Source organism: Brevundimonas sp. (assembly GCF_044336875.1).
Classification (GTDB): Bacteria; Pseudomonadota; Alphaproteobacteria; order Caulobacterales; family Caulobacteraceae; genus Brevundimonas.
The window spans coordinates 111,398-164,589 of the sequence record NZ_JBIIOP010000001.1 but is presented as its reverse complement, the minus strand read 5'-3'; the positions used below and the strand labels follow the sequence as shown (position 1 = coordinate 164,589).

Sequence of the window (53,192 nt, the reverse complement as noted above, 5' to 3'; positions counted from 1 at the left end):
ACGAGTAGGCGCGATGTTCGCCGACGCCTCCGCGCTGAGCGCCATCCTGTTGGAAGAGCCTGACGCGCGCGATCTCGCCGTGCGGATTGGCGCCTATGCCTCGCGCACGACCTCGCCGATGGCGGTCTGGGAGACGGCGATGGCCGTCAGCCGTGGACTGGACCTGTCCCTGGAGGCGGCCGAAGCGGCGGTGGAAGCCTTGCTGACGATGATGAAGATCGAGGTGCGGCCGGTGCCCGCCGAAGCTCGCCACATCGCCATCGACGCCCACGCCCGGTTCGGCAAGGGGAGGCACCCGGCGGCATTGAATTTCGGCGACTGTTTCGCCTATGCCTGCGCCCGCCACGCGCGGTCGCCCCTGTTGTTCAAGGGCGACGACTTTTCCCGGACCGATATCGAAGCCGCATGACCGAGATCACCCTTCCCCCCGTGCGCGGCAAGCTGCTGCGGGACGAGCCTCTGGGCCCCTACACCTGGTTCCGGGTGGGCGGTCAGGCCGAGGCCCTGTTCATTCCGGCGGACGCCGAGGATCTGGCGGATTTCCTGAAGGCGCTGGATCCGGCCGTGCCGGTGACGGTGCTGGGCGTCGGGTCGAACGTCATCGTCCGCGACGGCGGGGTCGAGGGGGTGGTGATCCGTCTGGCGGGCCGTCCCTGGGCGCAGATCACGACCGAAGGCCAGACGATCACGGCCGGCGCGGGGGCGCTGGATTCCATGGTGGCCAAGGCGTCGGCGAAGGCGGGGATCGCCGGGCTGGAATTCTATGCGGGGATTCCGGGCACCATCGGCGGCGCCCTGACGATGAACGCCGGCTGCTACGGCTCGGAGACCAAGGACGTGCTGGTTTCGGCCTGGGGGCTGAACCGCAGGGGCGAGCGGGTCGACTACGCCCTGGCCGACTTCGGCTACACCTACCGCCATTCCGAGGCGCCGGCCGAGATCCTCTGGGTCGAGGCGACCTATCGCGGGACGGCCGACGAACCCGAGGCCGTGGCGGCGCGGATCGCCGAGATCAGCAGCCGGCGCGAGACCACCCAGCCGATCCGCGAGAAGACCGGCGGCTCGACCTTCAAGAACCCCGAGGGCCATTCGTCGTGGAAACTGGTCGACGAGGCCGGCTGGCGCGGAAAACTGCGCGCCGAGACCGGGGGCGGGGCGAAGTTCAGCGAGTTGCACTCGAACTTCATGATCAATCCCGGCGAGGCGACCGCCGCCGATATCGAGGGCCTGGGCGAGGCGGTGCGCGCCGACGTCCTGGCCAAGACCGGCGTTCAGCTGGAGTGGGAAATCAAGCGGATCGGCCGGGCTTCCCACGACTGAAGTGAATCCCCGCAAAAATTGAGCGCGGGGCGCGAATGGTTGACGGCCTGTTAAGCAAGTCGGCGGCAATCGGAGACGTCATGACCCGCGCATTCAAAGACCTTCATGTCGCCGTCCTGATGGGCGGTCTTTCCGCCGAGCGGGAGGTGTCGCTCACCTCCGGCGAGCAATGCGCCCAGGCGCTGGAGCGGCAGGGCGTGCGCGTCAGCCGCGTGGACGCCGGGCGCGATCTGGCCAATGTCCTGTCCGGCCTGATCAGGCCCGATGTGGTGCTGAACTGTCTGCACGGCGCCTGGGGCGAGGACGGCTGCGTCCAGGGCGTGCTGGAGACCCTGGCCATTCCCTATAGCCACTCCGGGGTCCTGGCCTCGGCCCTGGCCATGGACAAGGAAAAGTCCAAGGCCGTGCTGAAGGCGGCGGGCGTCACCGTGCCGGGCGGCGGTCTGTATGATCGCCACGAGGTGGCCGGCCGCCATGTCATCGCGCCCCCCTATATCGTCAAGCCGAACGCCGAGGGTTCCTCGGTCGGCGTCTTCCTGGTGCCCGAGGGGGCGAACGGTCCGGTGACCGAGGTCGGCGAGCCGGGCTGGGCCTATGGCGAACAGGTGATGGTCGAGCCCTTCATTCCGGGCAAGGAACTGGCCGTCACCGTGATCGGGGAGCCGGCCGGGCCGCGCGCCCTGACCGTGACCGACATCACCCCGACCAAGGGCTTCTACGACTACGAGGCCAAATATGCGCCGGGCGGATCGGTCCACGTCCTGCCCGCCGTCCTGCCGCCCGCCGTGTTCGAGAAGGCCCTGCGTCAGGCGGAGCTGGCCCATGTGGCGATGGGTTGCCGAGGCGTGTCCAGAAGCGACTTCCGTTATGACGATGTTAAGGACGATCTGGTCCTGTTGGAGGTCAATACTCAGCCGGGCATGACCCCGACCTCGCTCGCTCCGGAGCAGGCCGCCCATACCGGGATGAGCTACGAAGAACTGGTTCGGTGGATGGTGGAGGACGCCTCATGCCCGCGGTAGTTCGCGGCGGTCGGCGACAGAGTTCAGGTCAGGCTCCCCAACGCGGCGCGGCTCCGAAAGGAGGCGGGCGTTCGCGTGGCGGCGCCCCTCGTAACGCGTCCGCCATTCCCGGCAAGATGGCCGCCATCGGCCGTATCGACATCGCCCCCCGCACCGCCGTGATCGCCCTGGGCGCCGGCGCGCTTCTGCTGGTCGGGGTTCTGGCCACCGGGGCGCGGGCCGAGCGGATCGCCGCCTCGGTCTCGCACGGGGTCGACACCATGACCGCCGGCATGGGGCTGAAGCTGAAGCGGGTGCATATCACGGGCGCCTCGGCCGAGGCCGAGCCGGCGATCCAGCAGGCCCTGGGCCTCTATTCCGGCCAGCCGATCACCAGCCTGGACCTGGGCGCGATCCGCGACCGGGTGCAGGGCGTGGGCTGGGTCAAGGAGGCGCGGGTGGTGCGCCTGCTGCCCGACACCCTGATCGTCGAGGTCAAGGAACACGACCGTCTCGCCGTCTGGCAGGAGGCGGGCCAGATCAAGGTGATCGACAACCGGGGTCAGGTGATCACGGGCGCCGACGCGCGCCGCTATCCGAGCCTGCCTCTGGTGGTGGGCAAGGGCGCCGATGTGGCGGCGGGCGAGATCCTGCCCCTGCTGGCCCAGCGTCCGCGCCTGATGGGCCGGATCGACGCCCTGGTCCGCGTGGACGAGCGCCGCTGGGACCTGCGGCTCAAGGACGGCAGCCTGATCCAGCTGCCCGCCACCGAACAGGAGGCGGCCCTGATCCGCCTCGATGCGCTGGATCAGCGCGAACGCCTGCTCGACCTGGGCTTCGCCCGGGTCGATCTCAGAACCCCGGACGAGGTCGCGGTGCGACCCACCGGCGACGCTTAAGGACCAGGACCAGAATGTCGGCAAAGCAGCGCGGCGCAGCCAATGATCAGGGCCGGGGCATGGACCCCCGCGCCGGCCGCGCCCCCGTGATCGCCGCCCTGGACATCGGTCAGTCCAAGGTGTCCTGCTTCATCATGAAGCCCGACGGCGTGCGCCACGCCGACCGCACCATCCGCGTCGCCGGCGCCAGCCATGTCCAGTCCAAGGGCGTGCGCGGCGGGGCCATCATCAATATGGACGAGGCGGCCCAGGCCATCGGCCACGCCGTCGAACGCGCCGAGCGCGCGGCCCAGAGCCCGGTCTCCGGCGTCGTCGTCACCACGGCCATCGGCCAGATGGCCAGCCACCGGGTCCAGGCCCGCGTCTCCCTGGGCGCCAATCCGGTCGGGGACGCCGATCTGGCGCGCGCCATCGGCATGGCCCTGGCCCAGATCCGCCTGCCCAACCGCCGCCCGATCCACGTCCTGCCGATCGCCTGGTCGGTCGACGGGGCGCGCGGCGTCCATGATCCGCGCGCCATGCGCGGCGGCTCGCTGGGGCTGGACCTGCTGGTCGTCTCGATGGCCGAGAACGTCTTCACGACCCTGAGCCATTGTCTGGAGTTGGCCCATCTGGATCTGCAGGGCGTGGCCGCGGCCCCCGTGGTCTCGTCGCTCGCCGCCCTGGAAGAGGACGAGATGGATCTGGGCGCCGTCTGCATCGACATGGGCGGGGGCTCGACCAGCGCCGCCGTCTGGGGCGGGCGCAGCCTGCTGCACATCGAGAGCCTGAACGTCGGCGGCGACCATGTCACCTCGGACATCGCGCGCGGCCTGTCGACGTCCAAGGTCGGGGCCGAACGGCTGAAGACCCTGCACGGCTCGGCCATGGCCAGCGCCAACGAGGACCGCGAGATGCTGGAGGCGCCGCCGCGCGGCGAGGACGCCTCGGCCGGCCCGGTCATCGTGCCGCGCGCCATGCTGAAGACGGTCATCGCTCCGCGCGTGGAAGAGACGCTGGAACTGCTGCGCGACCGGCTGAAGAACGCCGGCGTCGGGCTGGAGCCCGGCGCGGGCCTGGTCCTGACCGGCGGCGCCAGCCAGCTTAATGGTGTTCGGGAACTGGCGGTGCGGGTGTTCGACCGTCCCGTGCGCCTGGGCAAGCCGCAGCGCGCGCCTCACCTGGCCGACGCCGCGTCGGGCCCGGCCTTCTGCGCCACGGCGGGCGTCCTGTTGAGGGCCGCCTATGGCCCGCGCGAGGCGGTGTCCGCCAGGAAGCTGATGGCGCGACAGATCACGGCGGCGGACGCGCCACGCGTGCATCGCGGCAATGTCGTGGGGCGGGTCGCGGGCTGGCTGCGGGATAATCTGTAGGCTTGGGCCTAACAGGGCCGTCCAAAAGGCCTAGAAGCGTGGCGTCAGCGCTGCTTCGGTGATCGCCACAGCGATCCAGGCAATCCTTGAACTTTTTCGGCCTCACGTAGGAGGCATGAATGCCGTTCGGGCGGCTTCTCCACTACGATTCTGCTCCAGGCCATGATCGCCGCCTATGGTGGTTCTTTGCCGACGATTAGCCGAGGTTGATGTCGGCGATGTCGCGCAAGAATGACAAAGGGCGGCGAGTTTCCTCGCCGCCCCCTGCCGACATGACAATGCGTCTATTCTTAGAAGGTCTTCGAGACGTTCAGGAACAGCCGGCGGCCCAGGTAATCATACTGAGACGACAGCGGCACGTTTCCGGCGCCGCGGCCACCACCCGACGAGGAGGTCGGGTTGGAGATCTCGTTGAAGATGTTCCGTGCGCCAAGCGTCAGTGTCCAGCGGTCGATACGCTTCTGGATCGATGCGCTGTGGAGGAAGTATTCGCCCGCAGTGCGTTGGTAGAAGATCGGCTGACCGAAATAGGTGCCAGTGTTGCTAGCGTAGAAGCGATCGTTCGACGATTCCGGAATGTAGTCTACACTCCAGGTATAAGTATAGTCGTTCCGCTCAAATCGGGCGCTGGCGTTTGCAACGTATTTGGGGTTTCCGATCTGATCGACGAGCTGATTGGGTTCCTCGTCGAGCAGATACTGATCTTCCCATTCTAGGATATAGCTCGCCCGAGCGTTGATGGTCAGATCGCCGAAGCTGAACTCTTTGCTATATCGCGCCGTCAAGTCCAGGCCTTCGCTGAGCTGGCGCGCGATATTCACGTAGTTATCGCGGACCGTGATGATCTCATTGGGGCGCAAGGCGGCGGTATTGGGATTCCGGTCGAACAGTGTGCACAGCGGCTCGGTGGCGAAGTTGTTCGACAGGTAGCACCCGGCGAGAATGCCGGCGGCGCCGAAGTTGTCGACCTGGTCTGAAATTTCGACCTTGAAGTAGTCCAGCGCGATGTTCAGGTTGATGAACGTGGGCGTCCAGATGATCCCCAAGCTTTGTGTCTCTGCGGTCTCCGGCTGCAGGTTCTCGCGGCCGCCACCGGTAATGACGGTCGCCGACGAGCTCTGGCCATTTCCGTAGGTTTCCGGAATGCCATCCGCCGCACAGTTGGTGCGCAGCGTCTCGTTGGTCGAGAGGCCCCAGTTGCGGCAGGGGTCGATGGCTGCCTGGGACAGGAAGCCCGACTGGTTACCCAAGAACTGCTCATACAGCGCCGGAGCGCGGAACGATGTCCCTTCCGAGCCGCGGATGCGGAACTGCGAGTTGATCGCCCAGTTGAAGCCGATCTTGTAGGTCGAGTTTGAGCCGTAGCTTTCGTAGTCTGAATAACGACCCGACGCGTTGATCGTGAAGCTGTCGATAAAGGGTACGTTGCGGATGACGGGAATTTCAAACTCGGCGAAGACTTCCTTGATGGTGTCCGAACCGGCCGTACGAACGGCGGAAGTCGAGCCGGCGAATATGCCGCCACGTTCTTCCTCGCTAGGAGTGTCGTCAATCTCTTCCTTCCGCAGCTGGAAGCCCACGGCGGCGCCGATCGGCCCGGCTGGTAGATTGAACAGATCGCCGGCGATTGAGCCTTCCACGTACTGGTGGATGTACTCGGTGGTGCCGACGGCGTATCCCAGCAGGAAGTCGCGATCAGCGGCGCTGAGGTCGCCGCTGAGGGCTGCGGGCGAATAGTAGTCCACGCCGCCGGTGGGGCAGGCCGTCGCCGTGATCAGCACGCTTTCGTCGCAACCGTCGTCGCCAAGAGAGGCTTCGAAGCGGTCAGCGTAGAGGAACGTCGAGCCGTATTCGGCCTTGGACTTGCTGTACTGGCCTACCAGTTCCCAGTCAAAGCCCTTACCGACGTTCAGCGTGCCGCGTGCGCCGCCAACGACGCGGGTATAGTCCACCTGCTGATCGGCATTGGAAGGTGCGGCGATGGTGAAGTCATAGAAGGTGCCGAACGGGTTGAGCGGCTGGTCCGGGGAGGTGCCGAGGTAGCCGACGAGGCCCGGGAACAACTGACGGAAGGAATTTTGCTCGGATTCACGACGGTTCAGCAGAAGCTCGCCGAACAATTCGATGTCCGGCGTCAGGTCGTAACCGGCGAAGGCGGTGAAGCTGGTGCGCTTGACCGGCGACACGGCCGTGCGGCTGGCATACATGGGATTGTCGGTCGGAGTCCGCTCGAACATGGCGCGACGGAAGGCCGTGCCGCGTGCGGCCGTGACCGCGCAGGCGCCGGCGCCCGTCGTGAAGGCGACGACTTGACGATAGCCGTTCATATCGCAGCCCGTGGGGCCTCCGCCGGCGACGGCGTTGGCGTCCGGCGCAAAGTCCGTGCCGTTGCCGTAGGTGCCGCCGTACAGGGTGAACAGGCCGGCGGTGATCGTCTGGCATTTGTAGGTGCCGGTAGCCGAGTCGACCACGTCAGCGCGGATCGTAAGATTCGGGTCGGCGTAAACATTGACCTGAGGGCAGGCGAAGACGTCACGATCGCCGAACAGCAGCGGCTTGCGCTCGTAGTAGTCGGCGCCAATGCTCAGGTAACCGCGATCCCAAGTCTTACCCCAGGAGCCGCTCACCTGGTATTCATCGCCGCCGGACTCCAACGGTTGGCTGGTGTAAGCGTCGAACGCGCCGCCATCAATGTTGGTCTTGGTGATGATGTTGATGACGCCCGCAACGGCATCTGAACCGTAGACCGAAGAGGCGCCGTCCGTCAGAATTTCATAACGTTCGATCATCGAACTCGGGATGGTGTTCAGATCGGTAGGGCCTACCTGGCCACGCGCGCCTGCCGGACCGGCGCGACGCCCGTTGATCAGGACCAGCGTCCGCTGGGCGCCCAGGCCGCGCAGCGATATTGTGTTGGCGCCCGGACCGCCGTTGGGGGTCAAGAAGCCGGTGAAGTAGTTGTTGATTTGGCCCGCATTGGCTGCGGCGGTCGACGACTGCAGGATTTCTGCGGGGTCAACGAGGCCTTCGAGGCTGGACTCCCGCGCCGTGATGATCTGGACGGGCTGGGTGCTGGTGAATTCGTTGCGACGAATGCGGGAACCGGTGACGACGACTTCATCAACCTGTGCGGCGTCGTCCTTCGCGGCGTCATCTTCTTCTTGCTGGGTTTGGGTCTGGCTGGTCTGCGATTGAGCCATGGCCAACGAAGGCGCCATTATCGCCAGACCGGCGATGATGGTGGTCGCGAGCAGGCTTTTCCTACTGGACGTCATTTTTTAATTTCCCCGACATGATTAAGAAACGCTAACAATTAAGCTGGCGGACCCAAATCCATGCCTTCAAAGACGTCTCCAGACCAAGCCAAATGTGGCGGATGGGTGTCGAGTTGGCGGCAAATGTTACATAGTTATCACAAATCGGCTGCAAATTTGGATGTCCGATTTTGGCGTGGCGAACGAGCCTTTGGTAACTTGCATGCGGCGATGATTGGGTGCTTGAATATTCTCCTCATATCTCTGGGAGGCGAGTTTTGCGCATGAATTTTGTCAGATGTGGCCTCAAGTGGTTGGGGTGTGTTGTTATTTCGGTAATTTGTATTCCGATCGTTGCTGCGTCTCATGCTTTCGCGCAAGCCCCCACTCCTCCCGCAGCGATGGCTTTTGGCCGGGAGCCAGCTATCGCGTCAGTCGATATTTCGCCGGACGGGAAACACATCGTCGCCGTAGTCTCGCCTGACGGTCGATCGCGACACATTGCGATATGGTCCGCCGACGATCTGAGCCAGCCGCCGTATAATGTCGGCACCGATCCGAAGGCTGAGATCACCAGCGTTCGCTTTATCAAGAACGATCGGATCTTCGCGAGAGTCCAGCAACTCGATGATACTGCGACGGCTGACAGACCCCGGTACACCGGGCGCACAATGTTATTGGATCTGAAGGGCGACCCTGTCGCGACGCGTTTGCGTTTCGACGGCCTTGATAGTCAGCAGCAGGCCCGGGTCGGGGTTGGACAGCTTGTAAGCTCGTTGCCTCAAGATCCGCAGAGCATCATGGTGCTGAATCCGCGCAACGGCGATGTCTACAAGCTTAACCTGTACTCAGGTTCATTCGAACGCATAAATCGGGGGTCCGAACGCTTCGGTGTGGGGGGAACCGATCTGAACGGCGAGATCCGAGAGCGCGAAAATTTCGAGTTCGACAATGGTGCAGTCTACATTGGGACTTGGTTGAAGCACCCGGATACTGGTCGTTTCGAAGAACATTTCCGTTCATATGCGCGGGATCGTCAGCCTGTCTCTGTAGTCTCCTACACCAACGATCCGAACGTGGTTCTCGTTTCGGCGAACCGAGACGGCGCTGACCGCTCGGCGATCTACGAATACAAGATCCGCGAAAAACAATGGGGCGAGATCGCCTTCTCTCACCCCCTTTTCGAGGCGACGGGGGCCATACGTTCGACGGCGCCATCTGATTTTGGCGAAATTCTCGGCTTCACTTACGGCGGGGAGCGCAGTCAGACCTATTGGGCCGATCCCTCACTGGAAGCGGCGCAGGCCTCGCTGAGGCAGGCGTTGAATGTTGACACCGTGCCGGTGGTCTGGACCGATATAGCGTCCGGCAACAGGTCGCGCTTTCAGGTCGGCGATGGAGCAGATGTGAGTATTTCCGCGTGGTCCGACGACCGGACGCGGTTCATCATCAGCAAGTCCGGGAATTCAACCCCGCCGGAATACTATGTCCTGATGAATGGCCGTTTGCGCCTGTTGGGCCGCGCCTATCCCGAGTTGGCGAATGCGCCGTTGGGGAAGGGGTCGTTGATCCAATACAAGGCGAGGGATGGCCTGATTATCCCCGCCATTCTTACCAAGCCGGATCCGACGTTCTACGGACCGGGACCCTATCCGACCATTATCACGCCACATGGCGGACCTTGGTCGCGTGACGACCTGGGGTGGGACACGACGGGATGGAACCAGTATTTCGCCGCTCGTGGCTATGCGGTCTTGCAGCCCCAATTTCGGGGCTCGCAGGGTTGGGGCGAACGCTTGTGGAGAGCCGGCGATCGTGAATGGGGCCGGAAGATGCAGGACGATAATGACGACGGCGCCCTGTATCTCATCGCGGAAGGGATTGCGGATCGGAACCGCATCGCCATTCATGGCTATTCCTACGGGGGGTATGCCGCGATGATGGGGGCGGTTCGACCCAACGGCATCTATCAGTGCGCTGCTGCAGGAGCCGGTCCTTCGACGATCGATTTGTTCAAGAAGGGCACCTACGGCAGTCGCTTCCTGCGCGAATTCCAGCATCCGACAGCCGATGGTGAGGATCCGCTGCGTCGCGCCAACGAGGTTTCGATCCCAGTCTACCTCTACACTGGTGATCACGACTCCAATGTGATGCCGTCGGAATCCCGCGCCTTTGCAGCCGCGCTGGAGCGTGCCGGAAAGAAGGTAGATCTTCGTATCCTTCCGGACATGGATCACACGCTCAACACCTGGACGCCGGACAACTTCGCCAACATCCTGACCAGCGTCGAGGATTTCTTCAAAACGGACTGCAAACTAGGCGGCCTTTGACTAACCGCTGATATCCTGGAGGGCGGCTCGCAAGAGCCGCCCTCTTCATTTTGTCCGAGCACATAAAACTGCGGTCACGCTTAACGTTTGTGCTGTTCTCGAGTCCGACTCACATTATCGCCGTAACCTTCTCTTAACCCTCGTGGGTGCAATCCTTAACGCGCTCATAACCAATGTGATTCGGCGGGGCTTCGCATTGGTCTGAAGGGTCTGGGTCGGAAGGTCGGAAAACAGAATGTCGCTCTCTTTGGTCAAGCCGCAACACACTGAACTGAAGCCCCGCATCGTCGTGTTCGGCGTCGGCGGCGCCGGCGGCAACGCCGTCAACAACATGATCGACGCCGGCCTCGAAGGGGTCGAGTTCGTCGTGGCCAACACCGACGCGCAGCACCTCAGCTTCGCCAAGACCGATCGCCGCATCCAACTGGGCGAGACCATCACTCAAGGTCTGGGCGCCGGCGCCCACCCCGAGGTCGGCATGAACGCCGCCGAGGAATCCGCCGACGAGATCCATCAGCACCTCGAAGGTGCGCACATGGTCTTCATCACCTGCGGCATGGGCGGCGGCACCGGCACGGGCGCAGCCCCCGTCATCGCCAAATGCGCGCGTGATCGCGGCATCCTGACCGTCGGCGTCGTGACCAAGCCCTTCACCTTCGAAGGCCGTCACCGGATGCGCCTGGCCGATGCGGGCGTCGCCGAGCTGCAGCGCTATGTCGACACCCTGATCGTCATTCCGAACCAGAACCTGTTCCGCGTCGCCAACGAACGCACCACCTTCGCCGACGCCTTCGGCATGGCCGACCAGGTGCTGCACTCGGGCGTGCGTTCGATCACCGACCTGATGATCCTGCCGGGCCTGATCAATCTGGACTTCGCCGACGTCCGCGCCGTCATGTCCGAGATGGGCAAGGCGATGATGGGCACGGGCGAGGCCTCGGGCGACGATCGCGCCCTGCTGGCGGCCCAGAACGCCATCGCCAACCCGCTGCTGGACGAGACCTCGCTGAAGGGCGCCAAGGCCGTGCTGGTCAACATCACCGGCGGTCTGGACATGACCCTGCTGGAAGTCGACGAGGCCGCCAACGCCATCTCGGCCGAGGTGGACGGCGACGCCAACATCATCTTCGGCGCCGCCTTCGACCCGGCGCTGGACGGCAAGATCCGCGTCTCGGTGGTCGCCACCGGCATGGACGAGGGCGTGGTGCAGCGCGCCGAGCCCTCGGCCCCGGCCGGCGCCGCCCCTCTGGCCGGTCATGACGCCCGCCGTTCGGCCGGCGGTCTGTACGGAACCCAGGCTTCGCGCCCTGCGCCCGAGCCGACCCGCGAAACCTATCGCGAGCCGGTCCGCGCCGAACGCGCGCCGGAACCCCGCATGGAGCCGCGCATCGAAACGGCCCCCGTCGTCCCCAGCTTTCAGGCCCCTGCCGCGCCTGAGCCGCGGCCCGAGCCGGTGATCCGCGTCGCGGAGCCGCCGCCCCGCGCCCTGGACCCGATCGTCGATCCGTGGGTCGAGGAGTACGAGACCCGCGCCCCGGCCGCCTCGGCCCAGCCGCAACGCGCACCGGAGCCGCAGGGCGACCTGTACGCCAGCCGGACGCCGGAACCCGCCGCCGACGACTATGACGATCGCGACCACCGCCGCAGCGGCTGGAGCCTGTTCGGCCGCGGCAAGCGCGCCCAGCCGCAGCCCGAGCCGGGCTATGGCCGCTCGCAGCCGCAGATGCGGTCCTCGGCCCAACCGCAGACCCAGGTCGAGCCCGAAGCCGGCCAGGCCGATGATGATCTGGAGATTCCTTCTTTTCTCCGCCGTCTCGCAAACTGACCGAGTGAAATTCTGACATTTCCGCCCCGGAGCCCCAGGCTCCGGGGCGTTTTCGTCTCTGTGGTCCCATAACGAAACAATCCGAAACCCGACTTTCATTTCGTGCTTGCAGCGCCCGGGCTAGATCAGATGTCAGGCGAAATCCGCACATAGAGGCGGGACGCGACGCAGAAAGAGAGTTTGAGTTTGTCGGTCCGTAACGACCATCACGAGCGCACCATCATCGCCCCGGCCATCATCGCCGGTGTGGGGGTGCATACCGGCCGCCGGGTGCGGCTGGCCGTCCGTCCGGCCCCCTCGGGCACGGGCATCGTCTTCGTGCGCACGGACATCACGGACCGCAACAACCGTATCTCCGTCTCGGGCGAGGCCGTCGTGGACGCCCGCCTGAACACCATGATCGAGAACGCCGACGGCGTTCGCCTGTCGACCATCGAACACCTGATGGCCGCCTTCTGCGCCCTGGGCGTGTCGAACGCCGTGGTCGAGGTGGACGGGCCGGAGCTGCCGATCCTCGACGGTTCGGCGCTGGAGTTCGTGAAACTGCTGGACCGGGCGGGCTTCCGTCCGCAACCGACGCCGCAACGCTACATCGAGATCCTGGAGACGGTCCACGTCACCGAGGGCGACAAGCACGCGGCCCTGATGCCGTGCGACCGTTACGAGATGCGGTTCGAGATCGACTTCCCCTCGGCCGTGATCGGCAACCAGGTGATCGACGTCGTCGTGGACGAGCCGACCTTCCGCAAGGAAATCATGGCCTGCCGCACCTTCGGCTTCGCCCACGAGGTCGAGGCCCTGCGTCAGGCCGGTCTGGCCCGCGGCGGTTCGCTGGAGAACGCCGTGGTCATCGACGGCGACGACATCCTGAACCCCGGCGGGCTGCGGATGGAACGCGAGTTCGTGCGTCACAAGGCGCTGGACGCCATCGGCGACCTGTATGTGCTGGGCGCGCCCCTGCTGGGCCGTTACGAAGGCTACAAGGCCGGTCATGCGGTCAACAACAAGCTGGTGCGCGCGCTGCTGGCCGCGCCCCATGCGTGGCGTGAGGTGACGCGCGTGCCGGAGCTGGCCGAGGCGGGCTAGCCGCTGCGCTCTGGAGTGTCGCTATGGGGTATCTGATCGCGACACATTTCGTGGGTGTCGAACCCGACTATTTGGCTCTCCGAGGTGCGCTCCCTGCATCCGTGGAGCCAAGGATCTATAAGCATCACACGCACGATATCTGGGCGATCGACACCATGCGTGTGCCGCAACAGCCCAACTATGGCTTTGGCGTTTCCAGCGAGACGCGGGACATTCCGATCGAGTTGCCTGAACATCTTGCCGCGCTTCAGACGCTTTACGACGAACTTTCCAAGCTGAAGTCGGCCAGCGGTTTGAAGCGTGGCTTCGTCAATGTCTCTGAACGGATATCGGGGGTCTCCAGGGCGACGGTCCTGTCGATCTATGCGGACGATGACGAGGCCGATCTGGCCATCGTGTCCTCCGACGGTGTTGTGGTGAGCGTTAGGGGGCGTAGCGGAGACGGAATGATCGCCTTCTCCGCAGGCGGTGAGGCCAGTTTGCAGGTGGTTGTCGAGGACGATGAGGCGCCCCTTCACCAGACCGCCGCCCAAGTGTTCGGGGAGGTTTTCGGCGTTGATGGCGTGTCCATCGGCATGAGTTCCTGGGACCCTCCGAAGGACTATGGATTCGAGGAAGTCCGCGGGCCTTAGGCCGCGCCACTACCAACCTCTGAGGCATCCAGCCCGAAGAAGTCGTCATCCTTTTTCGGATCGCTTTTCGGTCGCCGCGGCTAGCCCGAGCTGATCGCGCTTATCAACCGCCCGAAGTCCGGCTCGCCGTTCAGATAGGCCCGGCGGTTGGAGTAGAACCGCTCGCCATCCGCGCAGGTGTCGTGGCCGGTCCAGACGGCCTGGCCGACGCCGGCCTGCTGCAGCCGCCACAGGACGAAGCCGGGCAGGTCGAACAGGCGTTTGTCGTCCGCCGCGCCGGGCTTGAAGAAGCGTTCGCTGCCGGGGTCGTGGTGGGCGAACCGCTCTTCGAAATCGACGCCGACCTCGTAGCTGGCTTGGGCGATACAGGGACCGACGACGGCCAGGATGCGGCGTGGATCGGCGCCCAGGGCCTCCATGGCGGCGACGGCGGAATGGACCACCCCGCCCAGGGCGCCCTTCCAGCCCGCGTGGACGGCGGCGACGATCCGGGTCTCGGGATCGGCCATCAGGACGGGCGCGCAGTCGGCGGTCAGGACCGAGCACAACAGGCCGGGTTCAGCGGTGACGACGGCGTCGCCCTCGGGCCGGTCGCCGTTCCAGGCGTCCTCGGCGACGCGGGCGACGGCGGAATGGATCTGGTAGCAGCCGTTCAGACGGTCGCTGTCGGCGCCCATGGCCACGGCGACCCGGCGGCGGTTCTCGGCCACGGCGGCGGGATCGTCCTTCGAGCCGACACCGGCGTTCAGGCCTTCATAGATGCCGGTCGAGACGCCGCCCGCACGGGTGAAGAAGCCGTGGTCGATGCCGGCGGCGGTCAGCAGGGGGTGGGTGATAGGGGCCAGGTCGCGCATGGATCGGCTCACAGTTCGTCCCAGCCGGGCACGACAAGGGAATGGGGCGAGAAGATCGCGGCGGCCTTGAACAGGCTTCCCATCTGGTCCTCGGCGGTCAGGCGGTTCAGTTGGCGGTCGATGACCGGGGCGGCGTCGGGGCGTCCCGACTTCAACCGTTCGGCGCGGGCTTCGATCCCGAGCAGGCGCAGGAAGTCGCCCTGGCCCAGGCATCCGGTCACATCGGCGCCGGCGCGCAGGGCCGCCTCCAGCACCAGGGGGAAGTCGGCCCACTGGGTCAGGTCGGCCTCGCCGGGGGCCTCCAGGGGATCGACCTTGCGGTGGCGATGCAGGGCCTGGAGGGTGTCGCCGGCCTCGGGCCGGGCGCGGCCGTAGTCGATCAGCAGGGCGGCGCCCGAGACGGCCTTCATCAGCAGGCCCAGGTCGCGGCCGAAGATGGCCTGCTGCTCCGAAATCTCGAAGATCCCGCCGGGTTCGATGTCGAAGCCCGGCTTGTCGAAACCGCCCGAGATGGCGGTCAGGCCGAAGATCAGGTCGTCAGCGTCGGTCACGCCGATGCGGCGCTCGGCCCAGCCGTCCTCGGTGCGGACGAACTGGCGCGCGGGCAGGCAGTCCAGCACCTCGTTGGCGATCAGGATGACCGGGGCGTCGGTCTCGATCCGGGTCAGGTCGCGGACCCAGCGAGGCGACAGGTCGGCGCCGGCCAGGGCCCTGGCCTGGAGCTCGCGCAGAGGGCCGCTGGGCTCGATCAGGATCAGGTCGCAGGCTTCGAGGAAGCCGGGGACCAGGCGGGCGGCGCGCAGGGCGTCGCTCATCAATGTGCCGTCGCCGGGGCCGACCTCGACCAGGCGGAACCGCTCGGGCGCGCCCAGCCGATTCCAGGTCTCGACCGCCCACAGGCCGATCAGTTCGCCGAACATCTGGCTGATCAGGGGGGCGGTGATGAAGTCGCCGGCCTCGCCCAGGGCGGGACGCGAGGCGTAGTAGCCGCCCTTGGGATCGTGCAGGCAGCGGGTGACATAGTCGGCGACGGTCATCGGACCCGTCAGGGCGATCTCGCGCGCCAGACGGGTCTTCAGGGTTTCGGCCTCGCTCATGCGGCGGCCCTTAAGCCGCGACGGGCGGCCGGTTCCAGGCGCGCCAGATCAGCCAGGCGCCGATCAGGATCATCGGGATCGACAGCATCATCCCCATGGTCAGGCCCAGCGGGAAGTTCGGCATGCCGAAGTCGGGCTCGCGCACATTCTCCAGCGCGGCGCGACAGACGCCGTAGCCGACCAGGAACAGGCCGGTGATGTAGCCGGGCTTCTTCAGCAGATCGAACTTCCAGATGCCCAGGGACAGGATGGACAGAAGCACGATCCCCTCCAGACCGGCCTCATAGAGCTGGCTGGGATGGCGGGCCACGTCGCCGGCGGGGCAGAAGCCGTACATCTGCTGGATGCGGTCGTTGCAGAAGCGGATGGCCCAGGGGACGGTCGTCTCGCGGCCCCAGAGCTCGCCGTTGATGAAATTGGCCAGGCGGCCGAACATCAGGCCGATCGGCACGACGGGCGCCACCACGTCGCCCAGGCGCAGCATGTTTATCTTCTGGCTGCGGGCATAGAGGACGATGGCCAGGCAGACGCCCAGGAAGCCGCCGTGGAAGCTCATGCCGCCGGTCCACAGCTGCAGCAGTTCGAACCGTTCGGCCAGGGAGTGGCCGGTGAACAACTGGACGTACATGACCGGCTTGTAGAAGAGGGCGTAGCCCAGGCGTCCGCCCAGGATGATGCCCAGCACGATCCACAGGACCAGATCGTCCAGCTGGGTCGTGGTGATCGGCGGCTTGCCGGGCGCCCACAGTTTCTCGGACTTCACCAGACGGGCGGCGTACCACCAGCCCAGGACGATGCCGGCCACATAGGCCAGGGCGTACCAGCGGATCGGAAGCGGTCCGAGGTGGATCAGGACCGGATCGAATTCGGGAAAGGGCAAGGGGCGTTCCTGTGAAGGGCAGTCTCTGGAGGCGGTTTAGCAAGCGTCGCCGCGTCCGTCGCCTGTGAAGACGCATCACGACGCCTTGATGGCGCCCGCGAAGCAGCAGAAAGAAAGGTTTCGTTCACCATGGTCGGTGAACCTTCGTTAACGACGTTGAGTCGGAGCCCGCCATGCAGACCCGAAATCCCATCCTGGACGAGTTCGCTAAGCTGACCACCGGCGCCATGGGCCTGGCCCAGGCCGCCGGCGAGGAGGCCAAGACCGCCTGGCGCGCCCAGGCCGACCGGATCGCCGCAGAGATGGACCTGGTCCGCCGCGACGAATTCGATGTGCTGAAGGACGAGATCAAGGCGCTGCGCGCTGAGATCGCCGAGCTGAAGGCCGCCCAGAAGCCCGCCGCCAAGGCCGCAACCAAGGACTCGGGCAAGCCTGCCAAGGGAACGTCCACAGATGGAACTCAACCCGGGGACGCAGCCGGTTGAGCCGAATCCGCGAACAGGCTTACCGTTCTGTTAACGCCCGCGATTCTCGCGGACGCAGCTCGAAAGACACTTGATGGACATCGCCCGGCCCGAAGAAACGGACGTGCCCTTCGACCCGCTGGAGGTCGTCGAGCATGTTCTTACGGCCGAGAACCTGCCGTTCGACCGCACCGACGACGGCGACCTGGCCTTCGCCCTGGCCGGCGACTGGAAGGATTACGAGCTGTGGTTCGCCTGGCGTCCCGAGGGCGACTGCCTGCAGCTGTGCTGCGCCCTGGACCTGAAGGTGGCCAAGAGCCGCAAGACCGCTGCCTATGAGCTGGTGGGGCTGATCAATCAACGCACCTGGATGGGCCATTTCGAAGTCTGGGCCGAGGACGGCGAGATCGTCTTCCGCCATTCGCTTGCCCTGCCCATGGGCGAGCGCCCCACCCTGGCCCAGGCCGCCTCAATGATCGACGCGGCCATCGAGGCGGCGGATCGCTATTACCCCGCCTTCGACTTCATGGTGCGCGGGAACAAGAAGCCCCAGGAGGCGATCGACTCCTGCCTGTTCGAGACGGTCGGAAACGCCTGATGGCCGTCGCGGGACCCGTCGCCCTGGTCGGCTGCGGCCGGCTGGGTTCCGCCATTCTGGAAGGCTGGCTGCTGACGCAGACCGTCGCGCCAGGCGACCTGATCATTCTGAGCCCGTCCGAGAAGCCCTCCGCCGAGGCGGCGCGGGCCGAGGGCGCGCGGATCAACCCGCCGCTGGAGGCCCTGACCGAGGCCAGGGTCATCGTCCTGGCGGTCAAGCCGGCGATGTGGCGCGAGGTGGTGACGCCGCTGCTGCCCTTCCTCGGCGACGAGGCGGTGATCCTGTCCGTCATGGCGGGGGTGACCGCGCCGACCCTGGCGGAGGGGATCGGCGGATGGCCCATCGTGCGGGTCATGCCGACGACCGGCGTGTCGCGCGGACGCGGCGTGGCCTCGGTCTGGTCGGCCGACGACCGGGCCCGAGATCTCGGTCGAGATCTGTTCGCGCCGATGGCGGAGACCGTCGCCCTGGCGGACGAGGCCCTGATGGATGCGGCGACTGCAGTGGCCGGCTCGGGCGCAGCCTATTTCTACGCCTTCACCGAGGCCCTGGCCCGCGCCGGCGAGGCCGCAGGGCTGGATGCGGCGACGGCCGATGTTCTGGCGCGCGCCACCCTGAGATCGGCGGCGGATTCCATGGGCGAGGACGGGCTGGAGGCCCTGATCGGCCGGATCGCCTCGCCCGGCGGCTCGACCCGCGCCGGGCTGGACGCGCTGGCGAAGGACGGCCGTCTGACGACGATGCTGGACGAGACGGTCGCGGCGGCGGTGCGCCGCAACCGTGAAATGGGCGCCTAGAAGCGACCGCGCTCGATCTGGTCGCCGAAACGCTCGAAGGCGCGGTCGGCGTCACGCCAGACGCTGTAGCCCCAGACGTCACGGATGTTGGGCGAGAAGTAGGAAAACTCCACCGGCTTGGTCTGACCGTCGGCGGTGATGATCTCGCCCTTGATCGCGGCGCCGCCGATCGAGACGCTGCGGATCGGATCCAGGCCCGGCGTGGTGCGGACCTGTTCGATGGTCGGGCGGTTCGGCTTCAGATCGACCAGAACCAGATTGGCCGTGGCGCCGGGGTAGCGCTGTTCCAGCGCCTTGCCGACCTCGGCCTGAAGGCCGGCGATCTGTTCGTTGACCTCGCGGTCGCCGAGTTTCTCGACCTGACGCTGCAGTTCCGGGCCCACCGTGACGTTGACGGTGGGGTTTTGCGCCTGGGCCATGGCCGCGACGGCGAGGGTCGCGGCAAGGGGGGCGAAGAAGGCGAGTTTACGCATGGTTTTTGTCTCCATCCCTGTCGGGAGTGAAGATGCGCCTTATGGCGCCGTTTCGCTAGAGGGTGCGACGATCGACACCTGTCCGGGCACCCGGATGAGGGCCTTCAACCCGCCCAGGTCGCTGCGGTCCAGGGTGACGTCCCCGCCGTGGCCGCGCGCCACGTCCCGGGCGATGGCCAGGCCCAGGCCGACGCCCTTGCGGTTCTGGTTACGGGACTCGTCCAGCCGAGAGAAGGGACGGAAGGCTTCGTCGTACATGTCTTCGGGAATCCCCGGACCATCGTCCTCGACAGCGATCTCCAGTCCGCCCGAGGGCAGGGGGCGGGCGGACAGTCTTACCCGGTCGCCGTGGGCGGCGGCGTTGCCGGCCAGGTTCACCAGCGCCCGCTTGAAGGCCAGGGGACGCAGAGAGGCGGTCATTCCCTCCGGAGCCGACACCTCGACCTCGGCGCCGACCCGTTTGGCGTCGTCTGCGGCGGTGCGCAGCAGGTCGGGAATGGAGACCGCCTGAGGCGGCTCTCCCGCCTGGCCGCGAGCAAAGTCGAGGTATTCGTCGATCATGTGCTCCATCTCGTCCAGGTCGCCGCGCATGGCGGCCTGGCGCTTGAACGGCGGGGCCAGGGCCAGTTCAAGCCGCAGCCGGGTCAGGGGCGTGCGCAGGTCGTGGCTGACCGAGGCCAGAAGCACGGTGCGCTGGTCGATATGGCGCTGGATACGATCCCGCATGGCCAGGAAGGCGGTGGCGGCGGCGCGGACCTCGCGCGCGCCGTGCGGCTTGAACCGGGGTACGGTCTCGCCGCGACCGAAGGCCTCGGCCGCGTCGGCCAGCCGCTCGATGGCGCGCACCTGGTTGCGGATGAACAGGATCGCCACCCCCATCAGCAAGACGGTGGCGATGGTCAGCCACAGGACGAAGATGTGGGCCTGGGTCGCCACGGCGCGCTCGCGCGGGGCGATGATGCGCAGCACCCCCTGCGGCTCCTGCACCTGGATGTCGACATAGGCGGGGTAGCGGGTGGTGTCGAACCAGTAGGGACGGTCCAGCCGCGAATCCAGCGCCCGGTTCAACACCCGGTCGACCACCCCGATGGCGCCGCGCCGGGTTTCCGTCGGCAGGGTCCGGCCCTCCTGCAGCACGATCGACAGGGACATGGACCGTTCGGCCCGGTCCGACAGACGTTCCAGATTCCTGGGACTGGGATCGTCCTCATAGCTTTCGACCGCCCAGGCGATGTCGCCGGCCAGGCCCTCGGACAGTCGCGCCGTCACCGTCTGCCAGTGGGCGTCGAAGAAGATCCAGGTCACCGCGACCTGCATGACCAGCACGGGCAGGACGATGATGAGCAGCGACCGACCCCACAGCGAAGTCGGTATTCGCCGCTTCAGGAAGCGCGGCCACAGATAGGCGGGCAGCAGCCGCATGACGTCAGTCGGGGGCCAGCATATAGCCCACGCCCCGAACGGTCTGGAGATAGCGCGGGTTCTTCGGGTCGCTTTCCAGCTTGCGGCGCAGGCGGGTGACCTGGACGTCCACGGCGCGGCCGGTGATGTCGGCGGTGTCGGGCGACAGGCTCATACGCTCGACCGGCGCGTGGGCGTGAAGGGCCAGGGTCTTCAACAGCTGCGCCTCGGCCTCGGTCAGACGCTGGGGCGCGCCGTCGCGGGTCAGTTCCAGCCGTTCCATGTCGAAGACGGCCGTGCCCAGCTTGATCTCGCGCGGGCCGATCGGCTTGCCGCCGGTGCGGCGCAGGATGGCGTCGATGCGCAGCACCAGTTCGCGGGGTTCGAACGGCTTGGACATATAGTCGTCGGCGCCGCGCGACAGGCCCTCGATCCGGTCCTCGGGATCGCCGCGCGCGGTCAGCAGCAGGACCGGCGTCTTGGACAGTTCAGCCTTGCTGCGCACCCAGGAGGTCAGGTCCAGTCCGCTCTCGCCCGGCATCATGACGTCCAGCACGACCAGGTCGAACTCGATCAGCTCCATCATCCGCTTGGCGGCTGCCGCGTGGGCGGCGCCGGTGACGCGATAACCCTCGCGCGCCAGGAATTCCTTCAGCAGCTCGCGGATCCGGTCGTCGTCGTCGACGATCAGCAGATGGCGGCCCACGCCGGGGCCGGCGATGGGGCCGGAACGGCCATGCGAGCGTGTTTCGGCCATGCTCATGCGACTTTCCCCCGTGTCAGGACGTTGACCTGAACGATTCGGGCGGCTCTAACACCGGCAGTTCCGCGGGAGACGTGTTTCAATGGCCTTCGTTCCTTTCGACGATCGTGATGGATGGATCTGGTTTGACGGCGAATTCGTGCCCTGGCGGGAAACGAAGACGCATATTCTGACCCATGCTCTCCACTATGGCTCGTCGGTATTCGAGGGTGAGCGTATGTACGGCGGCGAAATCTTCAAGCTGACGCCGCATTCGGAGCGCCTGAAGCGGTCCGCGAACCTGCTCGATTTCGAGATACCCTACAGTGTCGCTGAAATCGACGCCATTTGTAACGAAACCTGCGCTAAGAACGGTCTGACGGACTGTTATGTGCGCCCCGTCGCCTATCTGGGCCCGGAACAGACCAGTGTTTCGGCGCTGAACAACAAGGTTCACCTGGCGGTGGCCGTCTGGGACTGGCCCAGCTATTTCGATCCGGAGGTCAAGGCGCGCGGCCTGCGTCTGGAATGGTCGAAATGGCGCCGGCCGGACCCGGCGACCGCCCCGACCACGGCCAAGGCGGCCGGTCTCTACATGATCTGCACCATGTCCAAGAACGCGGCCGAGCGGCGCGGCTACGCCGACGCCCTGATGCTGGACTGGCGCGGCTGCGTGGCCGAGGCGACCGGCGCCAACGTCTTCTTCGTCAAGGACGGGGTGCTGCACACGCCCAGGGTCGAGCATATCCTGGACGGCATCACCCGCCAGACCGTGATCGAGATCGCCCAGTCCAAGGGGATCGAGGTCGTGGTGCGCGACATCCAGCCGGAGGAGCTGACGGACTTCACCGAATGTTTCCTGACCGGGACGGCCGTCGAGGTGACGCCGGTGGCCGAGGTGGGCGATTATCGCTTCACCCCGGGCGCCCTGTCGCTGGACCTGATGGAGACCTACGGCCGGCTGGTGCGCGGCCAGATCTGAGGCCCTACCAGCGCAGGGCGAAGCGGCCGACTGCGGCGCCGATCAGGCCCGCAGCGGCGACGCCCAGCGTGTACCAGGTGGCCACGAAGGCGGCCGTCTCCTCCGCGCAGTGCAGGCCATAGGCCGTCGCCGCGATGGCGCCGGCGGCCAGGCCCAGGGCCGCGCCGGCCGCCGTCGGCCGCGTCGGCGCCAGTCGTCGCGCCGACAGGAAGACAAGCGGGGCGGCGAACAGGCTGGCCATCAGGATGTTGAGGCCGCAGACCGAAGAACTGCGGCCCATCCAGTGCGCCATCCGCTGGTCGGCCGGCGTGGTCATCATCTCCATTCCGCCCCACAGGACGGCGACGCCCGCGACCACGGCCACGGCGATCAGGGCCGGGGTCGCGCGCACGCCGGGTCGTCCCAGAAGCGTCGCAAGCCACAGGGCGGCGGCGGCCAGTGCGGCGGTGTAGAGGGCCTTCATCCACATCGCCGGCCCCTGCATGGCCTGATGGAGGTCGGGGCGCACGCCCAGAATCAGGACGACGGCCAGGACGGCGGCCGCGCCGGCGCCGGCCAGCAGCGGGGCGCTGGGGCGGGCGGGGCGGACGGGCTCCACGCCCGCCGCCAGGGCGTCGATCAGGTCGTCAGTCTTCATCGGTCGATACGCTGGCGCTCAGGGTCTTCAGGCTGCGGTGGACGCTGACCTTGGCCGCGCCCTCTGTGAAACCGTTGCGGGCGCCGGCCTCGGCCAGGCTGTAGCCGCCGATACGGACGTCCTCGATCAGCCGGCGCTGGCGAAGCGGCAAGATGGACAGGACCTTCTTCAGGTCGCGCCGCACGGCGCCGTCCTCGACGCTGTGTTCGGCCAGCAGAACCGAGGCCTCCTCCAGCGGCACGTCGTTGCGACGGCCCTGGCGGCGGAAATGGTCGATCAGCTTGTAGCGCGCGATGGCGTAGGCCCAGGCCGTGAAGGGCTGCGACCGGTCGTAGGTGGCGCGCTTGGCGTGAATGGCGATCAGGCAGTCCTGCACGAGATCCTCCACATCGGCCTCGGCGCCGGTCAGACGGCGTTTGAAAAAGGCGGTCAGGGCGCCGCGCAATTCGGTCAGCAGGGCGCGCCAGGCCACAGGGTCGCCGTCGAGACCCCGCAGCATCAGACGTTTAAGCTCGGCTTCCCTGTCGACCACGCCCTGTTCCATTCGCGCCGGACGGCCGAAGGGTTACACGGCGTCGCACCGATCGACGACGAATATCTCGCGCCTTTGCCACGGTCCTGAACGCCCGCCCCTTGCCTGTTGCGTCACTTTGTCCTTGAAGCGGAGTGAGACCGGCGCGGGCCGGGCAGGGATGCGTCTTTCATGTTCAGTCTGCTGAACCTCCAGAGCCTGTTCGGCCTGGTCGTCATCGTCGCCGTCTGCTGGGCGCTGTCGGAGAACCGGCGGGACTTCCCGTGGAAACTGGCCATCGGCGCCATACTGGTCCAGGCGGGCCTGGTGCTGGCCCTGTTCGCCATTCCCGGATCACGCACGGTCCTGACGGCGGTGACCGGCGCGATCGACGGCCTGGCGGTGGCGACGGCCCAGGGGACGCGGTTCGTGTTCGGCTATCTGGGCGGCGGCGACCAGCCCTATGTGGTCCAGAACGACGGCGCCCTGTTCACCTTCGCCTTCAACGTCCTGCCGCTGATCATGGTGATCTCGGCCCTGTCGGCCCTGTTGTGGCACTGGAAGATCCTGAAGTGGCTGATCCGCGGCTTCGGCGTGCTGTTCCAGCGCACCATGGGCCTGGGGGGCGCCTCGGCCCTGGCGGTGGCGGCCAACATCTTCCTGGGCACGATCGAGAGCCCCATCGTCATCAAGGCCTATCTGGACAAGCTGAGCCGGTCCGAGATCTTCCTGATGATGACGGTCGGCCTGGCCACCGTCGCCGGTTCGACCATGGTGGCCTACGCCAGCATCCTGTCGCAGACCCTGCCCAACGCCGCCGGCCACGTCCTGGTGGCCTCCATCGTCTCGGCCCCGGCGGGCGTGCTACTGGCCCGGATCATGGTGCCGGAGCCCAACAAGGAAGCCATCCAGTCGATCAGCTACGACTCGGCGCTGAAGTACGACAGCGCCATCGACGCCATCTCCAAGGGCACGTCCGACGGCCTGATGGTGGTGCTGAACATCTCGGCCGTGCTGATCGTCTTCGTGGCCCTGGTGGCCCTGGTCAATGTCATGCTGGGCGGCTTCGTCGTCTTCGGCGAGCCGCTGACGGTCGAGCGGATCCTGGGCGTCCTGCTGACGCCCCTGGCCTGGCTGATCGGCGTCGATGCGTCCGAGGCGGGCAAGGCGGGCTGGCTGTTGGGGGTCAAACTGACCCTGACCGAATTCGTCGCCTTCATCGACCTGGGCAAGATCCCGGTCGGAGAGATGAGCGAACGCACCCGCATGCTGATGACCTATGCGCTCTGCGGCTTCGCCAACATCGGCTCGGTCGGCATCACGGTGACCGGCCTGTCGGTGCTGATGCCCGAGCGCCGCGAGGAGGTTCTGGGCCTGATCTGGAAGGCCCTGTTCGCCGGCTTCATGGCCACGGCCATGAGCGCCGCCATCGTCGGCGCCTTGCCCGCCGCCGTCTTCGGCTAGTAGCGTCTCCCGCAAAAAGGGAGACGCCGCATGAAACTCTACGCCTCGCACCGCGCGCCCAATCCGCGCCGTGTCCGCTGGGTCATGGCCGAGAAGGGGATCGAGGACGTCGAGATCGTCGAGGTCGACATCATGGCGGGCGAGCACCGCACGGCGGATTACCGCGCCAGGTTCGGCGTGCCCCATGTGCCGGGCCTGGAACTGGACGACGGGACCAGCCTGACGGAATCCATCGCCATCTGCCGCTATCTGGAGGCCCTGCATCCCGAGCCGAACCTGTTCGGCCGCGACCCGAAGGAACAGGCCCTGATCGAGATGTGGATGCGCCGCTGCGAAATCTATCTGGCCAATCCGATGATGCTGACCGTGCGGTTCAGCCATCCGGCCCTGGCGGCGCTCGAGGCGCCTCAGCCCCAGGTCGCGGAATACAATCGCGGCGGCGCCGAGAAATTCATGAAGACCCTGGACCGCCGGCTGGCGGAGCGGGAGTTCATCGCCGACCGCTTCACCATCGCCGACATCGTCGCCGTGGTAGGCCTCGATTTCGGCCGGCTGATCAAATACCGCCCGCCGGCCGAACTGGAGAACCTGGCCCGCTGGATGGAGACCTGCCACGCGCGTCCGGCGGCGAAGGCGGGGGCCTGATTGAAAATCGAGGTTAGCTAGGTTAGCTTATCGACATGGCCGTCACCGCGAATATCCACGAAGCCAAGACGACGCTGTCGAAACTGATCGAACGCGCCCTGGCGGGCGAGGCTGTCGTCATCGCCAAGGCGGGCAAGCCCTTGGTGCGGCTGGAGCCGATCACGGCGACGCAAGACGGCGACGACCGCATGGCTGCGTTCGATAAGTACCAGGGGCGCGTCATCCTGGACGACGCCTGGGAAGAGGCGGAGTTCGACGAGGCCATGCTTGATCGACTCTATGGCGTGGAGGTAAACGCGGGCCACGCACGTGTCGCCGAAGCGCCGAGGCCGTTCGACGGCAAGTGAAGCTGCTGCTCGACACCAATGTAGTGGTCTGGATGACGGGCTGGCGTCAGCGTCTCCGGCCGGAGGTGCTGACGGCCCTGGCTGACAGGGGCAATGAGTTGGTCGTCAGCACAGCGTCTCTGCTGGAAATCGCGTCGAAGACGGCCAGAGGACGGCTGGCCTTCGATGACCAGATGCTGGGCGATCTGGAGCGGCAGGTCCGGTTCCTGCCCGTAAGCGCATCTCACGCCTGGCGGGTCGCCCGGCTGCCCGTGTTGCACACTGACCCGTTCGACCGGCTGCTGGTGGCGCAGGCCCTGGAGGAGCGGATGGTGCTGGTCACTGGCGATCACGCCCTCTCCGCCTACGACGTGCCGCTACTTCTGACTTGATCACCGCGGCGTGAACTTGCGGATCACCCCCGAGAAGGTCATCAGCAGGCGTTCGCCAGTGGTGATCTGGCCACGCACGAAGATCAGGCTCTTACCCGCCTTGGTCACCTGGCCCGTGGCCTCGATCAGTTCGCCGACATAGCCGCCGTCGATGAAGGTGGAGTCCAGCTGGACCGTCACGCCCGAGGCGCCTTCCATCTCCTGATAGGCGATCTGGAACATGGCGATGTCGGCGAAGGTCATCAGGCAACCGCCGTGCATCCGGTGGCCGGCGTTCATGTGTTTCTGCTCGGCGCGGAAGGCGCAGCGCATCGAACCGTCGGGATCCAGCTTGCCGTAGAAGGGACCGACCACCACGTCGAAGGTGTCGTGCAGGTCGTAGGTCTGCCAGCCGGCGAACTCGCCTTCGGTGATGGTGATTTTCTTCGGCATGCTGACAGGGCCTTACTTCTGGTCTCGCGGTGCAGCATATAGGCCCAATGAGCGATCCGATCGAAACCGCAATCCTGGACAAACTGTCCTCCATCGGCCCCGGCAAGAGCATTGAGCCGGCCGAAGTGGCCAAAGCGCTACAGCCCGAGCAGTGGCAGCGCATGCTGCCCAAGGTCCGGGCCACGGCCCTGGGCCTGATGCGTCAGGGCAGGCTGACCATCACCAAGAAGGGCAAGCCGGTCGATCCGGACAATTTCCGGGGGGTGACGCGCCTGCGTCAGCCGACCCAGGAAGAGACCGCCCTGGCGCTTAGCCGTCGTCCGCCGGTTGTCGACGAGGGTGATGACGACTGACCTCGACGAGGTTCTGAGCGACATCCGCGCCTGCCGCGCCTGCGCGGGCGTGCTGCCGCATACGCCGCGACCGGTGGTGCGGGTCTTTCCCGAGACGCGGCTGCTGATCTGCGGCCAGGCGCCGGGCCGGCGGGTGCATGAGAGCGGCCTGCCGTTCACCGATCCGTCGGGCGACCGGCTGCGCGACTGGATGGGCGTGGACTATGCGACCTTCTATGCGGATCACCGCATCGGGGTGGCGGCCCAGGCCTTCTGCTATCCGGGCACGGCGCCGAAGGGCGGGGACTATCCGCCGCCGACACGGTGCGCCGACCTGTGGCGCCCGCAGTTGCTGGACGCCCTTCCGCGGATGCAACTGACCCTGCTGGTCGGCGGCTACGCTCAGGCCTGGGCGCTGGGCGAACGGGCGAAACGGAACATGACCGAGACGGTGCGGGCGTGGCGGGACTATGCGCCCGACCTGCTGGTGCTGCCGCATCCGTCCTGGCGCAACACCGCCTGGCTGAGGAAGAACCCCTGGTTCGAGGGCGAGGTGGTCCCGTATCTGAGGGAACGGGTGTGCTCGATACTAAAACCCGCTCATCCCGGCGAAAGCCGGGCCCCAGTTCTTTCGTGAGGCCGTGCGTGGGACGAATGGCTAAGAATTTTCTCAGGCGTCTTTCGCCCAAAGCCCTGGGTCCCGGCTTTCGCCGGGATGAGCGGAAAAGGATTGTCCCGGTCTTCGCCGCGCTCGCCCTGTCGGCCTGCGCCGCACCCCATATCCAGCCGCCCTTGACGCCGCCTGCCGGGTTCGCCGGGCCGAATGTGCAGGATCAGGTTCTGGTCATGTCGGACGGGGCGCGACTGCCCTATCTGCGGTGGGGGCCGAAGGAACAGCAGCCCTGGGCGGTGATCGTGGCCCTGCACGGCATGAACGACCACGACGCCAGCTTCCGCCTGGCCGGGCCGTGGTGGGCCGAGCAGGGGATCGAGACCTGGTCCTATGATCAGCGCGGCTTCGGCGCGGCGCCGGGGCGGGGCGTCTGGGCCGGCGAGCGGCGGATGACCGACGACCTGCGCGAGATCACGGCCCTGGCCCGCACCCGCCATCCCGACGCCGTCATCGCCGTGGTGGGCGAGAGCATGGGCGGATCGGTGACGGCCGCCGCCTTCGGCTCGGACAATCCGCCGGATGCGGATCGGGTGATCCTGTTGGCGCCGGGAGTCTGGGGCTGGTCGACCCAGGGGCCGCTCAACAGCACGGCGCTGAACATCGCCGCGCGGGCTCTTGGCGATGTGGCGCTGGAGCCGCCCGAGTTCATCACCCGCGACATCCACGCCTCGTCCAATACGCTGGAACTGGTCCGCAACGGGCGCGATCCGATGAGTATTCTCGCGACCCGGTTCGACACGGTCTATGGGCTGGTCGATCTGATGGAGACCTCGTCGCGCAGCCTGGGCCGGATCCGGGGCGACGCCATCCTGATGTACGGCGCTCATGACGAGGTGGTGAAGAAGGGGCCGATGAAACTGGCCCTGGAGCGGGCCGAGCGCGAGGGCGGGACGCTGCGAACCGCCTGGTATCCGAACGGCTGGCATCTGCTGAACCGGGATCTGGACGCAGAGGTCGTCTATCGTGACGTGGTCTCGTGGCTGCGCGATCCGAAGGCGGCCCTGCCATCGGGGGCGCCGGCGGTGCTGCCGCAGCTGGAGAAGGCGGGGCGTTGACAGGTTTTCCCTCCCCGGGACGGGGAGGGTGGCTGAGGCGAAGCCGAAGTCGGGTGGGGAGGGCAGGCGACGTCCCACGGATCTGTCTCCTGTCAGGCGGATGCGGCCGTGCCGGCCGCCCCCACCCCGTCGCTGGCGCGACGACCCTCCCCGGGGCGGGGAGGGAGAAGATCATGCCAGACAATGCCGCTTGATCGCCGCAATGCTCGGGCCTATCAGGCGCGCAATAATCTCACCCAGGGAGCGCCTATCGTGGGCATGACGCTGTTCGATTCTCCGTCTTTCGCGAATCATGAGGGTGTTCACGCCTTCTTCGACGAGAAAACCGGCCTCAAGGCGATCGTCGCCGTCCACTCGACCGCGCGCGGTCCGGCCGTCGGCGGCACGCGGATGTGGAACTACGGCTCCTCGGCGGAAGCCCTGGAGGACGTGCTGCGCCTGTCCAAGGGCATGAGCTACAAGAACGCCGTCGCGGATCTGGAGATGGGCGGCGGCAAGTCGGTCATCATCGGCGACGCCCGCACCCAGAAGACGCCCGAACTGTTCCGCGCCTTCGGTCGCGCCGTCGATACGCTGGGCGGGATCTATTACGCCGCCGAGGACGTGGGCGTGTCGGTGTCCGACATCGCCGAGGCGCGCAAGGAGACGACGCGGGTCCTGGGCCTTAAGGACGGTCCGGAAGCCTCGGGCGATCCCAGCCCGGTCACGGCCGAGGGCGTCTATCGCTCGACCCTGGCCGTCGCGCGGCGTCTGTGGAAACAGGACGACCTGACCGGCCTGACCATAGCGGTCCAGGGCGTGGGCCATGTCGGCGGCTATCTGGCCGACAAGATGGCCGCCGCCGGCGCCAAACTGGTGCTGACCGATGTGAACACGGCGACTTTAGCCGAGGTCGCGGCCCGCACCGGCGGCGAGATCGTCGCCCCGGACGCCATCTATGACGTCAAGGCCGACATCTATGCGCCCTGCGCCCTGGGGGCGACGCTGAACCTGCAGACCCTGGACCGGATCGGCGCCAAGGCGGTGGTCGGCGCGGCGAACAACCAGCTGGCCACGCCGGAGATCGGCCGGATCCTGTTCGAGCGCGGCGTGCTGTATGCGCCGGACTATGTCGTCAACGGCGGCGGCATCATCAATGTGGCCGGCGAGATGCGCGCGCGTCAGCTGAAGACGGGTTTCGACGCGGCCTGGGTCGAGACCAAGCTGGCCCGCCTGATCGACACTTTCGAGGAAATCCTGGAGCGGTCGGCGACAGAAGCCCGTCCTACCCACGAGATCGCCGACGCCATCGCCGAGGCGCGCATTTCCGCAGCCGGCGAGGAGCGCCGCGAGGCGGCCTGAAGCGCTGAAAAAATAGGCGGCGGCGACCAACCTGCGTTTGGGGTGGGAATGATCAGTCGCCGCCGCAGTCCCCGTCCGCATAAGACCGGATCGGGGTGCAAATCTGTTTAACGGCGGCGTAGGGCGAACGCCTTAAGGACGATTTGTCGTGTCCGATCGGTCGGATGTCAGCCCATGAAGCTGGCGAGGACGACCCATGCGCCGATCGAGAGAATGGCGGCGGCGGTATAGCCCAGCGTGGCGTAGACGGCGTCCGCCTGTCGGGGGCGGCGGTCGGGATTCCAGATGGTCATCGTTTCCTCCATGCCCCTCTGCGGGGGCCGTGTACGGAGATAATCCCGAGTCGCGACCGAAGTTCTCTCACGTTCGATCACATCCCCGCGAACGGCGTTCGGCTTTCAGCCCGTGGACCGGCGGCGATTCCGTAAACGTCTCTTAACGCCACGTTTACCAACCAGGCGGCATTTTCTGCCTAGCGGGGCGTCAGTGTCTCCCGCGAGTTTGGGGCGGGAACGCGTGGGCGGCTTTACGGCGGCGTTGCAGAAGTTCGGGATCGGTCGTCTGGCTGCGGTCCTCGGCGTCGCCGCAGGCGTGACCGCCGTGCTGGTCGCCGTCATGCTGCGTGTGGGCCAGGCGCCCGATGCGCTGCTCTATTCCAACCTGGATCTGCGCGAGGCGGGCGAGATCACCGCCGCCCTGGATCAGGCGGGCATCAAATACACCTCCAAGGGCGACGGCTCGACCGTGATGGTCAATCGCGACGACGTCGGCACCGCCCGGATGCTGGTGGCCGAGAAGGGGCTCGTGACCTCGGGCTCGGTCGGCTACGAAATCTTCGACAACCAGTCGGTGCTGGGCCAGACCGAGTTCCAGCAGCAACTGAACGAACAGCGGGCCCTGCAGGGCGAGCTGTCGCGCACCATCATGTCGATGCGCGGCATCACCGCCGCCCGCGTCCACATCACCATGCCGCGCCGCGAGATGTTCACCGCCGCCGCCGGGGATCCGACCGCCGCCGTTCTGGTGGGGCTGGGCGGCCGCGACCTGAGCGCGGACCAGGTGCGGGCGATCCGCAATCTGGTGGCCTCGTCCGTGCCGAACCTGAAGCCTGACCGCGTCACCGTCGCCGACCAGAACAATCGCACCCTGGCGGCCGGCAGCGACGACGGGACCTTCTCGTCGGCTTCCGCCGCAGAGGCCAAGGGCAATACCGAGGCCCAGCTCCAGGCGCGCATCAAGGATATCGTCGAGGGCGTGGTCGGCATCGGCGCCGCGCGGGTCCAGGTCACGGCCGATATCGATCAGAGCCGCGCCACCACCCAGGAAGAGAAGTTCGATCCGGATGGTCAGGTCGTGCGTTCGACCACCACCAACGGCTCGCAGTCGTCGGACACGACGGGCCAGCAGAACGGCGGCGTCACCGCGACCAACAACATCCCCGGCGGCGCGCCGCCCGCGACCACGCCCGCAGCCGCCACTTCCGCAGAGAATGCGGAGACGACCAACTACGAAATCTCGAAGACCACCACGACCACGACCCGCGAACCGGGCGAAGTGAAGAAGCTGGCCGTCGCCGTTGCGGTGGACGGCAAGTGGACGCCCGCCGCCGACGGCAAGGGCGAGGCGACCTATGCGCCGCGCTCGGCCCAGGAGATCGCCCAGATCAAGTCGCTGGTCGCCGCCGCCGCCGGCATCGACGAGACCCGCGGCGACAAGATCGAAGTCATCAACGTCCGCTTCAATCACGACACCGGAATCGCCGGGGGCCTGGACGGCAAGTCTTCGCTGCTGGACTTCTCCAAGAACGACATCATGCGGTTCGTCGAGCTGGGCATCCTGGCCGTGGTCGCCCTGCTGCTGATCTTCTTCGTCCTGCGTCCGCTGCTGAAGACGGCCGCCGGCGGACCGGCCAGCCCGGCCCTGATCGCGTCCGACGGTACGCCGGTCACGACGGTGACGACCACGGTCATCGGCGCCGACGGTCAGCCGCAGCTGGTGCAGTTGCCCGCCCCGACCGAGATGGACCAGAAGATCGACATCGCCCGCATCGAGGGCCAGGTGAAGGCTTCTTCGGTCAAGAAGGTCGCGGATTTCGTCCAGGCCCATCCGGATGAAGCCGCCGGCATCCTGCGCACCTGGGTGGCGGAAGGCTGATGGCCAAGCTCGTCAACAAGAAACAGGCGATCGAAGACCCCAACAAGCTGACGGGGCCGGAGAAGGCCGCCGTCATCCTGCTGGCCCTGGGCGAGGAACACACCGCCCTGTGGGAGCGCCTGGACGACGAGGAGGTCAAGGAAATCTCCCAGGCCATGGCGACCCTGGGCAATGTGACCGCCGATGCGGTCGAGGCCCTGATGATCGAATTCGTGTCCGGCCTGGCCGGCTCGGGCTCGGTCATGGGCAGCTACGAACAGACCCAGAAGCTGCTGGCCGCCTTCCTGCCCAAGGATCGCGTCGACGGCCTGATGGAGGAGATCCGCGGTCCGGCCGGCCGCACCATGTGGGACAAGCTGGGCAATGTGAACGAGGCGGTCCTCGCCAACTATCTGAAGAACGAATATCCCCAGACCGTCGCCGTCATCCTGTCCAAGGTGCGGTCCGACCACGCCGCCCGCGTCCTGACCAGCCTGCCCGAGGACTTCGCGCTGGAATGCGTGCAGCGGATGCTGCGCATGGAGCCGGTGCAGCGCGAGATCCTGGACAAGATCGAGGCGACGCTGCGCACCGAATTCATGTCGAACCTGGCGCGCACCTCCAAGCGCGACAGCCACGAGATGATGGCCGATATCTTCAACAGCTTCGATCGCCAGACCGAGGCCCGTTTCATCGGCGCCCTGGAAGAGCGGAACCGCGAGTCGGCCGAGCGCATCCGCGCCCTGATGTTCGTGTTCGAGGACCTGTCCAAGCTGGATCCGGGCGGCGTCCAGACCCTGCTGCGCGCCGTCGACAAGGACGCCCTGGGCCTGGCCATGAAGGGGGCGTCGGAAGGCCTGCGCGAGATGTTCTTCTCCAACATGTCCGAACGCGCGTCCAAGATCATGCGCGAGGACATGGAGTCGATGGGGCCGGTGCGTCTGAAGGACGTCGATGCGGCCCAGATGGCCATGGTGCAGGTCGCCAAGGATCTGGCCGCACGCGGCGACATCATGCTGGCCGGCCAGGGCACCGACGACGAGCTGATCTACTGACATGAGCACCCCCTTCGCCTTCGATACCGAGTTCGACGCCAACGGCACGGTGGTGCGCCCGGGCGCCTGGAAGCCGGCCAAGCGCAGCTATCTGCCCGCCGAGGTCGAGGCCATGCTGGCGACGGCGCGGCTGGAGGCCCGGCAGCAGGCGCTGGCCGAGGTGGAGAACATCCGCGCCATGGCCCTGAGCAATATCGCCCAGGGCGTGGCGGCGGCCCTGCCGTCCCTGCGCAACTTGGCCCAGGCGCATCGCGAACAGTCGGCCGATCTGGCGGTCGCCGCCGCCCGCGCCATCGGCGGAGCCGCGCTGGATCGTTTCCCCCAGGCACCCTTGCGCGCCGCGCTGGAGACGCTGGCCCAGGAGATCGACGCCTCGCCCCGTCTGGTCGTGCGCGCCGCCGGCCTGGACGAGGAGGTCCGGGCCCAGATCGAACAGGCCTGCGCCGACAGCGGCTTCACCGGGGTCGTGGCGTTCCGCGACGAACCCGGCATGGGCTTCGCCGCCTTCCAGCTGGAATGGGCCGACGGCCGCGCCGACCACGATCCGAGCGGCTCGGCCCAGCGCGTGACCGAGGCCCTGACCGCCGCCCTGGCCGCCGAGGCCGGTCACGCCGAACCCCCTATTTCCGTCGACAGGAGTGATTTCTGATGGCTTCCGACGACCTTTCGCTTGAGGAGTTCTCGGACTCCAACGCCCTGAACATCGCCGACGATCACGGCGACAAGACCGCCGCCGACCTGGCCACCGTCTTCGAGGTGCCGGTCAATATCTCGGCCGTGCTGGGCAAGTCGCACATGTCGGTGGCCCAACTGCTGAAGCTCAACAAGGGTTCGGTGCTGGAGCTGGACCGCAAGGTCGGCGAGGCGATCGACATCTTCGTCAACAACCGCCTGATCGCGCGTGGCGAGGTCGTCGTCGTCGACGACCGGCTGGGCGTGACCATGACGGAAATCATCAAGACCGAGGACAGCGGCGCCTGAGCGATTTCGTAGAAATCGCGTCTTGCTGGGAAGCGGGGCGACGCGTTCGAAACAGAGATTAGAGGAGAAGAACGATGCGTCTTCTGGTGGTAGGCAGACTGAGCGGACAGCTCGCTTCGGCGGTGAAGATGGCCATGGCGCACGGCGCCAAGGTCAATCACGTCGAGCGTGCGGATCAGGCGACCGAGCAACTGCGACGCGGGCAGGGGGCCGACCTGCTGATGGTCGACTATCAGCTCGACATCGCCGCCCTGATCGCCGCGAACGAGAACGAGCGGATCACGGTCCCGGTCGTGGCCTTCGGCGTCGACGCCGATGCACGCGAGGCCGCCGCTGCGATCAAGGCTGGGGCCAAGGAGTTCATCCCGCTTCCGCCCGACGCCGAACTGATCGCCGCCGTCCTGTCGGCCGTGGCGGACGACGAGAAGCCGATGATCTCGGCCGATCCGTCGATGAAGGCGGTGCTGCAGCTGGCGGACCAGGTCGCACGTTCGGAAGCCTCGATCCTGATCACCGGCGAAAGCGGCGTCGGCAAGGAGGTGATGGCGCGTTACCTGCACGAGCATTCGCGCCGGTCGGAACGGCCCTTCATCAGCGTCAACTGCGCCGCCATTCCGGACAATCTGCTGGAATCCGAACTGTTCGGGCACGAGAAGGGCGCCTTCACCGGCGCCGTCGCGCGCCGGATCGGCAAGTTCGAGGAGGCCGACGGCGGCACCCTGCTGCTGGACGAAATCTCGGAGATGGACGCCCGCCTGCAGGCCAAGCTGCTGCGCGCCATCCAGGAGCGGGTCATCGACCGCGTCGGCGGCTCCAAGCCGGTCTCGGTCAATATCCGCATCATCGCGACGTCCAACCGCGACCTGGCCCGCGCCGTGTCGGAGGGCACGTTCCGTGAAGACCTGCTGTACCGTCTGAACGTCGTGAACCTGCGCCTGCCGTCCCTGCGCGAGCGTCCGGGCGACATCGGCGTTCTGGCCGATCACTTCATCAAGAAATACGCCGCCGCCAACGGCGTGCCGGTTCGCCCGATCTCGACCCAGGCGCGTCAGGCCATCGGCGCCCACCGCTGGCCCGGCAACGTCCGCGAGCTGGAAAACGCCATGCACCGCGCGGTGCTGCTGGCCACCGGCCCGGAAATCGACGTCGACGCCATCCGCCTGCCGGACGGCCAGCCGCTGACGCCGGTGTCGGGCATGACCGGCGTCGCCTCCACCGGACTTGAAAATCCCTATGGCGGCGGCGTGGCCGCCCGCGCGGCCCAGGCGGCCGACGCGGTGACCCGCAGCTTCGTGGGCCAGACAGTGGCGGCGATGGAAAAGACCCTGATTCTGGACACCCTGACCCACTGCCTGGGCAATCGCACCCATGCGGCCAACATCCTGGGCATCTCGATCCGCACCCTGCGCAACAAGCTGAACGAATACGCCGACGAGGGCGCGGCCATTCCGGCGCCCCAGTCGGGCGTCTCGGCCTCGGGCTACGCGGCCTGAACATGAGCGGCGGCGTGGATCGCAGGGCGTTGATCGCGGGCGGGCTGGGCCTGAGCCTGGCCGCCTGTTCGCCGCGCAGCCAGACCAAGACCCCGGTCGAGAAGGAAGCCGATTTCTTCCTGCCCGACCTCGAGGCGCGTCACGGCGGCCGGCTGGGCCTCGCCGCCCTGGACGTCGGAACCGGACGGCGCGTCCTGTGGCGCGGCCAGGAGCGGTTTCCCTTCTGCTCGACCTTCAAGGCCTTTCTGGCCGCCGCCACCCTGGAACGGGTGCAGCGGAACGAGGAACAGCTGGACCGGCCCGTCCGGATCACTCCGGCCGACATGATCCCCCATGCGCCGACGACGGAAAAGGCCGTCGGCCGCACTTTGACGATCCGCGAACTGATGCAGGCGACCGTCGAGCTCAGCGACAATCCGGCCGCCAATATCCTGATCCGCGAAATGGGCGGAATCGCCGTATGGCGTCAGTGGTGGCCGATCTTCGGCGACACCACCACCCTGATCTCGCGTCTGGAGCCGGACCTGAACACCGCCCTGCCTGACGATCCGCGCGACACCTGCCTGCCGGAGCAGACCCTGGCCAATATCCGCGAGATGGCCTTCAGCGAAAGGCTGACGCCGGACAACGACGCCCTGCTGCACGGCTGGCTGACGGCCTCGCCGACCGGTCCTAACCGGATCAAGGCCGGGGTTCCGGAAGGCTGGACCGTCGCGCACAAGACGGGGACCGGCGCCAACGGCGCGACCAACGACATCGGCATGCTGACGCCGCTGACCGGTTCGCCGGTCATCGTCGCCGCCTATTTCACCGGCGCGACCGAGGCCACCGACGACCAGCGCGACGCCGTGATCGCCGAGGCGACCCGCCGGGCCCTGAAGGCGCTGGGCCGTGACTGATACGCCGATGATGATGAAGGACGGCATGGCGCGCCCCACCGGGCGCGACGTCCTGGGTTGGGTCAACCGCGGCGAAGTGCTGATGGCGGTCGGCGTGATCGGCGTGATCATGCTGCTGATCTTGCCGGTCCCGAAGATGCTTCTGGACCTGCTGCTGGCGATCTCGCTGGTGTCCAGCGTGCTGATCCTGATGACGGCCGTGATGATGAAGCGGCCGCTGGACTTCGCCATCTTCCCGACCGTGCTGCTGGTCTCGACCCTGTTCCGCCTGGGCCTGAACCTGGCCTCGACGCGCCTGATCCTGACGCACGGCCAGGAAGGCCACGACAGCGCCGGTCAGGTGATCAACGCCTTCGGCCAGCTGATGATGGGCGGCAATTTCATCATCGGGGTGATCATCTTCGCCATCATCCTGGTGGTGAACTTCGTCGTCATCACCAAGGGGTCGACCCGGATCGCCGAAGTCTCGGCCCGCTTCACCCTGGACTCCATGCCGGGCAAGCAGATGGCCATCGACGCCGACCTGTCGTCGGGCCTGATCACCGAGGACCAGGCCAAGCTGCGCCGTAAGGAGCTGGAGCAGGAATCGACCTTCTTCGGCGCCATGGACGGCGCATCCAAATTCGTGCGCGGCGACGCCGTGGCCGGCCTGATCATCACCTTCATCAACGCCATCGGCGGCATTCTGATCGGCACGCTGCAGCATGGCATGCCGGCGATGGACGCGGCCAACACCTATGTCCAGCTGACCATCGGCGACGGCCTGGTGACCCAGGTGCCGGCCATCATCATCTCGATCGCCGCCGGCTTCCTGGTGTCGAAGGCGGGCGTCGAGGGCACGGCCGACAAGGCCATGGTGACCCAGCTGGCCACCAACCCCGTGTCCCTGGGCGTCGTGTCGGGCGCCGCCGGCCTGATCGGCCTGATCCCCGGAATGCCGCTGATCCCCTTCGCGGCCCTGGCCATCGGTTCGGGCTTCATGGCCTGGCGCCTGGGCCGCAACCGGCTGAGGCCCCAGCCGACCGAGGCCGAGATCGCCGCCGCCAGCGCCCAGCCCAGGGAGGAGGTCGAGGAGCCGATCTCCAACGTCCTGACCATCGACGAGGTCAAGATCGAGCTGGGCTATTCGCTGCTCAGCCTGATCAACGACCTGGAAGGCCGGCGCCTGACCGACCAGATCAAGGCCCTGCGCCGCTCGCTGGCCCAGGAATACGGCTTCGTGATGCCGCAGGTGCGCATCCTCGACAACATGCGCCTGCCGACCCAGGGCTATTCGATCCGCATCAAGGAGATGGACGCCGGGGCCGGCGAGGTGCGTCTGGGCCACCTGATGGCGATGGATCCCGCCGGCCGTCAGGTCGAACTGCCCGGCGAACACATGCGCGAACCGGCCTTCGGTCTGCCCGCCACCTGGATCAACGAGAACCTGCGCGAGGAAGCCACCTTCCACGGCTACACCCTGGTCGATCCCTCGACGGTGCTGACGACCCACCTGACCGAGATCCTGAAGGAAAACATGGCGGACCTGCTCTCCTACGGCGAGGTGCAGAAGCTGCTGAAGGAGCTGGGGACCGAGGAGAAGAAGCTGGTCGAGGAACTGGTCCCGACCGTGGTCACCGTCACCACCCTGCAGCGCGTCCTTCAGGCCCTGCTGCGCGAGAAGGTGTCGATCCGCGACCTGCCGGCCATTCTGGAAGGCCTGGCCGAGGCCGCGCCGCACAGCACCAGCGTCACCACCCTGGTCGAACACGTCCGCGCCCGCCTGGCCCGCCAGCTGTGCTGGCAGCACCAGGGCGGCGACGGCGCCCTGCCGATCGTCACCCTGTCGCCGGAATGGGAGAGCGCCTTCGCCGAGAGCCTGGTCGGCGGCGGCGAGGACAAGCAACTGGCCATGGCGCCGTCGCGCCTGCAGGACTTCATCCGCGCCGTTCGCGACACCTTCGAACGGATCGCCATGTCGGGCGAGAACCCCGTCCTGCTGACCGGGCCCCAGACCCGCCCCTATGTCCGCTCGATCATCGAACGTTTCCGCGGACAGACCGTGGTGATGAGCCAGAACGAAATCCATCCCCGCGCCAAGCTGCGCACCCTGGGGCAGGTTTGAGTTTCTTGGGTTCCCGATAAGGCTGTTGTCTCCTCCGCGCGAAGCGGGGAGGAGACCCGATTTTGGGCTTAATTCGCCACCGTCCAGCCGCCGGCCGAGGCGTTGCGGGCGACGGCGTTGGCGGGCCGGGCGACCAGGCCCGACTGGGTGATCCAGACCTCGTAACGGGCGCCGTCGGCCATCGGCATATAGGCGGCCGAGCCGTACAGGGTGTCGGCGGCGTCGATATAGGGGCGATAGCGGCGGATCGCGTCCCAGGCCTCGACCTTGAACGGAATGGCGCCATTGCGGGCGTTGGCCTCGACGGCGGCCAGATTATAGGCGCTGCGTTCGCCGTGGAGTTCCTGTTCGATCGACCGATAGCGCCCTGACAGCCGATCCAGCCGGTACTGGGAATCCAGGCCCAGGACATTGGCCCAGGGTTTCCACTTCAAGACCTGGGCCTCGATGCGCCAGTCGTCGCCATGGACGGGGTAGAGGGCGGCGGCCGCCTGGGTCTGGCCCGGACGTGCCGGCTGGATCAGATTGACCTCGTAATACTGCGGTCCGAGCTGGCGCAGGGCCAGGGTGGCGACCGGCCTTTCATAGGTCAGGCGGCCATAGGTCTGTACGTTCATGCCGAACAGGGCCGCCAGGGACGCCAGCCAGATCGCCCCGCCGCCGAAGACGGCGCCCGCGACCCCCCGTACAGGCTTGCCGCCGAACAGGGCCCGCAGCCCCCGTATCAAGACCATGAGGCCGATCAAGGCGACCGCCGCCGGCAGAATCCACCACCACCAGATCATCGTCCCGCTCCTGTTTGCGGCCGGCCCCGGAGGGGCTCAAGCCTGACCATATTAACCAGAAGCCGCGAAACAGCCGCAGGTTTCGTCGAACAGGCGTTTGACGCAGGCCACTGCGCCGCTAATGCTCCCCGCCATGATCTCTCGCCCAAGCCAGAACTGGTCGCGTTTCAGCGACTTCGTGCGCACGCCGTCGCTGGTGCGGTCGATCACCGCCCTGCTGACGGCGGCCTTCGTCCTGCTGCTGGTCGCCAATGTCACGACCTTCGTGATGATCCAGCGCACGGCGGCGGTGAACGACACGATCGAACATGCCCAGCGGATGCGCCGCGAGGCGCGCACCATCCTGATCGCCATGCTGGACGCCGAGACGGCGCAGCGTGGCTTCCTGCTGACGGGCCGCGACGATTTTCTCGCGCCTTTCGAGGCGGCGCGCGGCGAACTGCGGCCTGCCGTAGCCTTCCTCGACGAGGGGGCGGCGCTGGACCCCAGCCTTGCCGAGCCGGTGCAGCGCATCCACCGCATCGCGGATCTCAAGCTGCGGGAGATGGAGAACACCCTGACCCTGGCGCGGGCGGGGCGTATCGGCCAGTCCATCCAGTCGGTCCGTTCCGGCGAGGGAAAGCGCTACATGGACGAACTGCGCGTCGCCATCGCCGACTTCGACAGTCTCAAGTCGTCGCGGATCGCGGAACGGACCGGGGCGTCGGAACGGTCCGCCTTCCTGACGGTGGTCATGAACGCCATCACCGGCCTGCTGGTCCTGGTTCTGGCCCTGCTGTCGGCCTGGATGGTCCGCCGCTACGTGGCCGAAATCCAGCGCGCGCGGATGGAGGTGGACCGGGTCAACGCCGGGCTGGAAGACACGGTCCGCGACCGCACCGGCGCCCTGACCCGCGCCAACGAGGAAATCCAGCGGTTCGCCTATATCGTCAGCCATGACCTGCGCGCGCCTTTGGTCAATGTCATGGGCTACACCTCCGAACTGGAACAGGCCGGCAGGGTGGTCGATGCGGCGATCCGGGAGGCCGAGACCAAGCGCGAGGTGCCGGCGGACGTTCTGACGGCCGTGCGCGAGGACATGCCCGAGGCCATCGGCTTCATCCGCGCCTCGACCGAGAAGATGGACCGGCTGATCAACGCCATTCTGAAACTGTCGCGCGAGGGCCGCCGCAACCTGCTGCCCGAGACCCTGGACATGACCGCCATGGCCCAGAACATCGCCGACAGCGTCCACCACCAGACCGAGGCGTCCGGTGCGGCGATCGTGGTGGAGCCCCTGCCGTCGATCGAGAGCGACCGTCTGTCGATGGAGCAGATTCTGGGCAATCTGGTCGACAACGCCGTCAAATATCTGGATGTGGGCCGGACGGGCGAGATCGTCGTCTCGGGTGAGGACGTGCCGGGCGGCTGGGTCGTCTATCGCGTCGCCGACAACGGCCGCGGCATCGCGCCGCGTGACCACGAACGCATCTTCGAGTTGTTCCGTCGGTCGGGCCGGCAAGACCGGACCGGGGAGGGGCTGGGTCTCGCATTCGTGCGCAACAGCGTTCGCCGTATCGGCGGCACGATCGATGTCGAGTCCGAGCTTGGCAAGGGCTCGACTTTCCTTCTGAAATTCCCCAAACGACTGATCGTGTCGGAACCCGGAGGCGTACTGTGACGCAAGCCGTCAAAATCATCATGGTCGAGGACGACCACGGTCACGCCAAGCTGATCGAGAAAAATATCCGCCGCGCCAATATTAACAACGAAATCAAGCATTTCGATGAAGGCGGCGCGGCGCTGGACTATCTGTTCAGCCCGGAGATCCTGGCAAATGGTCCGCTGTTGATCCTGCTGGATCTCAACCTGCCGGATATGTCGGGAACCGACATATTGGAGCGGGTGAAGGGCGACGACCGTCTGAAGCGCGCGCCGGTCGTGGTTCTGACCACCACGGACGACAAGGTCGAGATCCAGCGCTGCTACGATCTGGGCTGCAATGTCTACATCACCAAGCCGGTGGACTATGAATCCTTCGCCGGCGCCATTCGCCAGCTGGGCCTGTTCCTGTCGGTGATGCAGGCTCCGGAGATCGACTGATCGAGACCTCGGGCGTCATTCGCCTGCTCTATATCGACGACGACCGCGGCCTGTCGCGGCTGGTCGAGAAGGAGCTGAGCCGGCACGGTTACGCCGTCACCTGCGCCCCCGATGGGGACGCGGGTCTCGAACTGCTGGCGGCTAACCAGTACGACGTCTGCGCCCTGGACCACTATATGCCGGCCCGCGACGGCCTGGACGTCCTGCCCGACATCATGGCCCTGACGGCGCCGCCGCCGGTCGTCTATGTGACGGGCGCCCAGGAAGGGCGGATCGCCGTGGCGGCCCTTCGTGCGGGCGCGGCCGACTATGTGATCAAGGACGTGTCGGAGGACTTCACCGCCCTGCTGCGCTCGGCCCTGGAAGACGCCCTGCTGCGTCGCCGGCTGGAGCGCGAGAACCAGGTCGCCCAGGAAGAGATCCGCCTGGCCCGCGACCGCGCCGAGGCCATGCTGCGCGAGGTCAATCACCGCGTCGGCAATTCGCTGCAGCTGGTGTCCAGCTTCATGTCGCTGCAGATGCGCCACATGACCGACGAGGGCGCGCGCGAGGCCTTGCGGGAATCCCAGGCCCGGATCGAGGCCGTGGCCCATGTCCACCGCCGCCTCTACGCCTCTGGCGACATGAGCCGTGTGGCCATGGACGAATATCTGGTCGGGCTGATGGACGAACTGTCCAAGTCGGTCGGGCCCGGCGAGGGATCGCCCCGTCTGGTCGTCGACGCCGCCCCGATGTGGGTCTCCACCGACCAGGCCGTGTCCCTGGGCGTGGTGGTCGCCGAACTGGTCACCAACGCCGTCAAATACGCCTATGAGCCGGGCCAGGGGGGCGAGATCCGCATCCGCCTGCACCCCGAGGGCGAAGACCGCGCCATACTGACGGTCGAGGACGACGGCCCCGGCATGGGCGACGGCGCGCCCAAGGGCACCGGCCTGGGCGGCAAGATCATCTCGGCCATGGCCTCGGGCCTGCGTTCGGCCGTCGAGTTCGACACGGCCCACAAGGGCGTGCGCGCCAAGCTGGCCTTCGACCTCTAGGGTCTGTTTTCCATGCTTCAGTTCGGCGTCCGCAATCCCGCTCTCGACTATCGTCATCGCGCCACCGCCTTCGGGGTGGTCGAGCGCGACGGTCTGATCGCCTGCGTGCGGGTGGAGCGCCCGGCCGGGCCCTATTTCGACCTGCCCGGCGGCGCGGTGGACGGCGAGGAGACCGAGGTCGAGGCTCTGGTGCGCGAATTCGTCGAGGAGACCGGCCTGTCGGTCTCGCCGCTGAACCGTATCGCCGAGGCGGGCCAGTTCCATCTGAAAAGTACGGGCGAGCCGCTCTACAACGTCGGCGGTTTCTGGACCGCCTCGGTCGCCGCCGAGAACCCGGACGCCAAGTGCGAGGACGACCACACCCTGGTCTGGCTGGATCCGACCTTCGCCCTGTCGCGTCTGCGGCACGACGCCCACGCCTGGGCGGTGGCGGTCTGGATGCGGCGTTCCAGCTAGGCTCGGCAAGCGGAGCCTTACGGAACTCGCGGGGCGGACGCCTCGTTCTTTCTGCAACTCGCGACGTCATGACGGCGTCTTCGAGAACAGGAGAATTATCATGCCCGATCAAGATCGTATCGAAGGTTCGGCCAAGAACGTCGGCGGCAAGCTCAAGGAAGCGGCCGGCAAGCTCACCGGCGACTCCAAGCTGCAGGCCGAAGGCAAGGCCGATCAGGTCGAAGGCAAGGTCCAGAACGCCGTCGGCGGCGTGAAGGACAGCCTTCGCGACAACCGCAACTGAGTTTTCCTCAGTCGGTAGAATGCCCCGAAACGCCGTCCGCGAAAGCGGGCGGCGTTTTCATATGCGGAGGGTCAGTCGTCGTCGCCCCAGAGTTTGAGCGACAGACCCTTGCCGCCCGTGCTTTCGACCGGACGGCACTCCGAGCTGAAACCGCCCTCGACCGGACGGGGCCGGCAGTCCATTTCTCGCAGCGCCGGTCCCGACGACAGGTTGCGGGACTGTGGTCCGCATTGCAGGGCGTAGCTCGACCCGCCCGCCGCGCTTTGCATCATCTGGCAGTCGCCCGCCATGCCCGCCGGCCGCAGGGCGTCGGGCAGGCCGTCGCCCATGGCCAGGGCCAGTTGTTCGCGCACCTCGGTCTGGCAGGTCTCCATCGACTTGGCACCCCGCACCAGCGGACTGCACCGCGCCCGCTCATAGCCGAACGGATCGGCCAGGCCCCAGTCCGGCACCGTATGCCGCACCGTCGGCGCGGGCGTCTCGACCGCCGGTTCCGGCGCGGGCGCCTCCCACACGACGGCGGGGGCGGTCTGTTGCAGGAGAAGCAGGGCGAAGGCGGCGGCGATCATGGGACAGGCCCCTCGGTACTGAACGCGGGGCGAACTCGCCCTGGGCGCGAAATCTACCTTGTCAGGGCGCGCATGGCCTTGTCGAGACCTTCCAGGGTCAGGGGGAACATCCGTTCGTCCATAACCTCGCGCAGCAGGCTGACCGAGGCGGTATAGCTCCAGTAGCGTTCCTGCACCGGGTTCAGCCAGACCGACTTGTCCCACTGTTGCCGGGCCCGTTTCATCCAGACGGCGCCGGCCTCCTCGTTCCAGTGTTCGACCGAGCCGCCGGGCATGGTGATCTCGTAAGGGCTCATGGTGGCGTCGCCGACGAAGATGGCCCGCCAGTCGCCGGCGTATTTGTGCAGCAGGTCCCAGGTCGGGATCCGCTCGGTGTGGCGACGTCGGTTGTCCTTCCAGACCCCCTCGTATAGGCAGTTGTGGAAGTAGAAGAATTCCAGATTCTTGAACTCGGTCCTGGCCGCCGAGAACAGTTCCTCGACCAGTTTGATATGGCCGTCCATCGATCCGCCGATGTCGAGGAACAGCAGCACCTTGATCGTGTTGCGCCGCTCGGGCCGCATCTGGATGTCCAGCCAGCCCTGACGCGCCGTGCCGTCGATGGTGCCGTCGATGTCCAGTTCCTCGGCCGCGCCTTCGCGCGCGAAGCGGCGCAGGCGGCGCAGGGCGACCTTGATGTTGCGTGTGCCCAGTTCGACCGTGTCGTCCAGATTCCGGAACTCGCGCTTCTCCCAGACCTTGGCCGCCCGACCGTGCTTGCCGGGGCCGCCGATGCGCACGCCTTCTGGATTGTAGCCGCCGTGGCCGAAGGGACTGGTTCCGCCCGTGCCGATCCAGCGATTGCCGCCGGAATGACGTTCCTTCTGCTCCTCCAGCCGCTGTTTCAGCGTCTCCATCAGCTTGTCGAACCCGCCGAGGGCCTCGATCTGGGCCTTCTCCTCGTCGGTCAGGTATTTCTCGTTCAGCAGCCGCAGCCAGTCCTCGGGGATGTCGGTGGTTAGGTCCTCGCCCGCCCCGACCGACTCCACGCCCTTGAAGACGGTCCCGAACACCTGGTCGAACCGGTCGTAGTGTTTCTCGTCCTTGACCAGGACGGCGCGCGACAGATGATAGAAGGTCTCGACCTCGCGGCTCGCCAGATCGCGATCCATGGCCTCCATCAGATGGAGCCATTCCTTCATCGACACCGGAACCTTGGCGTCGCGCAGGGCGGTGAAGAAGGGCAGGAGCATCAGAGGTCGCCCAGACCGCGCAGGGCGTCGTCGAGTTCCGGCAGGCTCACGCTGACGATGAGCCAGAGCACATCCGGCCTCAGGGTCTCATAGCCGTGCGCCACGCGATTGCGCAGGCTGACGATGTCGAGCCAGGGAATGTCCGGCCGTCGCGCCTTGATCGCGTCGCTGAGAAACCGCGCGCATTCTCCGATCCGCAGCAGGTTCAGGTAGACCGCGTCATAGACGAGCGCCTGTTTCAGGAAGCCTGCCCGGCCTTCCGGCTCGACGTAGGTCTTAACGCGGCCGATGGCGTCCAGGATCTCGGCGACCAGCTCCGCATCCGCCTCTTCAGACAAGGATCAGGTCTTTCTCGACCTTGGTCCGCACATGAGGCCGCATGACCTCCCACGAGCAGAATTCGACCGGAGTCTCCAGTTGCTCCGCCAGCATGCGTTCCGTCGTCAAGAACTCGATGCCCATGGGCCTGGATGTGTCCACCAGCAGATCCACGTCGCTGTCCGGCCCCGCCTCGTCGCGGGCGTAGCTGCCGAACAGGCGCAGGTTGACGATGCCCTGCGCCTCGAGCCAGGGCTTCAGTTCGCGCAGCTTTTCCAGCAGTTCGGCGCGGGTCATGCCCGCAACATAGTCTATCCGCGCCGCAAGATGAACTCGTGGTCGCGCCAGGCGCCGACGGGGTATTCGTATTCGCCGGCCTTTTCGAACCCGTATGCGGCGTAGAGTTTCAGCGCCTTGGCGTTGCCGCTCCAGACGCCGATCCACAGCGGGCCGTCGGTGTTCGCCTGCATCCAGTCCAGCGCCAGGGTCAGCAGTTTCGTGCCCAGACCCAGGCCCTGGGCCGTCCTGGCGACATAGAGGCGGCGCAGCTCCATGTTTTGCGGACGGGCGTCCGGGTGGGGCAGGCCGTTGGGGCCGGCGTTGGCGAAGGCCAGCAGTTCGCCCTCGCGGTCGGCCACCCACCAGGCGCAGGCGGGTTCGGCCAGCTTCTTCAGCGTCGGCTCCAGGTCGAAACTGGCGTCGAGGAAGGCCTTCAGATCCGCCTCGGGATAGGGGATGCCGAAGCCGTCGACGAAGGTGTCGATAAAGGTCTGGCGGCCCAGGGCGCCCAGGGCGGCGGCGTCTTCGGGGCGGGCGGGGCGGATCACGGGCTCGGTCATGATCCGCCCTTAGAACCAGCGGTCAGAAGCCGTCCAGCGCGATCTTGCCGATGGTCGCGCCGCTTTCCAGCTGGCGGTGGCCCTCCAGCAGGGTCTCGACCGACAGCGGTCCCAGGTTCTGCGTCAGGGTGGTGCGGATCTTCCCGGCGTCGACCAGGGCCGAGACCTCGGTCAGCAGGTCGTGCTGTTTGATCATGTCCGGGGTCTGGTGGACCGGGCGGGTGAACATGAACTCCCAGACGAAACCCGCCGCCTTCTGTTTCAGCAGTTCGACCGGCAGGCCCTTGAAGTCGTCGATGGCGCCGACCACGCCCTGGGCGGCTATGGCGCGGGTCAGGGCCTCGAAATGGGCCTGGGTATGAGTCAGGGCGGCGATGTAGCGGGGCGCGCGTTCGCCCGCTGCGGCCAGGGCTTCGTCGATCGGGCCGGAGTGGTCGATCACCGCATGGGCGCCCAGGTCCAGGCACCACTGGCGGGTTTCGGGTCGCGAGGCGGTGGCGACGACCCGCAGGTTCGTCACGGCGCGGGCGATCTGGATCAGGGCCGAACCGACGCCGCCGGCGCCGCCGACGATCAGCAGGGTCTCGTCCTCGTCCCGGCCGGCCTTCATCCGGTCGAACAGCAGCTCCCAGGCGGTGATGACGGTCAGGGGCAGGGCCGCCGCCTCCGGGAAGCTCAGGGATTTGGGTTTGGGCCCCACGATCCGCTCGTCCACCGCCTGGCGTTCGGCGTTGGAGCCGGGGCGGTCGATCTGACCGGCGTAGAAGACTTCGTCCCCGACCTTGAACAGGCCGGCCTCGTCGCCGACGCCGATCACCACGCCTGCGGCGTCATAGCCCAGGATGCTGGTCTGGCCGGCCTCGGGCTGGCGGCTGCTGCGAACCTTTGTGTCCACCGGGTTCAGGCTGACCGCCCGGATCTCGACCAGCAGGTCGCGTGGGCGCAGGACCGGTTCGGGCGCGTCGAAGGCGACCAGGGCGGCGGGGTCGGTGGCGGGACGGGGGCCGGTCGTGCCGATGGCCTTCATGACGATCTCCTTGGCTTGTTTCGTCGCGTCCCAGATCGCCTTCCGGTACGATAAGCGCAAGAACGACATTTTTCTGTATGTAGTACCCCAATGGATACCGTCTTCGCCGAAACCTCCGTCCTGCCGCCCCGGCGCGTCCGCAAGGGGGAATGCGTCGTCGACGCCGCCCTGGATCTGATCGGGGGCAAGTGGAAGGGGGTCATCGTCTTCCATCTGCTGGACGGGCCGCTGCGCTTCAACGCGGTGAAACGTCACCTGCCGGGCGTGACCCAGAGAATGCTGACCAAACAGCTGCGCGAGCTGGAGGCGGCGGGCCTGGTCCATCGCACCGTCTACGCCCAGGTGCCGCCGCGCGTGGAATACCGGCTGACCGAGGCGGGGCAGACGCTCTCGCCGGTCATTCTGGCGCTTCGCGCCTGGGGCGAGACGCATCTGCGCGTCAGGGACGAAGCCTGACCGTTCGGGTCGCTTGCGGCCTCGCGCGCGGCCCCTATTCAGACACGGTTGTATCCGGGCGCGGAGGGGGCTACTTCCTTTTGTGACGCAGCCGTTCGTCGGCCGCACGCGCCATTGCAGTCGGGAGGACTGAGGACGTCTAAAGCCTTGAGAACCAAGGACAGTCCACTCGTCATGTCAGCCCCCGCCCTGTCCCTCGATTCGACCGAACAGTCCGCCGTGCGCGCGGGCGATTCCGTCGCATCACCCGCCCTGGTCGCCGTGCGGCCCGGCGCGATCACCCTGACGCGTCACGGCGAGCCGGCCCTGTCGCGCAAATGCATGATCACCGCGCGCCAGTACGGCGACTGGTGGGCGAAATACGAGATCGGCGGCCTGCTGGCCGGCCAGACCCCGCCCGCCGAACTGGTCGCCACCGCCCAGGGCGCCGGCGCCATCTACGCCTCGACCCGCCAGCGGGCCCAGGAGACCGCCGCCGCCGTCGCCGCAGGACGTGAGGTGATGTCGGACGTCATGTTCATCGAGGCGCCGCTTCCGCCGCCGCCCATTCCAGACTGGATCAAGCTGTCGCCGAAATGGTGGGGCGTGGTGTCGCGCTTCTGGTGGCACGCCTTCAATCACCACGGCGGCCAGGAAACCCGCGCCGAGGCCGAGGTCCGCGCCGAACAGGCGGCGCAGAAGCTGATCGCCCGGGCCGAGGGCGGCCAGGATGTGCTGGTCTTCGCCCACGGCTATTTCAACCATATGGTCGGCGCGCGTCTGAAGGCGGACGGCTGGAAGTTGGTGCAGAACCAGGGCTTCAAATACTGGTCGCAGCGTCGCTACGAGAAGCGATAGGCGTATCCACCGTTGATGCAGGCTGCGACCCCCTCTAGGGTCCGGCGCCATGACCGACACCGCCGCCGCCATCCCCGCCGATCTCAGCTTCGAAGACGCCCTGCAGCGCCTGGAGACCATCGTCTCGCGCCTCGAGTCGGGCCAGGCGCCGCTGGAGGAATCCATCGCCCTGTACGAGGAAGGCGCCAAGCTGAAGGCCCATTGCGAATCCCGCCTGAAGGCGGCCCAGTTGCGTGTCGAGAAAATCGTCGTCGGTCCGGACGGCCAGGCCAGGGGCGTCGAGGCGGCGTCGTTCGAATGACGGGCGCGATCACCTTCGACGACTTCATGAAGGTCGACATCCGCGTCGGCCGGATCGTCAAGGCGGAAGCCTTCCCCGAGGCGCGCAAGCCCGCCTTCAAGCTGCAGATCGACTTCGGCCCCGAGATCGGCGTGAAGAAGTCCTCGGCGCAGATCACCCGCCACTACACGATCGAACAGTTGGAAGGCCGCAAGGTCGCCGCCGTCGTCAACTTCCCCCCGCGCCAGATCGGGCCGGTGATGTCCGAGGTCCTGACCCTGGGCTTTCCCGATGCGGACGGCGAGGTGGTGCTGGTCGGCGTGGATCGCGACCTGCCGTTGGGCGGGCGGCTGTTTTGACCCACGTCGTGGCCGCCAACTCGCCTGAACAGGCCGTGATCGACCGGGTCGCCGAGGTCGCCGATCTGGTGACTGTGGCGCTGGACGAACTGCTGCCTCGCGCCGAGGGACCGGAATCCCGCCTGACCGAGGCCATGCGCTATGCGGCCCTGGGGCCGGGCAAGCGGTTGCGGCCCTTCTTCGCGCTGGAGGCCGCGCGACTGTTCGACATCGATGAGCGGTCGGTGCTGCGCGCCGCCTGCGCCCTGGAATGCGTCCACGCCTACAGCCTGGTCCATGACGACCTGCCCTGCATGGACGACGACGACATGCGGCGGGGGCGTCCGACCGTCCATATCGCCTATGACGAGGCCACGGCGGTCCTCGCGGGCGACGCCCTGCAGACGGCGGCCTTCGACATACTGCTGCACGAGGACACCCACGACGACGCGGCCATCCGCTGTGAACTGGCGGCGCGGCTGTCGATGGCCTCGGGCGCGCGGGGCATGGCCGGCGGCCAGATGATCGACCTGCTGGGCGTGCGCGACGACCTGGGCGGCGTCGCCCGGATGCAGCGGCTGAAGACCGGCGCCCTGTTTGCCTACGCCTTCGAGATCCCGCTGATCATCGCCGACGCCTCGGCCCTGCATCAGCACGCCCTGATCAGCTTCGCCCATGACGTCGGCCTGGCCTATCAGATCGTCGACGACCTGCTGGACGCGGAAGGGTCGGCCGAGGAGATGGGCAAGGCCGCCGGCGGCAAGGACGCGGCCCTGGGCAAGACCAATTTCGTCACCCTGCTGGGCCTCGACGCGGCGCGGCAGAGGGTGGCGCATCTGGCGGATCAGGCGCGCTCCCATCTCGAACCGTTCGGCCACGAGGCGGAAATCCTCAAGGCGAGCGTGGACTTTGTGCTAAAGCGCCGGTCTTAGTGGCGTTTGTCGTTACCGGGACAAGACCGGGGATGACGGATAGAATAGGCGGCTAAGTCCGCGAAGAGACGACCAATTCAATGCCCGATACGCCGCTCCTCGACACCGTCAAGTTTCCCGCCGACACGCGGGGCTTCGACATCGCCCAGCTGAAACAGCTGGCGGAAGAGGTGCGGACCGAGACCATCGACGCCGTCTCCGTGACGGGAGGCCACCTGGGCGCGGGCCTGGGCGTGGTCGAACTGACCACGGCCCTGCACCATGTGTTCGAGACGCCGAAGGACATCCTGATCTGGGACGTCGGCCACCAGTGTTATCCGCACAAGATCCTGACCGGCCGGCGCGACCGGATCCGCACCCTGCGCCAGCCCGGCGGCCTGTCCGGATTCACCAAGCGCAGCGAGAGCGAATACGACCCGTTCGGCGCCGCCCACGCCTCGACCTCGATCAGCGCCGCCCTGGGCTTCGCCGCCGCGCGCGACCAGAAGGGCGAGAAGAACCGGGTCGTGGCTGTGATCGGCGACGGCTCCATGTCCGCCGGCATGGCCTATGAGGCGATGAACAATGCGGCCGAGGCGACCTCGGGCCAACTGATGGTCATCCTGAACGACAACGACATGTCCATCGCCCCGCCGGTCGGGGGGATGAGCGCCTATCTGGCCGGGCTGGTGTCCGGCGGCGCCTATCAGAACGTCCGCCGTCTGGGCCGTTCGGTCGCCCAGCACCTGCCGCGCCCCTTCCGCAAGGCGGCCAAGAAGGCCGAGGAATACGCCCGCGGCATGGTCACCGGCGGCACCCTGTTCGAGGAGCTGGGCTTCTATTACGTCGGCCCCATCGACGGGCACGACATGGAGAACCTGGTTCCCATCCTGAAGAAGGCGGCGGCCATCGAGGACCGTCCTGTCCTGGTCCATGTCGTGACCCAGAAGGGCAAGGGCTACGCCCCCGCCGAGAGCAGCGCCGACAAGCTGCATGCGGTGGTCAAGTTCGACGTGGTCTCCGGCAAACAGGCCAAGGCCATTTCCAACGCGCCCAGTTACACCAAGGTGTTCGGGACCGAGCTGATCAAGCACGCCAGGGTCGATCCCTCGATCGTGGCCATCACCGCCGCCATGCCGTCGGGCACCGGTCTGGACCTGTTCGGTCAGGCCTTCCCCGAGCGGACCTATGACGTCGGCATCGCCGAACAGCACGCCGTCACCTTCGCCGCCGGTCTCGCCGCCGACGGGATGAAGCCGGTCTGCGCCATCTATTCCACCTTCCTGCAGCGCGGCTACGACCAGGTGGTCCATGACGTGGCCATCCAGTCCCTGCCGGTGCGGTTCGCCATGGACCGCGCCGGTCTGGTCGGCGCCGACGGGGCGACCCATGCCGGATCGTTCGACATCGGCTTCATGGGGGCTCTGCCCGGCATGGTGCTGATGGCCGCCGCCGACGAGGCGGAACTGGCCGCCATGATCTCGACCAGCCTGGCCATCGACGACCGGCCCAGCGCCTTCCGCTATCCGCGCGGCGACGGCGTGGGCGTCGAGATTCCGGAGCTTGCCGCCCCGCTGGAGATCGGCAAGGGCCGGATCGTCCGCGAGGGGACCTCGGTCGCCATCCTGTCGCTGGGGACGCGCCTGCAGGAATCGCTGAAGGCCGCCGATCTGCTGGCCGCCAAGGGCGTGTCCGCCACGGTCGCCGACGCCCGGTTCGCCAAGCCGCTGGACGCCGACCTGATCCTGCGTCTGGCGCGCGAGCACGAGGCCCTGATCACGGTGGAGGAGGGCGCCATGGGCGGCTTCGGCGCCTTCGTGCTGCAGCTCCTGGCCGAGAAGGGGGCGCTGGATCGCGGCCTCAAGGTCCGCACCCTGAACCTGCCCGACGTCTTCCAGGACCAGGACAGCCCGGCCAACATGTACGCCCTGGCGGGCCTGAACGCCGAACATATCGCGGCGGCGTCCCTGACGGCGCTGGGGGTCGACGCGACCCGGGCCGCCCGGGCCTGACGCCCCCATGACCGCCGGCGCTTCCCCGCGGCCGGTCGGGACGGCCTTTCTGGTCGGCTATGCGGTCGCCTATATCGGCGCCTTCGTCGGCGTCGCGCCCCTGCTGCAGATTCTTGCGCCCCTGCACGCCGCCCTGATCGACGGCCAGGCCAAGGGGCCGGTCTATAGTCAGGCCATGATCTGGGGCTGTCTGGCCGCCGGGGTCGGCAATGTGATCGGCGGGGCGCTCAGCGACCGGACCCGGTCGCGCCACGGCCGACGCAGGCCCTGGATCCTGGTCGGAGCGGTGCTCACCGCGGCCAGTTACGGCCTGATCCTGTCGTCCTCGACGCCGCTGGGCCTGGTCGTCGGCATGGTGGCCTTCCAGATCGCCTTCAACATCCTGCTCGCGCCCCTGATCGCCCTGTTCGCCGACCGGATGCCCGAGAACCGGCGCGGCGCCATGTCGGCGGTGGTGGGCATGGCGTTTCCCCTGGCGGTGGCCATCGGCTCCCTGCTGATGGCCTGGGGTCCGCAGGGCGAGGCGGCGCGGTTCGCCACCTTGGGGGCGGTGGTCCTGGCCGCCACGGTTCCGTTCGCCCTGATGACGCGCGAGGATCCGCCGCCGCCGTCCGGAACCCTGCGGGCGCCGCTGTCGGGGCTGTCGCTGACCAGCCTGTTTCGGCCGTTCGCGACGCGCGATTTCGCCCTGGCCTGGAGCGCCCGTTTCCTGATCGCCACCGGCTATTCGATCGTGGCCTTCTATCTCTTCTATTACATCGCCGACGTGATCGGCTTTGCGACTCTGTTCCCCGGCCGGACCGCCGAGGCGGGCCATTCGCTGCTGACCACGATCTCGGTCGTGGGGGTGATCGGCGTGGGAGCCCTTGCCGTGATCGCCGGCCCGCGCATCCGGCGGCGCAAGCCGCTGGGGGTCTCAGGCGGTCTGCTGCTGGCCGGCGCCGCCTTGGTGCTGGCCGTCGCGCCGCAATGGACCGCCGTCCTGCTGGCCTTCGCCGTCTATGGTCTGGGGCAGGGGGCGTTCGGCGCCGTCGAGATCGCCCTGATGACCGACGTCCTGCCCTCGGCCCAGGACCACGGCAAGGACATGGGGCTGATCAACCTGGCGGTCACCCTGCCCCAGGCCCTGGCCCCCCTGATCGGTCTGGGCCTGCTGGACGGGATGCACCTGGGGTTTCGCAGCCTGTTCCTGGCCGCCGCCGTCTGTTTCGCCGGGGCGACCTTCGCCGTGATGGCGATCAGGCGGGTGCGGTGACGTCTTCCAGCGGAC

The 53,192-nt window shown here is 67.0% G+C and carries 60 protein-coding genes (2 of these 60 running past the window's edge); 41 read left to right on the top strand and 19 right to left on the bottom strand.

Annotated features, from left to right (window positions below):
- The 6 genes from ACIQ1T_RS00850 to ftsA all read left to right on the top strand — a co-directional run.
- A protein-coding gene (locus tag ACIQ1T_RS00850; protein ID WP_395942594.1) for a type II toxin-antitoxin system VapB family antitoxin crosses the window boundary here: on the top strand, positions 1-8 show its final stretch. The gene continues 229 nt to the left of window position 1, outside the view; 8 of the gene's 237 nt are visible here — the last part of the coding sequence; the start codon falls outside the window, past its left edge; it ends in the stop codon at positions 6-8.
- Positions 9-13: 5 nt separating this feature from the next.
- On the top strand, positions 14-409 hold the full coding sequence (locus tag ACIQ1T_RS00845; protein WP_395942593.1) for a type II toxin-antitoxin system VapC family toxin: 396 nt from the start codon (positions 14-16) through the stop codon (positions 407-409).
- Positions 406-1,320 carry a UDP-N-acetylmuramate dehydrogenase gene (murB, locus tag ACIQ1T_RS00840; RefSeq protein WP_395942592.1) on the top strand — a complete coding sequence of 305 codons (915 nt, stop codon included), beginning with the start codon at positions 406-408 and terminating at the stop codon, positions 1,318-1,320. The genes ACIQ1T_RS00845 and murB overlap by 4 nt, the downstream gene beginning before the upstream one ends.
- An 80-nt stretch (positions 1,321-1,400) precedes the next feature.
- Positions 1,401-2,342: a D-alanine--D-alanine ligase gene (locus ACIQ1T_RS00835; RefSeq protein WP_395942591.1), complete on the top strand. Its 942-nt coding sequence runs from the start codon at positions 1,401-1,403 to the stop codon at positions 2,340-2,342.
- Entirely contained in the window at positions 2,330-3,220 is an 891-nt protein-coding gene (locus ACIQ1T_RS00830; RefSeq protein ID WP_395942590.1) for a cell division protein FtsQ/DivIB, read from the top strand. Before ACIQ1T_RS00835 ends, ACIQ1T_RS00830 begins: the two co-directional genes overlap by 13 nt.
- Before the next feature lie 59 nt (positions 3,221-3,279).
- On the top strand, positions 3,280-4,572 hold the full coding sequence (gene ftsA, locus ACIQ1T_RS00825; protein WP_395943104.1) for a cell division protein FtsA: 1,293 nt from the start codon (positions 3,280-3,282) through the stop codon (positions 4,570-4,572).
- Between the two features lie 290 nt (positions 4,573-4,862).
- Here the strand turns inward: ftsA and ACIQ1T_RS00820 are convergent, their stop codons facing one another.
- Positions 4,863-7,847: a TonB-dependent receptor plug domain-containing protein gene (locus ACIQ1T_RS00820; protein ID WP_395942589.1), complete on the bottom strand. Its 2,985-nt coding sequence runs from the start codon at positions 7,845-7,847 to the stop codon at positions 4,863-4,865.
- A 263-nt stretch (positions 7,848-8,110) separates the two neighbouring features.
- Here ACIQ1T_RS00820 and ACIQ1T_RS00815 point away from each other — a divergent pair, with 263 nt between their 5' ends.
- The 4 genes from ACIQ1T_RS00815 (at position 8,111) to ACIQ1T_RS00800 (ending at position 13,699) form a co-directional block, all read left to right on the top strand.
- The gene (locus ACIQ1T_RS00815; protein ID WP_395942588.1) at positions 8,111-10,156 is read left to right on the top strand and encodes an alpha/beta hydrolase family protein; all 2,046 of its coding nucleotides are present in this window, start codon (positions 8,111-8,113) and stop codon (positions 10,154-10,156) included.
- Positions 10,157-10,391: 235 nt separating this feature from the next.
- Complete coding sequence (ftsZ, locus tag ACIQ1T_RS00810) at positions 10,392-11,981, top strand: cell division protein FtsZ (RefSeq protein WP_395942587.1); 1,590 nt, start codon at positions 10,392-10,394, stop codon at positions 11,979-11,981.
- Between the two features lie 186 nt (positions 11,982-12,167).
- Complete coding sequence (gene lpxC, locus ACIQ1T_RS00805; RefSeq protein WP_395942586.1) at positions 12,168-13,067, top strand: UDP-3-O-acyl-N-acetylglucosamine deacetylase; 900 nt, start codon at positions 12,168-12,170, stop codon at positions 13,065-13,067.
- 23 nt (positions 13,068-13,090) lie between these two features.
- The gene (locus tag ACIQ1T_RS00800; protein ID WP_395942585.1) at positions 13,091-13,699 is read left to right on the top strand and encodes a hypothetical protein; all 609 of its coding nucleotides are present in this window, start codon (positions 13,091-13,093) and stop codon (positions 13,697-13,699) included.
- 80 nt (positions 13,700-13,779) lie between these two features.
- On the opposite strand, the gene pgeF is transcribed toward ACIQ1T_RS00800, so the two are convergent.
- From pgeF to lgt, 3 genes are read right to left on the bottom strand one after another with little or no spacing between them, the layout of a single operon-like run.
- Positions 13,780-14,553, bottom strand: a complete 774-nt coding sequence (pgeF, locus tag ACIQ1T_RS00795) for a peptidoglycan editing factor PgeF (RefSeq protein WP_395942584.1) — start codon at positions 14,551-14,553, stop codon at positions 13,780-13,782.
- A gap of 8 nt (positions 14,554-14,561) precedes the next feature.
- Complete coding sequence (locus ACIQ1T_RS00790; protein ID WP_395942583.1) at positions 14,562-15,650, bottom strand: class I SAM-dependent methyltransferase; 1,089 nt, start codon at positions 15,648-15,650, stop codon at positions 14,562-14,564.
- 10 nt (positions 15,651-15,660) lie between these two features.
- A complete protein-coding gene (lgt, locus tag ACIQ1T_RS00785; protein ID WP_395942582.1) occupies positions 15,661-16,530 on the bottom strand; it encodes a prolipoprotein diacylglyceryl transferase in 870 nt (289 codons plus the stop codon).
- A 173-nt stretch (positions 16,531-16,703) separates the two neighbouring features.
- Here lgt and ACIQ1T_RS00780 point away from each other — a divergent pair, with 173 nt between their 5' ends.
- From ACIQ1T_RS00780 to ACIQ1T_RS00770, 3 genes are all read left to right on the top strand, one after another.
- On the top strand, positions 16,704-17,015 hold the full coding sequence (locus tag ACIQ1T_RS00780) for an accessory factor UbiK family protein (RefSeq protein ID WP_395942581.1): 312 nt from the start codon (positions 16,704-16,706) through the stop codon (positions 17,013-17,015).
- A gap of 73 nt (positions 17,016-17,088) precedes the next feature.
- Positions 17,089-17,592 carry a YbjN domain-containing protein gene (locus tag ACIQ1T_RS00775; protein WP_395942580.1) on the top strand — a complete coding sequence of 168 codons (504 nt, stop codon included), beginning with the start codon at positions 17,089-17,091 and terminating at the stop codon, positions 17,590-17,592.
- On the top strand, positions 17,592-18,389 hold the full coding sequence (locus ACIQ1T_RS00770) for a pyrroline-5-carboxylate reductase family protein (RefSeq protein WP_395942579.1): 798 nt from the start codon (positions 17,592-17,594) through the stop codon (positions 18,387-18,389). The genes ACIQ1T_RS00775 and ACIQ1T_RS00770 overlap by 1 nt, the downstream gene beginning before the upstream one ends.
- On the opposite strand, the gene ACIQ1T_RS00765 is transcribed toward ACIQ1T_RS00770, so the two are convergent.
- The 3 genes from ACIQ1T_RS00765 to ACIQ1T_RS00755 are packed head-to-tail and all read right to left on the bottom strand — an operon-like array spanning position 18,386 to position 21,020.
- Positions 18,386-18,862, bottom strand: a complete 477-nt coding sequence (locus ACIQ1T_RS00765) for a hypothetical protein (RefSeq protein ID WP_395942578.1) — start codon at positions 18,860-18,862, stop codon at positions 18,386-18,388. The genes ACIQ1T_RS00770 and ACIQ1T_RS00765 overlap by 4 nt on opposite strands.
- Before the next feature lie 39 nt (positions 18,863-18,901).
- The gene (locus ACIQ1T_RS00760; RefSeq protein ID WP_395942577.1) at positions 18,902-20,284 is read right to left on the bottom strand and encodes an ATP-binding protein; all 1,383 of its coding nucleotides are present in this window, start codon (positions 20,282-20,284) and stop codon (positions 18,902-18,904) included.
- A gap of 4 nt (positions 20,285-20,288) precedes the next feature.
- The gene (locus tag ACIQ1T_RS00755; protein ID WP_395943103.1) at positions 20,289-21,020 is read right to left on the bottom strand and encodes a response regulator; all 732 of its coding nucleotides are present in this window, start codon (positions 21,018-21,020) and stop codon (positions 20,289-20,291) included.
- Positions 21,021-21,108: 88 nt separating this feature from the next.
- Between ACIQ1T_RS00755 and ACIQ1T_RS00750 the strand changes: the two genes are divergently transcribed.
- Entirely contained in the window at positions 21,109-21,987 is an 879-nt protein-coding gene (locus ACIQ1T_RS00750) for a branched-chain amino acid aminotransferase (protein ID WP_395942576.1), read from the top strand.
- Between the two features lie 4 nt (positions 21,988-21,991).
- Here ACIQ1T_RS00750 and ACIQ1T_RS00745 read toward each other — a convergent pair whose 3' ends face one another.
- Positions 21,992-22,624 (bottom strand): NrsF family protein, encoded by a 633-nt coding sequence (locus tag ACIQ1T_RS00745; RefSeq protein WP_395942575.1) that lies wholly within the window; start codon positions 22,622-22,624, stop codon positions 21,992-21,994.
- Positions 22,614-23,156, bottom strand: coding sequence for a sigma-70 family RNA polymerase sigma factor (locus ACIQ1T_RS00740; RefSeq protein ID WP_395942574.1), 543 nt, complete (start codon positions 23,154-23,156; stop codon positions 22,614-22,616). Before ACIQ1T_RS00740 ends, ACIQ1T_RS00745 begins: the two co-directional genes overlap by 11 nt.
- Before the next feature lie 171 nt (positions 23,157-23,327).
- Between ACIQ1T_RS00740 and ACIQ1T_RS00735 the strand changes: the two genes are divergently transcribed.
- From ACIQ1T_RS00735 to ACIQ1T_RS00720, 4 genes are read left to right on the top strand one after another with little or no spacing between them, the layout of a single operon-like run.
- Positions 23,328-24,599, top strand: coding sequence for a NupC/NupG family nucleoside CNT transporter (locus ACIQ1T_RS00735; RefSeq protein WP_395942573.1), 1,272 nt, complete (start codon positions 23,328-23,330; stop codon positions 24,597-24,599).
- A 30-nt stretch (positions 24,600-24,629) separates the two neighbouring features.
- The gene (locus tag ACIQ1T_RS00730; RefSeq protein ID WP_395942572.1) at positions 24,630-25,244 is read left to right on the top strand and encodes a glutathione S-transferase family protein; all 615 of its coding nucleotides are present in this window, start codon (positions 24,630-24,632) and stop codon (positions 25,242-25,244) included.
- A 35-nt stretch (positions 25,245-25,279) separates the two neighbouring features.
- Complete coding sequence (locus tag ACIQ1T_RS00725; RefSeq protein WP_395942571.1) at positions 25,280-25,591, top strand: type II toxin-antitoxin system Phd/YefM family antitoxin; 312 nt, start codon at positions 25,280-25,282, stop codon at positions 25,589-25,591.
- Positions 25,588-25,962 (top strand): type II toxin-antitoxin system VapC family toxin, encoded by a 375-nt coding sequence (locus ACIQ1T_RS00720; RefSeq protein ID WP_395942570.1) that lies wholly within the window; start codon positions 25,588-25,590, stop codon positions 25,960-25,962. Before ACIQ1T_RS00725 ends, ACIQ1T_RS00720 begins: the two co-directional genes overlap by 4 nt.
- Here the strand turns inward: ACIQ1T_RS00720 and ACIQ1T_RS00715 are convergent, their stop codons facing one another.
- Complete coding sequence (locus ACIQ1T_RS00715) at positions 25,963-26,394, bottom strand: PaaI family thioesterase (protein WP_395942569.1); 432 nt, start codon at positions 26,392-26,394, stop codon at positions 25,963-25,965.
- Positions 26,395-26,441: 47 nt separating this feature from the next.
- Here ACIQ1T_RS00715 and ACIQ1T_RS00710 point away from each other — a divergent pair, with 47 nt between their 5' ends.
- The 4 genes from ACIQ1T_RS00710 (at position 26,442) to ACIQ1T_RS00695 (ending at position 29,795) form a co-directional block, all read left to right on the top strand.
- The gene (locus tag ACIQ1T_RS00710; protein ID WP_395942568.1) at positions 26,442-26,747 is read left to right on the top strand and encodes a DUF3253 domain-containing protein; all 306 of its coding nucleotides are present in this window, start codon (positions 26,442-26,444) and stop codon (positions 26,745-26,747) included.
- Positions 26,737-27,363: a uracil-DNA glycosylase family protein gene (locus ACIQ1T_RS00705; protein WP_395942567.1), complete on the top strand. Its 627-nt coding sequence runs from the start codon at positions 26,737-26,739 to the stop codon at positions 27,361-27,363. Before ACIQ1T_RS00710 ends, ACIQ1T_RS00705 begins: the two co-directional genes overlap by 11 nt.
- A 17-nt stretch (positions 27,364-27,380) precedes the next feature.
- On the top strand, positions 27,381-28,454 hold the full coding sequence (locus ACIQ1T_RS00700; RefSeq protein WP_395942566.1) for an alpha/beta fold hydrolase: 1,074 nt from the start codon (positions 27,381-27,383) through the stop codon (positions 28,452-28,454).
- Positions 28,455-28,712: 258 nt separating this feature from the next.
- On the top strand, positions 28,713-29,795 hold the full coding sequence (locus ACIQ1T_RS00695; RefSeq protein ID WP_395942565.1) for a Glu/Leu/Phe/Val dehydrogenase: 1,083 nt from the start codon (positions 28,713-28,715) through the stop codon (positions 29,793-29,795).
- A 167-nt stretch (positions 29,796-29,962) separates the two neighbouring features.
- Here ACIQ1T_RS00695 and ACIQ1T_RS00690 read toward each other — a convergent pair whose 3' ends face one another.
- Entirely contained in the window at positions 29,963-30,088 is a 126-nt protein-coding gene (locus ACIQ1T_RS00690) for a hypothetical protein (protein ID WP_395942564.1), read from the bottom strand.
- A 223-nt stretch (positions 30,089-30,311) separates the two neighbouring features.
- On the opposite strand from ACIQ1T_RS00690, the gene fliF reads away from it, so the two are divergent.
- The 7 genes from fliF (at position 30,312) to flhA (ending at position 38,460) form a co-directional block, all read left to right on the top strand.
- Positions 30,312-31,949, top strand: coding sequence for a flagellar basal-body MS-ring/collar protein FliF (gene fliF, locus ACIQ1T_RS00685; RefSeq protein WP_395942563.1), 1,638 nt, complete (start codon positions 30,312-30,314; stop codon positions 31,947-31,949).
- Positions 31,949-32,983, top strand: a complete 1,035-nt coding sequence (gene fliG / locus ACIQ1T_RS00680; RefSeq protein ID WP_395942562.1) for a flagellar motor switch protein FliG — start codon at positions 31,949-31,951, stop codon at positions 32,981-32,983. The genes fliF and fliG overlap by 1 nt, the downstream gene beginning before the upstream one ends.
- Position 32,984: 1 nt before the next feature.
- Positions 32,985-33,632, top strand: coding sequence for a flagellar assembly protein FlbE (locus tag ACIQ1T_RS00675; protein ID WP_395942561.1), 648 nt, complete (start codon positions 32,985-32,987; stop codon positions 33,630-33,632).
- Positions 33,632-33,964, top strand: coding sequence for a flagellar motor switch protein FliN (fliN, locus tag ACIQ1T_RS00670; protein WP_395942560.1), 333 nt, complete (start codon positions 33,632-33,634; stop codon positions 33,962-33,964). The genes ACIQ1T_RS00675 and fliN overlap by 1 nt, the downstream gene beginning before the upstream one ends.
- Before the next feature lie 74 nt (positions 33,965-34,038).
- A complete protein-coding gene (locus tag ACIQ1T_RS00665; RefSeq protein ID WP_395942559.1) occupies positions 34,039-35,457 on the top strand; it encodes a sigma-54 interaction domain-containing protein in 1,419 nt (472 codons plus the stop codon).
- A 14-nt stretch (positions 35,458-35,471) separates the two neighbouring features.
- Positions 35,472-36,356, top strand: coding sequence for a class A beta-lactamase (gene bla / locus ACIQ1T_RS00660; protein WP_395942558.1), 885 nt, complete (start codon positions 35,472-35,474; stop codon positions 36,354-36,356).
- A 7-nt stretch (positions 36,357-36,363) separates the two neighbouring features.
- The gene (flhA, locus tag ACIQ1T_RS00655) at positions 36,364-38,460 is read left to right on the top strand and encodes a flagellar biosynthesis protein FlhA (RefSeq protein ID WP_395943102.1); all 2,097 of its coding nucleotides are present in this window, start codon (positions 36,364-36,366) and stop codon (positions 38,458-38,460) included.
- Between the two features lie 68 nt (positions 38,461-38,528).
- Here flhA and ACIQ1T_RS00650 read toward each other — a convergent pair whose 3' ends face one another.
- Positions 38,529-39,245 (bottom strand): hypothetical protein, encoded by a 717-nt coding sequence (locus tag ACIQ1T_RS00650; RefSeq protein WP_395942557.1) that lies wholly within the window; start codon positions 39,243-39,245, stop codon positions 38,529-38,531.
- A gap of 133 nt (positions 39,246-39,378) precedes the next feature.
- Between ACIQ1T_RS00650 and ACIQ1T_RS00645 the strand changes: the two genes are divergently transcribed.
- The 5 genes from ACIQ1T_RS00645 (at position 39,379) to ACIQ1T_RS00625 (ending at position 43,103) form a co-directional block, all read left to right on the top strand.
- A complete protein-coding gene (locus ACIQ1T_RS00645) occupies positions 39,379-40,905 on the top strand; it encodes a CHASE3 domain-containing protein (RefSeq protein ID WP_395942556.1) in 1,527 nt (508 codons plus the stop codon).
- Positions 40,906-40,925: 20 nt separating this feature from the next.
- Entirely contained in the window at positions 40,926-41,327 is a 402-nt protein-coding gene (locus ACIQ1T_RS00640; RefSeq protein WP_395943101.1) for a response regulator, read from the top strand.
- Positions 41,324-42,364 (top strand): sensor histidine kinase, encoded by a 1,041-nt coding sequence (locus ACIQ1T_RS00635; RefSeq protein WP_395943100.1) that lies wholly within the window; start codon positions 41,324-41,326, stop codon positions 42,362-42,364. Before ACIQ1T_RS00640 ends, ACIQ1T_RS00635 begins: the two co-directional genes overlap by 4 nt.
- 12 nt (positions 42,365-42,376) lie before the next feature.
- Entirely contained in the window at positions 42,377-42,820 is a 444-nt protein-coding gene (locus tag ACIQ1T_RS00630) for an NUDIX domain-containing protein (protein WP_395942555.1), read from the top strand.
- Positions 42,821-42,920: 100 nt separating this feature from the next.
- Positions 42,921-43,103 (top strand): CsbD family protein, encoded by a 183-nt coding sequence (locus ACIQ1T_RS00625; protein ID WP_395942554.1) that lies wholly within the window; start codon positions 42,921-42,923, stop codon positions 43,101-43,103.
- 71 nt (positions 43,104-43,174) lie between these two features.
- On the opposite strand, the gene ACIQ1T_RS00620 is transcribed toward ACIQ1T_RS00625, so the two are convergent.
- The 6 genes from ACIQ1T_RS00620 to ACIQ1T_RS00595 are packed head-to-tail and all read right to left on the bottom strand — an operon-like array spanning position 43,175 to position 47,088.
- Entirely contained in the window at positions 43,175-43,672 is a 498-nt protein-coding gene (locus ACIQ1T_RS00620) for a hypothetical protein (protein WP_395942553.1), read from the bottom strand.
- Between the two features lie 53 nt (positions 43,673-43,725).
- On the bottom strand, positions 43,726-44,904 hold the full coding sequence (locus ACIQ1T_RS00615; protein WP_395942552.1) for a VWA domain-containing protein: 1,179 nt from the start codon (positions 44,902-44,904) through the stop codon (positions 43,726-43,728).
- Positions 44,904-45,242, bottom strand: a complete 339-nt coding sequence (locus ACIQ1T_RS00610; RefSeq protein ID WP_395942551.1) for a DUF86 domain-containing protein — start codon at positions 45,240-45,242, stop codon at positions 44,904-44,906. Before ACIQ1T_RS00610 ends, ACIQ1T_RS00615 begins: the two co-directional genes overlap by 1 nt.
- Positions 45,235-45,519 (bottom strand): nucleotidyltransferase family protein, encoded by a 285-nt coding sequence (locus tag ACIQ1T_RS00605; protein WP_395942550.1) that lies wholly within the window; start codon positions 45,517-45,519, stop codon positions 45,235-45,237. Before ACIQ1T_RS00605 ends, ACIQ1T_RS00610 begins: the two co-directional genes overlap by 8 nt.
- Positions 45,520-45,533: 14 nt before the next feature.
- Positions 45,534-46,061, bottom strand: coding sequence for a GNAT family N-acetyltransferase (locus ACIQ1T_RS00600; protein WP_395942549.1), 528 nt, complete (start codon positions 46,059-46,061; stop codon positions 45,534-45,536).
- A 22-nt stretch (positions 46,062-46,083) separates the two neighbouring features.
- Positions 46,084-47,088, bottom strand: a complete 1,005-nt coding sequence (locus ACIQ1T_RS00595) for a zinc-binding alcohol dehydrogenase family protein (protein ID WP_395942547.1) — start codon at positions 47,086-47,088, stop codon at positions 46,084-46,086.
- Positions 47,089-47,178: 90 nt separating this feature from the next.
- On the opposite strand from ACIQ1T_RS00595, the gene ACIQ1T_RS00590 reads away from it, so the two are divergent.
- From ACIQ1T_RS00590 to ACIQ1T_RS00560, 7 genes are all read left to right on the top strand, one after another.
- Positions 47,179-47,544, top strand: a complete 366-nt coding sequence (locus ACIQ1T_RS00590) for a winged helix-turn-helix transcriptional regulator (protein ID WP_395942546.1) — start codon at positions 47,179-47,181, stop codon at positions 47,542-47,544.
- Between the two features lie 174 nt (positions 47,545-47,718).
- Positions 47,719-48,381, top strand: coding sequence for a histidine phosphatase family protein (locus ACIQ1T_RS00585; protein ID WP_395942545.1), 663 nt, complete (start codon positions 47,719-47,721; stop codon positions 48,379-48,381).
- Positions 48,382-48,430: 49 nt separating this feature from the next.
- Positions 48,431-48,682, top strand: coding sequence for an exodeoxyribonuclease VII small subunit (locus ACIQ1T_RS00580; protein ID WP_395942544.1), 252 nt, complete (start codon positions 48,431-48,433; stop codon positions 48,680-48,682).
- Positions 48,679-49,020, top strand: coding sequence for a tRNA-binding protein (locus ACIQ1T_RS00575; protein WP_395942543.1), 342 nt, complete (start codon positions 48,679-48,681; stop codon positions 49,018-49,020). The genes ACIQ1T_RS00580 and ACIQ1T_RS00575 overlap by 4 nt, the downstream gene beginning before the upstream one ends.
- A 35-nt stretch (positions 49,021-49,055) precedes the next feature.
- Positions 49,056-49,931 (top strand): polyprenyl synthetase family protein, encoded by an 876-nt coding sequence (locus tag ACIQ1T_RS00570; RefSeq protein WP_395943099.1) that lies wholly within the window; start codon positions 49,056-49,058, stop codon positions 49,929-49,931.
- 80 nt (positions 49,932-50,011) lie between these two features.
- Positions 50,012-51,922: a 1-deoxy-D-xylulose-5-phosphate synthase gene (gene dxs, locus ACIQ1T_RS00565; RefSeq protein ID WP_395942542.1), complete on the top strand. Its 1,911-nt coding sequence runs from the start codon at positions 50,012-50,014 to the stop codon at positions 51,920-51,922.
- A gap of 7 nt (positions 51,923-51,929) precedes the next feature.
- On the top strand, positions 51,930-53,177 hold the full coding sequence (locus ACIQ1T_RS00560; RefSeq protein WP_395942541.1) for an MFS transporter: 1,248 nt from the start codon (positions 51,930-51,932) through the stop codon (positions 53,175-53,177).
- On the opposite strand, the gene ACIQ1T_RS00555 is transcribed toward ACIQ1T_RS00560, so the two are convergent.
- Positions 53,161-53,192, bottom strand: the end of a protein-coding gene (locus ACIQ1T_RS00555; protein ID WP_395942540.1) for an alkaline phosphatase D family protein. 1,666 nt of this gene lie beyond the right edge of the window; 32 of the gene's 1,698 nt are visible here — the last part of the coding sequence; its start codon lies beyond the right edge, outside the window; it ends in the stop codon at positions 53,161-53,163. The two genes, ACIQ1T_RS00560 and ACIQ1T_RS00555, sit on opposite strands and share 17 nt — an antisense overlap.

Bases quoted from the DNA above. Each gene is read 5' to 3' on its own strand.
- ACIQ1T_RS00845 (WP_395942593.1), top strand. From the start codon at position 14: ATGTTCGCCGACGCCTCCGCGCTGAGCGCCATCCTGTTGGAAGAGCCT.
- murB (WP_395942592.1), top strand. From the start codon at position 406: ATGACCGAGATCACCCTTCCCCCCGTGCGCGGCAAGCTGCTGCGGGAC.
- ACIQ1T_RS00835 (WP_395942591.1), top strand. From the start codon at position 1,401: ATGACCCGCGCATTCAAAGACCTTCATGTCGCCGTCCTGATGGGCGGT.
- ACIQ1T_RS00830 (WP_395942590.1), top strand. From the start codon at position 2,330: ATGCCCGCGGTAGTTCGCGGCGGTCGGCGACAGAGTTCAGGTCAGGCT.
- ftsA (WP_395943104.1), top strand. From the start codon at position 3,280: ATGGACCCCCGCGCCGGCCGCGCCCCCGTGATCGCCGCCCTGGACATC.
- ACIQ1T_RS00820 (WP_395942589.1), bottom strand. From the start codon at position 7,847: ATGACGTCCAGTAGGAAAAGCCTGCTCGCGACCACCATCATCGCCGGT.
- ACIQ1T_RS00815 (WP_395942588.1), top strand. From the start codon at position 8,111: ATGAATTTTGTCAGATGTGGCCTCAAGTGGTTGGGGTGTGTTGTTATT.
- ftsZ (WP_395942587.1), top strand. From the start codon at position 10,392: ATGTCGCTCTCTTTGGTCAAGCCGCAACACACTGAACTGAAGCCCCGC.
- ACIQ1T_RS00800 (WP_395942585.1), top strand. From the start codon at position 13,091: ATGGGGTATCTGATCGCGACACATTTCGTGGGTGTCGAACCCGACTAT.
- pgeF (WP_395942584.1), bottom strand. From the start codon at position 14,553: ATGCGCGACCTGGCCCCTATCACCCACCCCCTGCTGACCGCCGCCGGC.
- ACIQ1T_RS00790 (WP_395942583.1), bottom strand. From the start codon at position 15,650: ATGAGCGAGGCCGAAACCCTGAAGACCCGTCTGGCGCGCGAGATCGCC.
- ACIQ1T_RS00780 (WP_395942581.1), top strand. From the start codon at position 16,704: ATGCAGACCCGAAATCCCATCCTGGACGAGTTCGCTAAGCTGACCACC.
- ACIQ1T_RS00775 (WP_395942580.1), top strand. From the start codon at position 17,089: ATGGACATCGCCCGGCCCGAAGAAACGGACGTGCCCTTCGACCCGCTG.
- ACIQ1T_RS00770 (WP_395942579.1), top strand. From the start codon at position 17,592: ATGGCCGTCGCGGGACCCGTCGCCCTGGTCGGCTGCGGCCGGCTGGGT.
- ACIQ1T_RS00765 (WP_395942578.1), bottom strand. From the start codon at position 18,862: ATGCGTAAACTCGCCTTCTTCGCCCCCCTTGCCGCGACCCTCGCCGTC.
- ACIQ1T_RS00760 (WP_395942577.1), bottom strand. From the start codon at position 20,284: ATGCGGCTGCTGCCCGCCTATCTGTGGCCGCGCTTCCTGAAGCGGCGA.
- ACIQ1T_RS00755 (WP_395943103.1), bottom strand. From the start codon at position 21,020: ATGGCCGAAACACGCTCGCATGGCCGTTCCGGCCCCATCGCCGGCCCC.
- ACIQ1T_RS00750 (WP_395942576.1), top strand. From the start codon at position 21,109: ATGGCCTTCGTTCCTTTCGACGATCGTGATGGATGGATCTGGTTTGAC.
- ACIQ1T_RS00745 (WP_395942575.1), bottom strand. From the start codon at position 22,624: ATGAAGACTGACGACCTGATCGACGCCCTGGCGGCGGGCGTGGAGCCC.
- ACIQ1T_RS00735 (WP_395942573.1), top strand. From the start codon at position 23,328: ATGTTCAGTCTGCTGAACCTCCAGAGCCTGTTCGGCCTGGTCGTCATC.
- ACIQ1T_RS00730 (WP_395942572.1), top strand. From the start codon at position 24,630: ATGAAACTCTACGCCTCGCACCGCGCGCCCAATCCGCGCCGTGTCCGC.
- ACIQ1T_RS00725 (WP_395942571.1), top strand. From the start codon at position 25,280: ATGGCCGTCACCGCGAATATCCACGAAGCCAAGACGACGCTGTCGAAA.
- ACIQ1T_RS00715 (WP_395942569.1), bottom strand. From the start codon at position 26,394: ATGCCGAAGAAAATCACCATCACCGAAGGCGAGTTCGCCGGCTGGCAG.
- ACIQ1T_RS00710 (WP_395942568.1), top strand. From the start codon at position 26,442: ATGAGCGATCCGATCGAAACCGCAATCCTGGACAAACTGTCCTCCATC.
- ACIQ1T_RS00705 (WP_395942567.1), top strand. From the start codon at position 26,737: ATGACGACTGACCTCGACGAGGTTCTGAGCGACATCCGCGCCTGCCGC.
- ACIQ1T_RS00700 (WP_395942566.1), top strand. From the start codon at position 27,381: ATGGCTAAGAATTTTCTCAGGCGTCTTTCGCCCAAAGCCCTGGGTCCC.
- ACIQ1T_RS00695 (WP_395942565.1), top strand. From the start codon at position 28,713: ATGACGCTGTTCGATTCTCCGTCTTTCGCGAATCATGAGGGTGTTCAC.
- ACIQ1T_RS00690 (WP_395942564.1), bottom strand. From the start codon at position 30,088: ATGACCATCTGGAATCCCGACCGCCGCCCCCGACAGGCGGACGCCGTC.
- fliG (WP_395942562.1), top strand. From the start codon at position 31,949: ATGGCCAAGCTCGTCAACAAGAAACAGGCGATCGAAGACCCCAACAAG.
- ACIQ1T_RS00675 (WP_395942561.1), top strand. From the start codon at position 32,985: ATGAGCACCCCCTTCGCCTTCGATACCGAGTTCGACGCCAACGGCACG.
- fliN (WP_395942560.1), top strand. From the start codon at position 33,632: ATGGCTTCCGACGACCTTTCGCTTGAGGAGTTCTCGGACTCCAACGCC.
- ACIQ1T_RS00665 (WP_395942559.1), top strand. From the start codon at position 34,039: ATGCGTCTTCTGGTGGTAGGCAGACTGAGCGGACAGCTCGCTTCGGCG.
- flhA (WP_395943102.1), top strand. From the start codon at position 36,364: ATGATGATGAAGGACGGCATGGCGCGCCCCACCGGGCGCGACGTCCTG.
- ACIQ1T_RS00650 (WP_395942557.1), bottom strand. From the start codon at position 39,245: ATGATCTGGTGGTGGTGGATTCTGCCGGCGGCGGTCGCCTTGATCGGC.
- ACIQ1T_RS00645 (WP_395942556.1), top strand. From the start codon at position 39,379: ATGATCTCTCGCCCAAGCCAGAACTGGTCGCGTTTCAGCGACTTCGTG.
- ACIQ1T_RS00640 (WP_395943101.1), top strand. From the start codon at position 40,926: ATGGTCGAGGACGACCACGGTCACGCCAAGCTGATCGAGAAAAATATC.
- ACIQ1T_RS00630 (WP_395942555.1), top strand. From the start codon at position 42,377: ATGCTTCAGTTCGGCGTCCGCAATCCCGCTCTCGACTATCGTCATCGC.
- ACIQ1T_RS00625 (WP_395942554.1), top strand. From the start codon at position 42,921: ATGCCCGATCAAGATCGTATCGAAGGTTCGGCCAAGAACGTCGGCGGC.
- ACIQ1T_RS00620 (WP_395942553.1), bottom strand. From the start codon at position 43,672: ATGATCGCCGCCGCCTTCGCCCTGCTTCTCCTGCAACAGACCGCCCCC.
- ACIQ1T_RS00615 (WP_395942552.1), bottom strand. From the start codon at position 44,904: ATGCTCCTGCCCTTCTTCACCGCCCTGCGCGACGCCAAGGTTCCGGTG.
- ACIQ1T_RS00605 (WP_395942550.1), bottom strand. From the start codon at position 45,519: ATGACCCGCGCCGAACTGCTGGAAAAGCTGCGCGAACTGAAGCCCTGG.
- ACIQ1T_RS00600 (WP_395942549.1), bottom strand. From the start codon at position 46,061: ATGACCGAGCCCGTGATCCGCCCCGCCCGCCCCGAAGACGCCGCCGCC.
- ACIQ1T_RS00595 (WP_395942547.1), bottom strand. From the start codon at position 47,088: ATGAAGGCCATCGGCACGACCGGCCCCCGTCCCGCCACCGACCCCGCC.
- ACIQ1T_RS00590 (WP_395942546.1), top strand. From the start codon at position 47,179: ATGGATACCGTCTTCGCCGAAACCTCCGTCCTGCCGCCCCGGCGCGTC.
- ACIQ1T_RS00585 (WP_395942545.1), top strand. From the start codon at position 47,719: ATGTCAGCCCCCGCCCTGTCCCTCGATTCGACCGAACAGTCCGCCGTG.
- ACIQ1T_RS00580 (WP_395942544.1), top strand. From the start codon at position 48,431: ATGACCGACACCGCCGCCGCCATCCCCGCCGATCTCAGCTTCGAAGAC.
- ACIQ1T_RS00575 (WP_395942543.1), top strand. From the start codon at position 48,679: ATGACGGGCGCGATCACCTTCGACGACTTCATGAAGGTCGACATCCGC.
- dxs (WP_395942542.1), top strand. From the start codon at position 50,012: ATGCCCGATACGCCGCTCCTCGACACCGTCAAGTTTCCCGCCGACACG.
- ACIQ1T_RS00560 (WP_395942541.1), top strand. From the start codon at position 51,930: ATGACCGCCGGCGCTTCCCCGCGGCCGGTCGGGACGGCCTTTCTGGTC.